Origin of the sequence: Streptomyces sp., assembly GCF_036524955.1 — a bacterium.
In the GTDB taxonomy this organism is placed as follows: domain Bacteria; phylum Actinomycetota; class Actinomycetes; order Streptomycetales; family Streptomycetaceae; genus Actinacidiphila.
In genome coordinates, this window is the sequence record NZ_DATDBG010000304.1 from 1 (window position 1) to 57671 (window position 57671).

48 protein-coding genes and 1 pseudogene (1 of these 49 running past the window's edge) are annotated in these 57671 nt (G+C 72.1%); 13 read left to right on the forward strand and 36 right to left on the reverse strand.

Annotation, left to right across the window (positions count from 1 at the left end; translation table 11 throughout):
- Positions 1-48 precede the first annotated feature (48 nt).
- Both VIW71_RS23930 and pyk read right to left on the reverse strand, forming a co-directional pair.
- Positions 49-1278, reverse strand: a complete 1230-nt coding sequence (locus tag VIW71_RS23930) for a branched-chain amino acid ABC transporter substrate-binding protein (RefSeq protein WP_331624698.1) — start codon at positions 1276-1278, stop codon at positions 49-51.
- Positions 1279-1830: 552 nt separating this feature from the next.
- Complete coding sequence (pyk, locus tag VIW71_RS23935) at positions 1831-3267, reverse strand: pyruvate kinase (RefSeq protein ID WP_331624640.1); 1437 nt, start codon at positions 3265-3267, stop codon at positions 1831-1833.
- Positions 3268-3608: 341 nt separating this feature from the next.
- Here pyk and VIW71_RS23940 point away from each other — a divergent pair, with 341 nt between their 5' ends.
- Positions 3609-5417 carry a 5'-nucleotidase C-terminal domain-containing protein gene (locus VIW71_RS23940; RefSeq protein ID WP_331624642.1) on the forward strand — a complete coding sequence of 603 codons (1809 nt, stop codon included), beginning with the start codon at positions 3609-3611 and terminating at the stop codon, positions 5415-5417.
- On the opposite strand, the gene VIW71_RS23945 is transcribed toward VIW71_RS23940, so the two are convergent.
- The 17 genes from VIW71_RS23945 to hisI all read right to left on the reverse strand — a co-directional run bounded on the left by VIW71_RS23945 (position 5386) and on the right by hisI (position 28363).
- Entirely contained in the window at positions 5386-6909 is a 1524-nt protein-coding gene (locus VIW71_RS23945; RefSeq protein WP_331624643.1) for a lysine N(6)-hydroxylase/L-ornithine N(5)-oxygenase family protein, read from the reverse strand. The genes VIW71_RS23940 and VIW71_RS23945 overlap by 32 nt on opposite strands.
- Positions 6906-8291: a pyridoxal phosphate-dependent decarboxylase family protein gene (locus VIW71_RS23950; protein WP_331624645.1), complete on the reverse strand. Its 1386-nt coding sequence runs from the start codon at positions 8289-8291 to the stop codon at positions 6906-6908. Before VIW71_RS23950 ends, VIW71_RS23945 begins: the two co-directional genes overlap by 4 nt.
- A 104-nt stretch (positions 8292-8395) precedes the next feature.
- A complete protein-coding gene (gene pepN / locus VIW71_RS23955) occupies positions 8396-10900 on the reverse strand; it encodes an aminopeptidase N (protein ID WP_331624646.1) in 2505 nt (834 codons plus the stop codon).
- Between the two features lie 339 nt (positions 10901-11239).
- Complete coding sequence (locus tag VIW71_RS23960) at positions 11240-12703, reverse strand: glutamate synthase subunit beta (RefSeq protein WP_331624648.1); 1464 nt, start codon at positions 12701-12703, stop codon at positions 11240-11242.
- Positions 12696-17264 (reverse strand): glutamate synthase large subunit, encoded by a 4569-nt coding sequence (gltB, locus tag VIW71_RS23965; protein ID WP_331624649.1) that lies wholly within the window; start codon positions 17262-17264, stop codon positions 12696-12698. Before gltB ends, VIW71_RS23960 begins: the two co-directional genes overlap by 8 nt.
- Before the next feature lie 356 nt (positions 17265-17620).
- Entirely contained in the window at positions 17621-18355 is a 735-nt protein-coding gene (locus VIW71_RS23970; protein ID WP_331624651.1) for a VIT1/CCC1 transporter family protein, read from the reverse strand.
- Between the two features lie 144 nt (positions 18356-18499).
- Entirely contained in the window at positions 18500-19597 is a 1098-nt protein-coding gene (gene lgt / locus VIW71_RS23975; RefSeq protein ID WP_331624652.1) for a prolipoprotein diacylglyceryl transferase, read from the reverse strand.
- Positions 19598-19703: 106 nt separating this feature from the next.
- Entirely contained in the window at positions 19704-20522 is an 819-nt protein-coding gene (locus VIW71_RS23980) for a DsbA family protein (RefSeq protein ID WP_331624654.1), read from the reverse strand.
- 134 nt (positions 20523-20656) lie between these two features.
- On the reverse strand, positions 20657-21475 hold the full coding sequence (gene trpA, locus VIW71_RS23985) for a tryptophan synthase subunit alpha (RefSeq protein WP_331624656.1): 819 nt from the start codon (positions 21473-21475) through the stop codon (positions 20657-20659).
- Between the two features lie 101 nt (positions 21476-21576).
- Complete coding sequence (gene trpB / locus VIW71_RS23990) at positions 21577-22821, reverse strand: tryptophan synthase subunit beta (protein ID WP_331624657.1); 1245 nt, start codon at positions 22819-22821, stop codon at positions 21577-21579.
- Between the two features lie 113 nt (positions 22822-22934).
- Entirely contained in the window at positions 22935-23078 is a 144-nt protein-coding gene (gene trpM / locus VIW71_RS26675) for a tryptophan biosynthesis modulator TrpM (protein WP_414720825.1), read from the reverse strand.
- Positions 23079-23387: 309 nt separating this feature from the next.
- Positions 23388-24197, reverse strand: coding sequence for an indole-3-glycerol phosphate synthase TrpC (gene trpC, locus VIW71_RS23995; protein WP_331624658.1), 810 nt, complete (start codon positions 24195-24197; stop codon positions 23388-23390).
- Positions 24198-24368: 171 nt separating this feature from the next.
- Complete coding sequence (locus VIW71_RS24000; RefSeq protein ID WP_331624659.1) at positions 24369-24800, reverse strand: DUF2752 domain-containing protein; 432 nt, start codon at positions 24798-24800, stop codon at positions 24369-24371.
- An 81-nt stretch (positions 24801-24881) separates the two neighbouring features.
- A complete protein-coding gene (locus VIW71_RS24005; RefSeq protein WP_331624660.1) occupies positions 24882-25142 on the reverse strand; it encodes an HGxxPAAW family protein in 261 nt (86 codons plus the stop codon).
- Positions 25143-25250: 108 nt separating this feature from the next.
- Positions 25251-25940, reverse strand: coding sequence for a TIGR02234 family membrane protein (locus VIW71_RS24010; RefSeq protein WP_414720827.1), 690 nt, complete (start codon positions 25938-25940; stop codon positions 25251-25253).
- Positions 25941-26361: 421 nt separating this feature from the next.
- On the reverse strand, positions 26362-27957 hold the full coding sequence (locus tag VIW71_RS24015; protein ID WP_331624661.1) for an anthranilate synthase component I: 1596 nt from the start codon (positions 27955-27957) through the stop codon (positions 26362-26364).
- Positions 27958-27991: 34 nt separating this feature from the next.
- Complete coding sequence (hisI, locus tag VIW71_RS24020) at positions 27992-28363, reverse strand: phosphoribosyl-AMP cyclohydrolase (RefSeq protein WP_414720826.1); 372 nt, start codon at positions 28361-28363, stop codon at positions 27992-27994.
- Between the two features lie 185 nt (positions 28364-28548).
- Between hisI and VIW71_RS24025 the strand changes: the two genes are divergently transcribed.
- Together VIW71_RS24025 and VIW71_RS24030 are read left to right on the forward strand one after the other, a co-directional pair.
- Positions 28549-29469 carry a hypothetical protein gene (locus VIW71_RS24025; RefSeq protein WP_331624663.1) on the forward strand — a complete coding sequence of 307 codons (921 nt, stop codon included), beginning with the start codon at positions 28549-28551 and terminating at the stop codon, positions 29467-29469.
- Positions 29470-29545: 76 nt separating this feature from the next.
- On the forward strand, positions 29546-30178 hold the full coding sequence (locus VIW71_RS24030; protein ID WP_331624664.1) for a TIGR03085 family metal-binding protein: 633 nt from the start codon (positions 29546-29548) through the stop codon (positions 30176-30178).
- A 302-nt stretch (positions 30179-30480) separates the two neighbouring features.
- Here VIW71_RS24030 and hisF read toward each other — a convergent pair whose 3' ends face one another.
- The 8 genes and pseudogenes from hisF to hisD all read right to left on the reverse strand — a co-directional run.
- Entirely contained in the window at positions 30481-31236 is a 756-nt protein-coding gene (gene hisF, locus VIW71_RS24035) for an imidazole glycerol phosphate synthase subunit HisF (protein WP_331624665.1), read from the reverse strand.
- Positions 31233-31679 carry a RidA family protein gene (locus VIW71_RS24040; protein WP_331624666.1) on the reverse strand — a complete coding sequence of 149 codons (447 nt, stop codon included), beginning with the start codon at positions 31677-31679 and terminating at the stop codon, positions 31233-31235. Before VIW71_RS24040 ends, hisF begins: the two co-directional genes overlap by 4 nt.
- Positions 31676-32401 carry a bifunctional 1-(5-phosphoribosyl)-5-((5-phosphoribosylamino)methylideneamino)imidazole-4-carboxamide isomerase/phosphoribosylanthranilate isomerase PriA gene (gene priA / locus VIW71_RS24045; protein ID WP_331624667.1) on the reverse strand — a complete coding sequence of 242 codons (726 nt, stop codon included), beginning with the start codon at positions 32399-32401 and terminating at the stop codon, positions 31676-31678. The genes VIW71_RS24040 and priA overlap by 4 nt, the downstream gene beginning before the upstream one ends.
- Before the next feature lie 125 nt (positions 32402-32526).
- A complete protein-coding gene (gene hisH / locus VIW71_RS24050; protein WP_331624669.1) occupies positions 32527-33162 on the reverse strand; it encodes an imidazole glycerol phosphate synthase subunit HisH in 636 nt (211 codons plus the stop codon).
- Between the two features lie 12 nt (positions 33163-33174).
- Entirely contained in the window at positions 33175-33327 is a 153-nt protein-coding gene (locus VIW71_RS24055) for a hypothetical protein (protein WP_331624670.1), read from the reverse strand.
- Between the two features lie 85 nt (positions 33328-33412).
- The gene (gene hisB, locus VIW71_RS24060) at positions 33413-34006 is read right to left on the reverse strand and encodes an imidazoleglycerol-phosphate dehydratase HisB (RefSeq protein WP_331624672.1); all 594 of its coding nucleotides are present in this window, start codon (positions 34004-34006) and stop codon (positions 33413-33415) included.
- Positions 34003-35139, reverse strand: coding sequence for a histidinol-phosphate transaminase (locus VIW71_RS24065; RefSeq protein WP_331624674.1), 1137 nt, complete (start codon positions 35137-35139; stop codon positions 34003-34005). The genes hisB and VIW71_RS24065 overlap by 4 nt, the downstream gene beginning before the upstream one ends.
- An 83-nt stretch (positions 35140-35222) precedes the next feature.
- Positions 35223-36533, reverse strand: a pseudogene (gene hisD / locus VIW71_RS24070) (histidinol dehydrogenase); the annotation flags it as partial.
- A 187-nt stretch (positions 36534-36720) separates the two neighbouring features.
- On the opposite strand from hisD, the gene VIW71_RS24075 reads away from it, so the two are divergent.
- The 3 genes from VIW71_RS24075 (at position 36721) to ybaK (ending at position 39633) form a co-directional block, all read left to right on the forward strand.
- A complete protein-coding gene (locus VIW71_RS24075; protein ID WP_331624700.1) occupies positions 36721-38241 on the forward strand; it encodes an oxidoreductase in 1521 nt (506 codons plus the stop codon).
- Positions 38242-38398: 157 nt separating this feature from the next.
- On the forward strand, positions 38399-39136 hold the full coding sequence (locus tag VIW71_RS24080) for an LON peptidase substrate-binding domain-containing protein (RefSeq protein ID WP_331624675.1): 738 nt from the start codon (positions 38399-38401) through the stop codon (positions 39134-39136).
- The gene (gene ybaK, locus VIW71_RS24085; RefSeq protein ID WP_331624676.1) at positions 39136-39633 is read left to right on the forward strand and encodes a Cys-tRNA(Pro) deacylase; all 498 of its coding nucleotides are present in this window, start codon (positions 39136-39138) and stop codon (positions 39631-39633) included. Before VIW71_RS24080 ends, ybaK begins: the two co-directional genes overlap by 1 nt.
- Positions 39634-39968: 335 nt before the next feature.
- On the opposite strand, the gene VIW71_RS24090 is transcribed toward ybaK, so the two are convergent.
- From VIW71_RS24090 to VIW71_RS24105, 4 genes are all read right to left on the reverse strand, one after another.
- A complete protein-coding gene (locus tag VIW71_RS24090; RefSeq protein WP_331624678.1) occupies positions 39969-40577 on the reverse strand; it encodes an ABC transporter permease in 609 nt (202 codons plus the stop codon).
- A 34-nt stretch (positions 40578-40611) separates the two neighbouring features.
- Positions 40612-41433, reverse strand: a complete 822-nt coding sequence (locus tag VIW71_RS24095; protein WP_414720828.1) for an ABC transporter permease — start codon at positions 41431-41433, stop codon at positions 40612-40614.
- Positions 41434-41456: 23 nt separating this feature from the next.
- Positions 41457-42485, reverse strand: coding sequence for an ABC transporter ATP-binding protein (locus VIW71_RS24100; RefSeq protein ID WP_331624680.1), 1029 nt, complete (start codon positions 42483-42485; stop codon positions 41457-41459).
- Positions 42486-42761: 276 nt separating this feature from the next.
- On the reverse strand, positions 42762-43967 hold the full coding sequence (locus tag VIW71_RS24105) for an NYN domain-containing protein (RefSeq protein ID WP_331624681.1): 1206 nt from the start codon (positions 43965-43967) through the stop codon (positions 42762-42764).
- Positions 43968-44191: 224 nt separating this feature from the next.
- Here VIW71_RS24105 and VIW71_RS24110 point away from each other — a divergent pair, with 224 nt between their 5' ends.
- On the forward strand, positions 44192-44359 hold the full coding sequence (locus VIW71_RS24110) for a hypothetical protein (protein ID WP_331624682.1): 168 nt from the start codon (positions 44192-44194) through the stop codon (positions 44357-44359).
- 146 nt (positions 44360-44505) lie between these two features.
- On the opposite strand, the gene dnaE is transcribed toward VIW71_RS24110, so the two are convergent.
- The gene (gene dnaE / locus VIW71_RS24115) at positions 44506-48066 is read right to left on the reverse strand and encodes a DNA polymerase III subunit alpha (protein WP_331624683.1); all 3561 of its coding nucleotides are present in this window, start codon (positions 48064-48066) and stop codon (positions 44506-44508) included.
- Between the two features lie 115 nt (positions 48067-48181).
- Between dnaE and VIW71_RS24120 the strand changes: the two genes are divergently transcribed.
- The 3 genes from VIW71_RS24120 (at position 48182) to VIW71_RS24130 (ending at position 51185) form a co-directional block, all read left to right on the forward strand.
- Positions 48182-49492 (forward strand): DUF2252 domain-containing protein, encoded by a 1311-nt coding sequence (locus tag VIW71_RS24120; protein WP_331624702.1) that lies wholly within the window; start codon positions 48182-48184, stop codon positions 49490-49492.
- A 124-nt stretch (positions 49493-49616) separates the two neighbouring features.
- A complete protein-coding gene (locus tag VIW71_RS24125) occupies positions 49617-50312 on the forward strand; it encodes a hypothetical protein (RefSeq protein WP_331624684.1) in 696 nt (231 codons plus the stop codon).
- A gap of 72 nt (positions 50313-50384) precedes the next feature.
- Entirely contained in the window at positions 50385-51185 is an 801-nt protein-coding gene (locus VIW71_RS24130; RefSeq protein WP_331624685.1) for a thioredoxin domain-containing protein, read from the forward strand.
- Between the two features lie 43 nt (positions 51186-51228).
- Here the strand turns inward: VIW71_RS24130 and VIW71_RS24135 are convergent, their stop codons facing one another.
- Complete coding sequence (locus VIW71_RS24135) at positions 51229-51915, reverse strand: dienelactone hydrolase family protein (protein WP_414720829.1); 687 nt, start codon at positions 51913-51915, stop codon at positions 51229-51231.
- 117 nt (positions 51916-52032) lie between these two features.
- Here VIW71_RS24135 and VIW71_RS24140 point away from each other — a divergent pair, with 117 nt between their 5' ends.
- Positions 52033-53142 carry a mechanosensitive ion channel family protein gene (locus VIW71_RS24140; RefSeq protein ID WP_331624704.1) on the forward strand — a complete coding sequence of 370 codons (1110 nt, stop codon included), beginning with the start codon at positions 52033-52035 and terminating at the stop codon, positions 53140-53142.
- 130 nt (positions 53143-53272) lie between these two features.
- On the opposite strand, the gene VIW71_RS24145 is transcribed toward VIW71_RS24140, so the two are convergent.
- The 3 genes from VIW71_RS24145 to VIW71_RS24155 form a co-directional block, all read right to left on the reverse strand.
- The gene (locus VIW71_RS24145; RefSeq protein WP_331624687.1) at positions 53273-54214 is read right to left on the reverse strand and encodes an RluA family pseudouridine synthase; all 942 of its coding nucleotides are present in this window, start codon (positions 54212-54214) and stop codon (positions 53273-53275) included.
- 115 nt (positions 54215-54329) lie between these two features.
- Positions 54330-54893, reverse strand: a complete 564-nt coding sequence (lspA, locus tag VIW71_RS24150) for a signal peptidase II (RefSeq protein ID WP_331624688.1) — start codon at positions 54891-54893, stop codon at positions 54330-54332.
- A 125-nt stretch (positions 54894-55018) separates the two neighbouring features.
- A complete protein-coding gene (locus VIW71_RS24155; RefSeq protein WP_331624689.1) occupies positions 55019-55783 on the reverse strand; it encodes a TraR/DksA family transcriptional regulator in 765 nt (254 codons plus the stop codon).
- Positions 55784-55805: 22 nt separating this feature from the next.
- Here VIW71_RS24155 and VIW71_RS24160 point away from each other — a divergent pair, with 22 nt between their 5' ends.
- The gene (locus VIW71_RS24160; RefSeq protein ID WP_331624690.1) at positions 55806-56432 is read left to right on the forward strand and encodes a hypothetical protein; all 627 of its coding nucleotides are present in this window, start codon (positions 55806-55808) and stop codon (positions 56430-56432) included.
- A 585-nt stretch (positions 56433-57017) separates the two neighbouring features.
- Positions 57018-57671 carry the start of an isoleucine--tRNA ligase gene (gene ileS, locus VIW71_RS24165; protein WP_331624691.1) on the forward strand. 2526 nt of this gene lie beyond the right edge of the window, so 654 of the gene's 3180 nt are visible here — the first part of the coding sequence; its start codon is at positions 57018-57020; its stop codon lies beyond the right edge, outside the window.

The following is a 57671-nucleotide window of genomic DNA, read 5'->3' on the forward strand; positions in this document are numbered from 1 at the left end:
GCGGTGGGGGTCCCCGGCCGCGCGGCCCTGGGTGGTGCGGGTCGGCGGTCAGCCGGTGTAGGTGCCGCTCTTCACCGGGGCCCACTTGTCGTTCTCGACCTTGTAGACGGTGAGCTGCTTGTTGGTGGTGTCACCGAACTCGTCGAAGGAGACGCGGCCGGCGATGCCGTCGAAGTCGCTCTTCTGGACGGCGTCGACGAGCTTGGCGCGGGCGTCGGTGATGGCGGGCAGCTTGCCGCCGTTGGCGTCCACGACGGCCTTGATGCCGGTGATGATGGCGGTGGCGGCGTCGTAGGAGTAACCGCCGTAGGTGCCGTAGTCGCCGGGGTAGCCCTTGGACTTGTAGGTCTCGATGAAGGCCTTGGCGGCGGGGAGGGTGGTGACGGGGACGCCGACGGAGGTGACGAAGTCACCGTCGGCGGCCTTGCCCGCGGTCTCGATGTAGGTGTCGGAGAACACGCCGTCGCCGCTCATCAGGGGGATGTTCACACCGGCTGCCTTGAGCTGCTTGGTGATGAGCTGGGCCTCGTCGTACTGGCCGCCGTAGTAGGCCATCTCGGCCTTGGAGGTCTTGATCTTGGTGACGAGGGTGGCGAAGTCGGTGTCGCCGGTGTTGATGTGGTCGGTGCCGGCGATCTTGCCGCCGAGGCCGGCGAACTTGTCCCTGAAGATGCCCGCGAGGCCAGCGCCGTAGGTCTGCTTGTCGTCGACGACGAAGGCGGTCTTCTTCTTGAGCGTGTTGTACGCGTAGTCGGCCGCGAAGCCGCCCTGGAGGGCGTCGGTGGTGGCGGTGCGGAAGTAGGTCTTGTAGGGCCGGACCTTCTTGCCGGTGGCCCACTCCTTGCCCTGGGTGAGGGTGGGGTTGGTGTTGGACGGCGAGATCTGAACCATCTTGGCGGTGTCGAAGACCTGCTGCATCGACAGGGCGACGCCGGAGTTCAGCGGGCCGACTGCGGCGATGACGGTGTTGTCCGCAACGAGCTTGGTGGCGTTCTGCTGGCCGGTGGCGGGGTCCGCCTTGTCGTCCAGCGCCTTGATCTTGAAGGTCACCCCCGGCACCAGGTTCTTCGCGTTGGCGTCGTCCACCGCGATCTTCACGCCGTACTGGATACCGAGACCAGTGGCCGAGTTCGGGCCGGTGAGCGGCGCGTCCACGCCGATGACGACCGTGGTCTTGGCGCTGCCACCGTCGTCGCCGCTCTTCTTGTCATCGTCTCGCGAGCCGCAAGCGGTGAGGGTGAGGGCTCCGGTGGTGAGCACGGACGTAAGAATCAGCAAAGAACGGTGTCGCACGATCAGTCCTTTCCCCTGGCGCGGCCGTCTCTGATGAGAGGCCGAGTCGCGCGCTGGAACCCGAACTGAACAAATCCGGTGGCGCGGTGACTGGCCGTGACTCTAGGCGGGTACAGGGGCATAAGGCAGAGGGGTCATGAAGAGTGTGACTGTCTTGTTATCCCGGGGGGTTTCTTTTGAGGTTCCGCTGAGGTTGGGTGTGGGTTTTGGGCGCTTTGCGCCACCGTCCGCATGATGAGAATCCGCACTTCCGGTGAGGCGCGACGGGCCTGCGGGCGGCTCGCGGGCGACCGGGCGGCAAGATCGCGGGCGCAGGGTTGACGCGGAGTCGCGGGGGTAGGATGCGGCTTCACCCGCAGGGGGCGAATCCGTATTGCGCGTGGGTTACGTAGCGTTAACCGCAGGGGTTTATCGCGGGTACGTGGAGGCCCCCGACCGGCAGTTGCCGGGCGGGGGCCGTGGTGTGGGCGGGCGTGAGCAGGATTCGAACATGGCGCGAGCGGACTTCGCGTCAGGAGTGAAAGACCGCCTGACGCATTACGCCTTCAGGGAGTCGCCCTCCCCGATGCGGTGCACCCGGACCAGGTTGGTGGTGCCGGGCATGCCGGGCGGCGAGCCGGCGGTGATGATCACGACGTCGCCCTTCTTGCAGCGGCCGATCCGCAGCAGTTCCTCGTCGACCTGCCGCACCATCTCGTCGGTCGTCTGCACCATCGGGCCGAGGAAGGTCTCCACACCCCAGGTCAGGTTGAGCTGGGAGCGGGTGGCCGGCTCGGGGGTGAAGGCGAGGACCGGGATGGGCGAGCGGTACCGGGAGAGCCTGCGGACCGTGTCACCGGACTGGGTGAAGGCCACCAGGAACGTGGCGTCGAGGAAGTCGCCCATCGCCGCAGCCGCGCGGGCGACGGCGCCGCCCTGGGTACGCGGCTTGTTCCGCTCGGTGAGGGGCGGCAGTCCGGAGCTGAGCAGTTCCTCCTCGGCCGCGGCGACGATCCGCGACATCACCTTGACGGTCTCGATGGGGTACTTGCCGACGCTGGTCTCGCCGGAGAGCATCACCGCGTCGGTGCCGTCCATCACGGCGTTGGCGACGTCGCTGGCCTCGGCCCGGGTGGGGCGGGAGTTGTCGATCATGGAGTCGAGCATCTGGGTGGCGACGATGACCGGTTTGGCGTTGCGTCGGGCGAGTGTGACGGCGCGTTTCTGGACCATCGGGACGGCTTCCAGCGGCATCTCGACGCCCAGGTCGCCGCGGGCGACCATGATGCCGTCGAAGGCGTCGACGATTCCGGCCAGGTTCTCGACCGCCTGGGGCTTCTCGATCTTGGCGATCACCGGGACCCGGTGACCCTCTTCGTCCATGATGCGGTGCACGTCGTCGACATCCCGTCCGGTGCGGACGAACGAGAGGGCGATGACGTCGGCTCCGATCCTCAGTGCCCAGCGCAGATCGCGGACGTCCTTGTCGGAAAGGGCGGGCACGGAGACCGCGACACCGGGGAGGTTGAGTCCCTTGTGGTCGGAGACCATGCCGCCTTCGATGACCATGGTGTGTACGCGCGGTCCCTCGACGTCGGTGACTTCGAGGGTGACGCGGCCGTCGTCCACCAGGATGCGTTCACCGCGGGCCACATCGGCCGCCAGGCCTTTGTACGTGGTCCCGCAGATCTGCTGGTCACCCTCGATGTCATCGACGGTGATGGTGAACTCGTCGCCGCGTTCAAGGAGTACGGGGCCTTCGGCGAAGCGACCGAGCCGGATCTTCGGGCCCTGAAGGTCGACCAGGATGCCCACACTGCGGCCGGTTTCGTCGGAGGCCTTGCGGACCCGTGCGTAGCGGTCCTCGTGCTCGGCGTACGTTCCATGGCTCAGGTTGAGGCGTGCCACGTCCATACCGGCCTCGACCAATGCCTTGATCTGGTCGTAAGAGTCGGTGGCGGGGCCCAGGGTGCAGACAATTTTGGCTCGGCGCATGTATCGAGCGTATGACTTACTCGTTGGTAGGGAGCCCGCTGACAGCAACTCCCCAACGACGTCTGGATTAATGCTTGTTGACAAGTATCGAAGTGTGCAGGGGTCCGCTCGAATGAGCGCGAATGTCACCCTCGGTTGCGGCGAGCGTGACTTACCCGTTTCCGACTGCGCCCATTCCGGGCCGCCGTCACCCCGGAGACATGTGTCGGTTACGCACGGGAGGTGTCGCCGGGGACTCCGTCCGGGCCAGAATCTACGCGCGTTGTCAGCTCGGCGCCGTCCGGCACAGCACCCGTTCGGCTGCGCGCCGTTCGGCTCAGCACTGCCACTCAGGAGACCAGATGCCGCTCGACCGCAGGGACTTCATCAATCGCTCGGCCGCCACCAGTGCCGGCCTGGCGCTGGCCGGAGCGGCGGCGGCGCCCGCCGAGGCGGCCGGCGAGCAGACCCACCGGCACCGGCCCACCACGTTCAGCCTGCGGGTGCTGGGCACCACCGACCTGCACGGACGTGTCCTGAACTGGGACTACTTCACCGACAAGGAGTACGACGACGCCGCCCACAACGACATCGGCCTGGCCAAGGTGGCGACCCTCGTCGCGCAGGCCCGCGCCGAGAAGGGGGCCGACCGCACCCTGCTGATCGACGCGGGTGACATCATCCAGGGCACCCAGTTGTCGTACTACTACGCTCGGGTGGAGCCGATCACCGGCGCGAAAAGGGGCCCCCGCCACCCGATGGCACTGGCCATGAACAAGATGGGATACGACGCCGCAGCGCTCGGCAACCACGAGTTCAACTACGGCATCCCGCTGCTGCGCGCCTTCCAGGACCAGTGCGACTTCCCGCTGCTCGCGGCGAACGCGGTGGACGCCACCACCCTCAAGCCCGCCTTCCCCCCATACCTGGTCAAGCGCATTCACGTCAAGCACGGCCCGGACGTCAAGGTGGGCATCCTCGGCCTGACCAACCCGGGCATCGCGGTGTGGGACAAGGCCAACGTCCAGGGCAGGATGGCCTTCCCCGGGCTGGTCGAGCAGGCCAGGGTCTACGTGCCCAAGCTGCGCGCGCTCGGCTGCGACGTGGTGATCTGCACCGACCACTCGGGCCTGGACGGCAACACCTCCTACGGCGACGCGGTCCCCTACCCCGAGAACGCCTCCTCGCTGGTGGCCGCCGAGGTGCCCGGCATCGACGCGATCCTGGTCGGCCACACCCACAAGGAGGTCGCCTCGCGGACCGTGATCAACACCGGGACCGGGAAGCCCGTGGTCCTCTCCGAGCCGCTGATGTGGGGCATGCGGCTGAGCGTGTTCGACATCGACCTGGAGTTCCGCGACGGGCGGTGGGCGGTCGCCTCCGTCACCGCGGAGGTCCGCAACGCCAACACCGCCGCCGAGGACCCGGAACTGGCCGCGCTCGTCAGGGAAGAGCACGACAAGGTCGTGGCGTACGTCAACCAGGTCGTCGGCACCTGCGCGCAGGCGATGTCGGCGCGGGAGGCGACGTACAAGGACACCCCGATCATCGACTTCATCAACCTGGTGCAGCGTGACACGGTCAAGGCCGCGCTCGCGGGTACCCCGTACGCGTCGCTGCCGGTGCTGTCCGAGGCGTCCTGCTTCTCGCGCAACGCGGCCATCCCGGCCGGGCAGGTGTCGCTGCGCGACGTGGCGGGTCTGTACATCTTCGAGAACACCCTCGACGCGAAGATCCTCACCGGGGCGCAGGTCAAGGACTACCTGGAGTGGTCAGCGCGCTACTTCGCACAGACCGCGCCGGACGCGCCGGTCGACCCGGCGAAGCTGACCAACGCCAACAACACGCCCGACTACAGCTACGACGTGCTCAGCGGGGTGTCGTACGACATCGACATCGCGCAGCCGGTCGGTTCGCGGATCGTGAACCTCACTGTCGGCGGGGCGCCGATCGACCCGGCCGCGCAGTTCGTGCTGGCGGTCAACAACTACCGCTCCAGCGGCGGCAGCAACTACCCGCACGTGCCGGCTGCGAAGTCGGTGTGGTCCAGCTCCGACGAGATCCGCAACACGATCATCGCGTGGGTGAAGACCAACGGGACGATCGACCCGGCGGCGTTCGGCGGCGACCGGTGGCGGCTCACCCGCGCCGGAGTGCCGCTGTTCTCCTAGGGACGTCGCTCGCGGCGGCGCCGTCGAGACCGAAGGTGGTGAACGCGGTCCTGGCCGGCAGGGGGTAGTGCTCCTCGCCGGTCAGGAACCCGGTGAGGTCGTTCAGGATGACCGCGGAGCGCCAGGCGGCCAGGCCCAGGTCGGGGGCGCCCACGCCGTGGCTGTGCCGTTCGGCGTTCTGTACGTAGACACGGCCGGTCACCGAGCGGTCCGTTTCGATTCGGTGCCGGGCGTCGATCTTCGGCCGGCCCGCCGCGTCCCGTCCGATGTGCGGCCGCAGCGAGCCGAGCAGCCGGTCCAGCGGGCGTTCGCGGTAGCCGGTGGCGAGCACCACGGCGCTGGTCACCAGGCGGGTACGGGTGTCCTGGTCGGCGTGTTCGAGGTGGAGTTCGACGCCGTGGGTGCCCAGGCGGCCCGCGGTGCGGACGGTGACGCCCGGGGTGAGGACCGCGTCCGGCCAGCCGCCGTCCAGGGTGCGGCGGTACAGCTCGTCGTGGATCGCGGTGATCGTCCCGGTGTCGATGCCCTTGTGCAACTGCCACTGCCGCGGCACCAGCCGGTCCCGTACCGGCTCGGTCAGGCCGTGGAAGTAGCGGGTGTAGTCCGGGGTGAAGTGCTCGAGCCCGAGTCTGCTGTACTCCATGGGCGCGAAGGCGGGTGTGCGGGCCAGCCAGGTCAGCCGCTCGCGCCCGGCGGGGCGGGCCCGCAGCAGGTCGAGGAAGACCTCCGCGCCGGACTGGCCCGAGCCGATCACGGTGATGTGGTCGGCACCGAGGAGCCGTTCGCGGTGGTCGAGGTAGTGGGCGGAGTGCACGACGGGCACGGTGGGCGTCTCCGCCAGCGGGCGCAGCGGCTCCGGTACGTGGGGTGCGGTGCCGATGCCGACCACCACGTTCCTCGCGTACGTACGGCCCAGCGCCTCGGCCTCGCCGTGGGCGTCGAGGTGCGTGTGGTCGACCTCGAAGAGTTCGCGGGCCGGGTTCCAGCGCACGGCGTCGACCTGCTGGCCGAAGTGCGTGGACGGCAGGGCGTCGGCCACCCAGCGGCAGTACGCGTCGTACTCGGCGCGGTCCACGTGGAAGCGCTCGGCGAAGTAGAACGGGAACAGTCGCTCCCGGGTTTTCAGGAAGTTCAGGAACGACCAGCGGCTCGCCGGGTCGGCGAGGGTCACCAGGTCGGCCAGGAACGGCACTTGGAGGGTGGCGCCGTCGATCAGCAGCCCGGGGTGCCAGCGGAACTCCGGCCGCTGCTCGTAGAAGGCCGCGGTCAGGCCCGGGACGCTGTCGGCGAGCGCGGCGAGGGAGAGGTTGAACGGCCCGATGCCGATGCCGAGCAGGTCGAGGGGTTCGTCGGGGGCCGCCGGGGCAGGGAAGGCCGGGGCGGGCGCGGGGGCCACCACGGCGGGGGCGGTCCCGGTGGGCGCGATCGCGGTGGGGCGGGGGTCCGACGGTGTGCCGGCGGGGCTCGGGACGGGGGGCGTCGGGGTGTTCATCGGGCGGCGGTGCCTTCCGTCGTGAGCTGCAGGAGCGCGTCGAGGTCTTCCGGGCGGGTGTGCGGGTTGAGCAGGGTGGCCTTGAGCCACAGCCGGCCGCCGGCCCGGGCCCGGCCGAGGACGGCGCGGCCCTCGTACAGCAGGCGGCGGCGCAGTTCGGCGACGTGCTCGTCGCTCGCGTCCGCCGGGCGGAACAGGACCGTGCTGATGGTGGGGGGCGCGTGGAGGTGGAGGCCGGGGTGGCGGTCGATCCGCGCGGCGAGGTCGTGCGCGCGGTCGCAGACCGCCTCGACGAGGGCGCCGACGCCGTCGCGGCCGAGCGCACGCAGGGTGACGGCGATCTTGAGGACATCGGGGCGGCGGGTCGTGCGCAGGGAGCGGCCGAGCAGGTCGGGCAGGCCCGCTTCGGTGTCGTCGATGGCGTTCAGGTAGTCGGCCTGGTGGCCGAGCGGGCGCAGGGCGGCTCCGTCGGGGACCGCGAGCAGACCGGCCGCGGCCGGCTGCCAACCGAGTTTGTGCAGGTCCAGGGTGACGGAGACGGCGGACTGCAAGCCGTCGAGCTTGACGGCCTCGCGCGGGCTGAACAGCAGTGGGCCGCCGTAGGCCGCGTCCACATGGAGTTCGGCGCGGTGGCGGGCGGCGGTCGTGCCGATCTCGGGCAGCGGGTCGATCGAACCGGTCTCGGTGGTGCCGGCGGTGGCGACCACCAGGGTGCGGGCCGGCAGCCCGTGGAGCGCGGTGTCCAGGACGGCTGGATCCAGCACTCCGGCGGGGGTGTCCAGCACGACCGGGCGTGGCATGCCGAGCAGCCACGCGGCCCGCTCCACGCTGTGGTGCGCGTTGGCCCCGCACACCACCTGTACGCGGGGCCCGCCGGCCGCGCGCTCGCGGGCCAGCAGCAGCGCGAGCTGGTTGGACTCGGTACCGCCGGTGGTCACCAGCGCGTCGGGCATCGGCAGGTCGGGGAAGACGAGCGCCGCCAGCGCGGCGGTCACCCGGGCCTCCAGCTCGCTTGCCGCGGGGGCCTGGTCCCAGGAGTCCAGCGACGGGTTGAGCACGGAGGCGGCCAGGTCGGCCGCCGCGGCCAGGGCGAGCGGCGGGGCGTGCAGGTGCGCCACGCAGTATGGTTCCGCGGGGTCGGCCGCGCCCTCCGCGAGCGCGCGCACCACCGTGAACAGCGCCTCGTGGTCGCCTGTCCCGCCCCTGGGCAGCGCCTCCCGTACGGCCTCCCCCACCCGCCCCGCGACGGCTTCCGGCCCGCCGACGGGCACCGCCCCGCCCCGCGCCCGCGCGCCCTCCCCGAGCGCGGCGAACACCGTCTCCACCAGCGGCCGCATCTCCTGCGGCCCTTCGTGTCCGCCCGCAAGCCCCGGCCCCGACATCCCCGCTCCTCCCGACCGACTCGCCCTTTACAACGACGCCTGCCGCGAATGGCTACGCGGGGGCGTCGGGCCCGGGGCCGGGAGGCGCGCGGACCGACGGCGGCTCAGCTCCCGTACACCCCGCGGACGCGGATCGCGCGGGCGAGGTCGTCGAGGCGGTCGGTGAGGACGCGGTGGAGGGCCGGGATGGGGTCGGAGGTGGCGAGGGTGGAGCGGCCCAGGGCGAGCGTGTCGGCGTCGGCGAACGTCGCGGGGAAGGCGTAGCGGCCGGCGGCCTCGGAGATGGCGGGTCCGCGCCGGGCGGCGAGCGCGACGGCGTCGGGGAAGAACCGGGGGACGTAGTCCCGCAGGAGGTCGTGCTGTTCGGGGTGCCAGAAGCCCTGGGCGGTCGCGGTGAAGAGGTAGTTGGACAGGGAGTCGTCGTGGAAGAGGGACGCCCAGGCGGCGGCCTTGGCGGCCGGGTCGGGGAGGGCCGCGCGGCAGCGGGCCGCACCCTCGCGGCCCTTGGCGCTGGGGTCGCGGGCGAGTTCCGCGTCGATGTCGGCGGCGGTGACCGCGCCGAGTACGGCCAGGCGCAGCAGGATCCGCCAGCGCAGTTCGGGGTCCAGGTCGGGGGCGCCGGGGATCGCGCCCTCGGTGTACCACTGACGCAGCACGGCCGCGTCGCCCGCGCTGATCGCCGAGTCGATGAGGGTACGGGTGGCGGTGAGCCGGGTCTCCTCGTTGCCTTCGGCCAGCACCGCCCGGCTCACGGCGGCCAGTGCGCCGAGCGCGTCGGCGCGCAGCGCGGGGGCGAGGAAGCAGTCGGCGACCAGGGTGCGGGAGAAGGTGAGGACGGCCTGGAGGATCGCCGGGTCGGTCTCGCCGGGCAGGTGTTGCCGTACCAGCGCCAGGTGGTCGCGGGGCGCGATCTTCCCGTCCCGTACCAGGTCGCGGGCGGCGTTCCAGGCGACCGCGCGGCTGAGCGGGTCGGGCAGGCTGCCCAGGGTCTCGGTCAGCATCTCCCAGGACAGCTCGTCGAAGCGGATCTTGGTGAAGGTCTGGTCACCGTCGTTGAGCAGGATGACGTCGGGCCGCGGGCCGGGCAGTTCGCGTTTCTCGACCGCCGCCGTCGCCGGGATGTCGAGGCTGATCCGGTCGCGCAGCACGAGCCGGTCGGGTTCGGCGACCGCGCGGTCGTACAGTCCGACGGCGATCCGGTGCGGGCGGCTGCCGCTGTGGCTGACCTCGAGGCGCCAGCCGCCGGGCGCGGGGGCGGCGGCCGGGGTGAGGGTGTCGGGGCCGCTGGTGCGCAGCCACGCCTCGGCCCAGCCCGGCACGTCGCGGTCGGTGGCGCCGGCCAGCGAGTCGATGAAGTCGGCGAGGGTGGCGTTGCCGAACCGGTGCCGGGCGAAGTGCTCGTTGATGCCGGCCAGGAAGTCCTTCTGGCCGAGCCAGACGACCAGTTGGCGCAGTGCGGAGGCGTCCTTGGCGTAGGAGATGCCGTCGAAGTTGTTGAGGGCGGAGGCGGTGTCGGGCACCGAGTCGGGGTCGGGCGCGACCGGGTGGGTGGAGGGGCGCTGGTCGGCGTCGGTGCCCCACGCCTTGCGGGCGACCGCGAAGTCGGTCCAGGTGCCGGTGAACTCGGTCGCCTCGGCGAGCACCTGGAAGCCCATGTACTCCGCGAACGACTCGTTCAGCCAGATGTCGTCCCACCAGCGCAGCGTGACCAGGTCGCCGAACCACATGTGCGCCATCTCGTGCGCGATGACCATCGCGCGGAACTGCGTCTCGGTGGGGGTGACCGCCGACCGGTAGACGTACTCGTCGCGGAAGGTGACCAGGCCCGGGTTCTCCATCGCCCCGCTGTTGAACTCGGGCACGAACGCCTGGTCGTAGGAGTCGAAGGGGTACGGCTCCTCGAACAGCTCGTGGTAGCGGTCGAAGCAGCGCCGGGTGATGTCGAACAGCTCGGCGGCGTCCCGGTCCAGGTACGGCCCCAGCGAGCGGCGTACGTGCAGGCCGAACGGAAGCCCGGCGTGCTCGGTGCGCACCGAGTGGTACGGCCCGCCGGCCACGGCCAGCAGATACGTGGAGATCGGCGGGGTCGCGGCGGTCCGCCAGCGGCCCGGCGCGGTACGGGTGGCCACCGCGTTGCCGAGCACCGTCCACTCCTCGGGCGCGGTCACCGTCAGCTCGAAGACGGCCTTCAGGTCGGGCTGGTCGAAGGCTGCGGTGACGCGCTGCACGTCTTCCATGAAGAGCTGCGTGTAGACGTAGCTCTCGCCGTCGGCCGGGTCGGTGAAGCGGTGCATGCCCTCCCCGGTGCGCGAGTACCGCATGTCGGCCTCGACCCGCAGCTCGTGCTCGCCGGCGGCGAGGCCGGTCAGCGGCAGCCGGTTGTCGTCGAGCAGGGCGGGGTCCACCTCCGTGCCGTCGAGCAGGACGCGGTGCAGGGCGGCGGGCTTGATCTCGGCGAAGGTGTCGCAGTCGCGCAGCGCGGAGAACCGGATCACCGCTGACGAACCGAAGATCTCCTCGCCCCGGGTGAAGTCGAGGGCGATCGCGTAGGTCTGGACGGTCAGGTCGCGGGCGCGGGTCTCGGCCTCGGCGCGGGTGAGAGCGGGCATGCGCCTCATGCTGCCGCATACCCGGTCCCTGCGGTATGTGATCTGCCGCTCACGGTGCGGTGCCGGGCGGCGGGGCAGGGGGCCGCGGTGCGGGGCGGCGGGGCAGGGGGCCGCGTGCTCGGCCCGCACCGGCCCGGGGCCGGCCAACCGCCGTTGCCGCACGCCGTGTCTCCGCCCGGGGGCGCCGTCGTGGCTGGTCGCGCGGTGCCCCGCGCCCCTGCGGGGACGCGCCCTGACGGAGTGCTCCGAGTACGCCGCGGCGCCCGCCTCTTCATGGTCGGGGAGAGGCGGGCGCAGCGCTCGTACCGCACGCCGTTGTGCGGGGCAGGTGGGCCCGGGTCAGACCGCCAGGGGGCGGTCGGTCGGGCGGATCGGGGCGTGCAGGGCGGAGGGCAGGCCGGTGAGGTAGGAGTCGACCGCCTTCGCCGCCGAGCGGCCCTCGGCGATGGCCCAGACGATGAGCGACTGGCCGCGGCCTGCGTCGCCGGCCACGAAGACGCCGTCGACGTTGGTCGCGTAGGAGCCGTCCCGCGCGATGTTGCCGCGCGCGTCGAGTTCCAGGCCGAGCTGCTCGATCATGCCGTTGGACTGGTCGGTGCCGGTGAAGCCCATCGCCAGGGTGACCAGGTCGGCCGGGATGACCCGCTCGGTGCCCTCCTGGGGGACGAACCTCCCGTTCTCGAAGACCACCTCGACCAGGTGAAGTTCGCGGACGTTGCCGTTCTCGTCGCCGGTGAACCTCACCGTGTTGACGGCGTAGACCCGCTCGCCGCCCTCCTCGTGCGCGGAGGTCACCTTGTAGAGGGCCGGCATGGTCGGCCAGGGCTGGCCGGCCGGGCGGTCGTCGGACGGCCGCGGCATGATCTCCAGCTGGGTGACGGACAGCGCGCCCTGCCGGTGCGCGGTGCCGACGCAGTCCGCGCCGGTGTCGCCGCCGCCGATGACCACGACGTGCTTGCCCTCGGCGGTGATCGGCGGCGCCACGAAGTCGCCCTCCTGCACCTTGTTGGCGAGCGGCAGGTACTCCATGGCCTGGTAGACCCCGGTGAGCTCGCGGCCCTCGACCGGCAGGTCCCGCCACTGGGTGGCGCCGGCCGCGATGACCACCGCGTCGTACCGCCGGGCGAGCTTGGCGGCGTCGATGTCGGAGCCGATCTGCACGCCGGTACGGAACTTGGTGCCCTCCGCGCGCATCTGCTCGATGCGGCGGTTGATGTGCCGCTTCTCCATCTTGAACTCGGGGATGCCGTACCGCAGCAGTCCGCCGATCCGGTCGGCGCGCTCGTAGACCGCGACGGTGTGGCCGGCCCGGGTGAGCTGCTGGGCGGCGGCCAGGCCCGCCGGGCCGGAGCCGATCACGGCGACGGTCTTGCCGGACAGCCGCTCCGGGGGCTGCGGGGTGACGTCGCCCGCGTCCCAGGCCTTGTCGATGATGGTGACTTCGACGTTCTTGATGGTGACGGCCGGCTGGTTGATGCCCAGCACGCACGCGGACTCGCACGGCGCCGGGCACAGCCGCCCGGTGAACTCCGGGAAGTTGTTGGTGGCGTGCAGCCGCTCGCTGGCGGCCTTCCAGTCCTCGCGGTAGGCGTAGTCGTTCCACTCGGGGATCAGGTTCCCCAGCGGACAGCCGTTGTGGCAGAACGGGATGCCGCAGTCCATACAGCGGCCGGCCTGCTTGGTGATGACCGGGAGCAGGCCGCCGGGGACGTAGACCTCGTTCCAGTCCTGCTTGCGCTCCTCGACCGGGCGGGACGGCGCCGCGACCCGCGGGGTGGTGAGGAAGCCCTTGGGGTCAGCCATTTGCCGCCTCCATCATCTTCGCGGTGGTCTCGGACTCGGAGAGTCCGGCCTGCTCGGCGGCGTTCTTGGCGGCGAGCACTGCCTTGTAGTCCCTCGGCATGACCTTGCCGAAGCGGGTGAGGGCGTTGCCCCAGTCGCCGAGCAGCCGCTCGGCGACGGTGGAGCCGGTCTCCTCGAAGTGGCGGCGCACCACGTCGTGCAGCCACGTGATGTCGTCCGCGTTCAGCGGCTCGACCTCGACCATGCCGGTGTTCACGTGGGCCGGGACGAGGTCCAGCACGTACGCGATGCCGCCGGACATGCCGGCCGCGAAGTTCCGGCCGGTGGCGCCGAGCACGACGGCCCGGCCCCCGGTCATGTACTCGCAGCCGTGGTCGCCGACGCCCTCGGAGACCACGGTGGCACCGGAGTTGCGGACGCAGAACCGCTCGCCGCTGCGCCCGCGCAGGAACAGCTCGCCGCCGGTGGCGCCGTAGGCGATGGTGTTGCCCGCGATGGTGGAGAACTCGGCGAGGTGGTCGGCGGCGCGGTCGGGCCGGACGATGACCCGGCCGCCGGACAGACCCTTGCCGACGTAGTCGTTGGCGTCGCCCTCCAGCCGCAGGGTGACGCCCTTGGGCAGGAACGCGCCGAAGGACTGGCCCGCGGAGCCGGTGAGGGTGATGTCGATGGTGTCGTCGGGCAGGCCTGCGCCGCCGTACTTCTTGGTCACCTCGTGGCCGAGCATGGTGCCGACGGTGCGGTTGACGTTGCGGATCGGCACCTGGGCGCGGACCGGGGCGCCGGATTCCAGGGCTTCGGCGGCGAGCCGGATCAGCTCGTTGTCGAGGGCCTTGTCCAGGCCGTGGTCCTGCCCGGTGGTGCGGTGCAGCGCCGCGCCCTCGGGCAGCTCGGGCACGTACAGCAGCGGGGCCAGGTCCAGGCCCTGCGCCTTCCAGTGGTCCACCGCGCGGCCGGCGTCGATCAGCTCGGCGTGGCCGACGGCCTCCTCGACGGAACGGAAGCCCAGCTCGGCCAGGATCTCCCGGACCTCCTCCGCGATGAACTCGAAGAAGTTCACCACGAACTCGGGCTTGCCGGTGAAGCGGTCGCGCAGCACCGGGTTCTGGGTGGCGACGCCCACCGGGCAGGTGTCCAGGTGGCAGACGCGCATCATGACGCAGCCGGAGACCACCAGCGGCGCGGTCGCGAAGCCGAACTCCTCGGCGCCGAGCAGCGCGGCGATCACCACGTCACGGCCGGTCTTGAGCTGGCCGTCGGTCTGCACGACGATCCGGTCCCGCAACCCGTTGAGCAGCAGCGTCTGCTGGGTCTCGGCGAGGCCGAGCTCCCAGGGGCCGCCCGCGTGCTTCAGCGAGGTCAGCGGCGAGGCACCCGTACCGCCGTCGTGTCCGGAGATCAGCACGACGTCCGCGTGTGCCTTGGACACACCGGCGGCGACCGTGCCGACGCCGACCTCGGAGACCAGCTTGACGTGGACGCGCGCCCGGGGGTTGGCGTTCTTCAGGTCGTGGATGAGCTGGGCGAGGTCCTCGATGGAGTAGATGTCGTGGTGCGGCGGAGGGGAGATCAGGCCGACGCCGGGCGTGGAGTGCCGGGTGCCGGCGACCCACGGGTAGACCTTGTGGCCGGGGAGCTGGCCGCCCTCGCCGGGCTTGGCGCCCTGGGCCATCTTGATCTGGATGTCGTCGGCGTTGACCAGGTACTCCGAGGTGACGCCGAACCGGCCGGAGGCGACCTGCTTGATCGCGCTGCGCCGCGCCGGGTCGTACAGCCGCTCGGTGTCCTCGCCGCCCTCGCCGGTGTTGGACTTGGCGCCGAGCTGGTTCATGGCGATGGCCAGCGTCTCGTGCGCCTCGCGGGAGATCGAGCCGTACGACATGGCGCCGGTGGAGAACCGCTTGACGATCTCGCTGACCGGCTCGACCTCCTCGACCGGCACCGAGGGGCGGTCGTTCTTCAGCCCGAACAGGCCACGGAGCGTCATCAGCCGCTCGGACTGCTCGTTCACCCGCTGGGTGTACTGCTTGAAGATGTCGTAGCGCCGGGTGCGGGTGGCGTGCTGGAGGCGGAAGACCGTGTCCGGGTCGAACAGGTGCGGTTCGCCCTCGCGGCGCCACTGGTACTCGCCGCCGATCTCCAGGCGGCGGTGCGCGGCGGCGATGCCGGAGGCCGGGTAGGCCTTGGCGTGCCGCTGGGCGACCTCCTGGGCGATGACGTCGAGGCCGACGCCGCCGATCTTGGTGTCGGTGCCGTGGAAGTAGGTGTCCACGAATTCGGTGTCCAGGCCGATGGCCTCGAAGACCTGCGCGCCGCGGTAGGAGGCCACGGTGGAGATGCCCATCTTGGACATCACCTTGAGCACGCCCTTGCCGAGCGCCTTGATCAGGTTGCGCATCGCGGTCTCGGGCGCCACGCCCTCCAGGAAGGTGCCCGCGCGGACCAGGTCCTCCACCGACTCCATGGCCAGGTACGGGTTGACGGCCGCGGCCCCGTACCCGATGAGCAGCGCCACGTGGTGCACCTCGCGGACGTCGCCGGCCTCGACGAGCAGGCCGACCTGGGTGCGCTGCTTGGTGCGGATCAGGTGGTGGTGCACGGCGGAGGTGAGCAGCAGCGACGGGATCGGCGCGTGCTCGGCGTCGGAGTGCCGGTCGGACAGGACGATGATCCGGGCGCCGTCGGCTATCGCGGCGTCGGCCTCGGAACAGATCTCGGCGAGCCGGGCGGCGAGCGCGGTGCCGCCGCCGGTGACCCGGTACAGGCCGGACAGGGTGGCGGACTTCAGGCCGGGCAGGTCGCCGTCGGCGTTGACGTGGATGAGCTTGGCCAGCTCGTCGTTGTCGATCACCGGGAACGGCAGGGTGATGCTGCGGCAGGACGCGGGGCTGGGTTCCAGCAGGTTGCCGGACGGGCCGATGGTGGAGATCAGCGAGGTGATCAGTTCCTCGCGGATGGCGTCCAGCGGCGGGTTGGTGACCTGCGCGAAGAGCTGGGTGAAGTAGTCGAAGAGCAGCCGGGGCCGCTCGGACAGCGCGGCGATCGGCGCGTCGGTGCCCATCGAGCCGATCGGCTCGGCGCCGGCCCTGGCCATCGGGGCGAGCAGGACCCGCAGCTCCTCCTCGGTGTACCCGAAGGTCTGCTGGCGGCGGGTGACCGAGGCGTGGGTGTGCACGATGTGCTCGCGCTCGGGCAGGTCGGCGAGGTTGATCAGGCCGGCGTCCAGCCAGTCCGCGTACGGGTTCTCGGCCGCGATCTCGCTCTTGATCTCGTCGTCCTCGACGATGCGGTGCGAGACGGTGTCGACCAGGAACATCCGGCCGGGCTGGAGGCGGCCCTTGCGGACCACCCGCTCCGGGGCGATGTCCAGGACACCGGACTCCGACGCGAGGACGACCAGGCCGTCGTCGGTGACCCAGTAGCGGCCGGGGCGCAGGCCGTTGCGGTCCAGCACCGCGCCGACCACGGAACCGTCGGTGAAGGTGACGCAGGCCGGGCCGTCCCAGGGCTCCATCAGCGTGGAGTGGTACCGGTAGAAGGCACGGCGGGCCGGGTCCATCGACTCGTGGTTCTCCCACGCCTCGGGGATCATCATCAGCACGCTGTGCGGCAGCGACCGGCCGCCGAGGTGCAGCAGCTCCAGCACCTCGTCGAAGGAGGCGGTGTCGGACGCGTCGGGCGTACAGATGGGGAAGATCCGCTCGAGATCCCCGCTGCCGTGTTCGCTGCCGGCGGAGCCGAACAGGTCGCTGGCGAGCTGCGACTCGCGGGCCCGCATCCAGTTGCGGTTGCCCTTGACGGTGTTGATCTCGCCGTTGTGCGCGACGAACCGGTACGGGTGGGCGAGCGGCCAGCTCGGGAAGGTGTTGGTGGAGAAGCGGGAGTGGATCAGTGCGATGGCGGTGGCGAACCGCTCGTCGGACAGGTCCGGGAAGAACGGCTCCAACTGGCCGGTGGTCAGCATGCCCTTGTAGACGATCGTCCGCGCGGACAGCGACGGGAAGTAGACGTCGGCCTCGCGCTCGGCGCGCTTGCGCAGCACGAAGGCGGGCCGGTCCAGGCCGATGCCGGAGCGCTGCCCGGTGGCGTCCGCCACGAAGAGCTGCGAGAAGTACGGCATGGTGGACCGCGAGGTGGCGCCCAGCAGGTCCGGGGCGACCGGGACCTCGCGCCAGCCGAGGACGGTCAGGCCCTCCTCGCCGGCGATCCGCTCGATGGCGTCGACGGCCTTGGCGCGGTCCTCGTGCTCGACGGGCAGGAAGGCCAGGCCGGCCGCGTACCGCCCGGCGGCGGGCAGCTCGAAGCCGGCGGTCTCGCGCAGGAAGGCGTCCGGGATCTGGAGCAGGATGCCCGCGCCGTCACCCGAGTCGGGCTCGGCGCCCGTGGCACCGCGGTGCTCCAGATTGCGCAGGACGGTCAGCGCCTGCTCCACGAGAGCATGGCTCGCCTCGCCGGTGAGGGTGGCCACGAAGCCGACGCCGCACGCGTCGTGCTCGTTGCGGGGGTCGTACATCCCCTGCGGGGCGGGGCGCCCGTCCATGAACGCGGAACGCGAACGCATGGCTCTCCCGTCGTCGTCATTGGCTTGTAATGCATGGCCTGTCATAGGCATGCGCAACAGGGACGACGCTGGCCCTCTGCGGTTTCGTGCAGGTTACATGATGGCTGGGTGTTCGAGAAGTGGATATTCGCTTCCATCATGTGGACGTTTTGGGGTGTGGAGCGAACAGTTCAGGCCAGCATCGATCCACTGGGGTGCGGATGACTTCGGCGAACTGTCGGTGCGCAAACAGGCGGCTCTGCCGGTGCGCCCACGTGTGATGCCCCGATTGACGGGTGCTGAAACGAGAAGGAAATACGGGGCTTCGGGCTGTGCCCGGCCCACTGAGGCCGGGGTCGGCGGCCGGGGTCTCCGGCTCAGGCGACGGCGGTACCGATGAGCGCGCCCAGTACGAAGGTAACCCCACCGGCCGCCGCGCCCAGGATGAGCTGCCGCAGCCCGCTGTACCACCAGGAGCGCGCTGTGACCCTTGCCACAGCCGCGCCGCAGCCGAACAGGCCGAGCAGCGCGCAGAGCACCGCGGGCCACAACACCGTGGCGCCCAGCAGACAGGGCAGTACGGGCAGCAGCGCGCCCAGCGCGAAGGAGACGAACGAGGAGGCCGCGGCCACCGCCGGCGACGGCAGGTCGGACGGGTCCACACCCAGTTCCTCGCGGGCGTGTATCTCCAGCGCCTGCTCGGGATCGGCGGACAGTTGCCTGGCCACCTCGTGGGCGAGCTCGGGCTCCACACCGCGCGCCACGTACAGCTCGGCCAGTTCGCGCAGCTCGCCCTCGGGATTGCGGACCAGCTCGATCCGCTCGACGGCCAGCTCGGCCTCGACCAGCTCACGCTGGGAGGCGACCGAGGTGTACTCGCCGGCCGCCATCGAGAAGGCACCCGCCGCGAGGCCGGCCAGCCCCGTCACCACGAGGGTGTGGGACGTCACATCGCTGCCGGCCACACCGGTCATCAGGGCGAGGTTGGACACGAGGCCGTCCATGGCCCCGAACACGGCCGGCCGCAGCCAGCCGCCGCTGACGTCGCGGTGCGAGTGGTGGGGGACGTGGTACGGCGACGGTGCCGCCTGCTCCTCGACAGCCGCAGTCATAGCCCTCACCCCTCCCCCGGGCGGCCGGTGCCACCCGCTCCACAGCGCGTTCGCCATGACGGTACGGGGGAAAACGCCCGGCCGCCAGCAAGGAAAGGCTGCCCTGACCTGGGAGAACGCGGATGACGGGGGCTTCCTGCGGGGTCAGGCGCGGGAGTTGCGGGCCTTCGCGCCGGGCGGGGCGTCGGCCGCCTCGTCGGCGGAATCCTCCGAGGCGGAGACCGTGACCGCGTGCGTGTCCTCGGCGGTGGCCGCGTGCGTGTCCTCGGCGGTGGCCGCGTCGGTGTCCTCGGCGGTGGCCGTGTCGGTGTCCTCGGCGGTGGTGCCCGCGTCGGTGGCTCTGGCGGTGACCTCGTCGACGGGGTCCGCGTCCTCGGGCTCCACCTCCTCGGACTCCGCCGCGTCCTCGGACCGCGACGAGCCGGCCGCGAGGGCCGGTTCCACGGTCTCCTCGCGGCCCGGGCGGAGCCGGGCGGACAGGACGAAGTAGAGGGCCGCCGCCGCGAAGACGATGGCCGCCGTCCAGTCGTTGAGACGCAGGCCCAGGATGTGGTGTGCGTCGTCCACCCGCAGGTACTCGATCCACGCGCGGCCGACGCAGTACGCGGCGACGTACAGCGCGAACGCCCGCCCGTGGCCGAGCCTGAAGCGGCGGTCCGCCCAGATGACCAGCAGGGCGACACCGACGCACCACAGGGACTCGTACAGGAAGGTCGGGTGGTACGTGCCCGCGACCCGGTCGCCGCCCTCGCTGATCTTCAGCGCCCACGGCAGATCCGTCGGCTTGCCGTACAGCTCCTGGTTGAACCAGTTGCCCCAGCGGCCGATCGCCTGCGCGAGGGCGATTCCGGGCGCGATGGCGTCCGCGTATGCCGGGAGCGCGATGCCGCGGCGGCGGCAGCCGATCCACGCGCCGAGCGCGCCGAAGGCGATCGCACCCCAGATCCCGAGCCCGCCCTGCCAGATCTTGAGGGCGTCGACCCAGTCCTTGCCGTCGGTGAAGTACAGCTGGTAATCGGTGATCACGTGGTAGAGGCGGCCACCGATCAGGCCGAACGGCACCGCCCACACGGCGATGTCCGCGACCGTGCCCGCCGAGCCGCCGCGGGCGATCCACCGCTTGTTGCCGAGCCAGACGGCCACGAAGACACCGACGATGATGCAGAACGCGTAGCCGCGCAGGGGGATCGGTCCGAGGTGGACCACCCCGTGCGACGGGCTGGGAATGAATGCGAGGTCCATGGCAATGACCGACGCTACCGTGCCGGGCGGGTGGTGGGGCAACCCGCCCGGCTACGTATGGATAACGTGCGCGTCCCGCGAGGGGCCCGCCGGGCTGGAGTGCGGCTCAGGAGGGCGGTGCGGGGGTGACCTTTCCGGCCGGCTTTCCCTTGTTCGCCTCGGCGACCATCCGCTTGAACGCGTCCGGGGTGAGCGGGGCGGTGGCGCTGCCGTAGACCGCCTTGCCGTTCAGCAGGACGGTCGGCGTGGAGTTGTACCCGGACGCGCCGAAGGCGTCGTTGGACTTGGCGACCCAGCCGTTGTGGGTGCCGTCCGTCACGCACGCGGTGAACGCGGGTGTCCTGAGACCGCTGACCTTGTCGGCCAGCCGCAGCAGGGTGTTCTTGTCGCCGAACGCGTCGTCCCGCTCGTCGGGCTGGTTGGCATAGAGGACGTCGTGGTAGGCGCGGTACTTGCCCTGGTCCTGTGCGCACGCGGCGGCGTTGGCGGCGTTCAGCGAGCCGGAGCCGCCGAGGTTGCCGTCGATGAGCGTCACCAGGTGGTACTCGGTGCGGAGCTGCCCGGTTCCCTCCAGGCTCTGGATGGCCGGCGTGAACGCCTTCTCGAAGGCCTCGCAGGCCGGGCAGCGGAAGTCCTCGTAGATCGTCAGGGTGGAGGGCGCGCCGGCGGCGCCGACCGGGATCACGAGGTTGTCCTTGCCGGTCGCCCCCTTGGGCGCGACCGTCGATCCGGACGACGAGTCGCTGCCGCCGCTGTCGCGGTCGGCGACGGCCACCCCGATGCCGGCGGCGGCCGCCAGCACGGCGACCACCCCGGCGGCCACCACGAGGGCCCGCTTCCGTTTGGCCCGGGCCTGGTCCTTGGCGCGCTGTTCCCGCAGCGCCTCGCGGGCGCTGCGCTTTCCTTCACGGTTCTTCTGGCTCACGCCCGTGCACAACGGTGTGGGAAGGCGCGTCGCGCCTCCCCACACCGTTTTTCGCCCTCCGGGGTGACCAGAATCCACCCTGGGAGTGAACCGGCGGCGTGTCGGGCGGCCGGTGCGGTCGCCCCGCGGCGCGGTCAGCGGCGGGTACGCACGCCTTCCGCCAGTTCGGCGGCCAGCTCCCGTACGGCGGCCAGGCCCGCGGACAGGTCGTCGGCGTGGTCGAGCAGCCGCTTGACAAAGGCCGAGCCGACGATCACACCGTCGGCGAAGGCGGCCACCTCCGCGGCCTGGGCGGCGTCGGAGACGCCCAGGCCCACGCAGACCGGCAGGTCGGTGGTGGCGCGGGTACGGCGGACCAGGTCGGCCGCCTGCGCGCCGACACTGGCGCGGGTGCCGGTGACGCCCATCAGCGAGGCCGCGTAGACGAAGCCGGAACCGGCCGCGGTGATCTTGGCGAGCCGTTCGTCCCGGCTGGACGGCGCGACCACGAACACGGTGGCCAGCCCGTGCTGCTCGGCCGCCTTCCGCCACTTCTCGGACTCCTCGACCGGCAGGTCGGGCAGGATGCAGCCCGCGCCGCCCGCCTCGGCCAGCTCGGCGGCGAACCGCTCGGTGCCGTACCGGTCGACCGGGTTCCAGTACGTCATCACCAGTACCGGCTTCCCGGTGGCGTCGTGCGCCTCGCGGACCGTACGCAGCACGTCGGCGATCCGTACACCGCCGCGCAGCGCGATGTCGTCGGCGGTCTGGATGACCGGGCCGTCCAGAACCGGGTCGCTGTGCGGCAGCCCGACCTCGACGATGTCCGCGCCGCCCTCGAAGACGGCCTTCACAGCCTCGATCCCGGCCTCCACGGTCGGGAACCCGGCCGGGAGGTAGGCGACGAGCGCCGCGCGGTTCTCCGCCTTGGCGCCCGCGATGGCCTGTTCCAGCAACGCTGTGTTTCCGGTCACGCTCCGCCTCGACTCCACTACGGCCGGGCGCACCCCACTCGTCCCTCGCCCCGCACCCCCGACCTCCGCTGCATCCCGGCTGCGCTGCTCCATCGCCCCGGTCACTTCGCCGCCCCCTCGTCGTACAGCCCGAAGTAGCGGGCCGCGGTGTCCATGTCCTTGTCGCCACGGCCGGAGAGGTTGACCAGCAGCACGGCGTCGGGGCCCAGTTCGCGGCCGAGCTCCAGCGCCCCGGCCAGGGCGTGGGCGCTCTCGATGGCGGGGATGATGCCCTCGGTACGGGAGAGCAGCCGCAGGGCCTGCATCGCCGCGTCGTCGGTGACGGCCCGGTACTCGGCGCGCCCGCTGTCCTTCAGGTAGGCGTGCTCGGGGCCGACGCCCGGGTAGTCGAGACCGGCGGAGATGGAGTACGGCTCGGTGATCTGGCCCTCGTCGTCCTGGAGGACGTAGGAGCGGGAGCCGTGCAGGATGCCGGGCTCCCCCGCGGTCAGGGTCGCGGCGTGCTCGCCGGTCTCCACGCCGTGCCCGGCGGGTTCGCAGCCGACCAGCCGGACGCCGGTGTCGGGCAGGAACGCGTGGAACAGACCCATCGCGTTGGAGCCGCCGCCGACGCAGGCCACTGCGGCGTCGGGCAGCCGCCCGGTGCGCTCCAGGAGCTGCCGGCGGGCCTCGACGCCGATCACCCGGTGGAAGTCGCGGACGAGCGCGGGGAAGGGGTGCGGGCCGGCCACCGTACCGAAGAGGTAGTGCGTACGGTCCACGTTGGCGACCCAGTCGCGGAACGCCTCGTTGATGGCGTCCTTCAGGGTGCGGCTGCCGGACCTCACGGCGACGACCTCGGCGCCGAGCATGCGCATCCGGGCCACGTTCAGGGCCTGCCGCCGGGTGTCGACCTCACCCATGTAAATGGTGCAGTCGAGGCCGAAGAGCGCGCACGCGGTGGCGGTGGCGACGCCGTGCTGGCCGGCCCCGGTCTCGGCGATGACCCGGGTCTTGCCCATCCGCCTGGTCAGCAGGGCCTGCCCCAGCACGTTGTTGATCTTGTGTGAGCCGGTGTGGTTGAGGTCTTCCCGCTTGAGGAAGACCCGCGCGCCGCCCGCCTCCGCGGCGAACCGCGACACCTCGGTCAGGGCGCTGGGCCGGCCCGTGTAGTTGGCCATGAGCTCGTTCAGCTCGGCGGCGAAGGCGGGGTCCGCCTTGGCCTTCTCGTACTCGGCGGCGACCTCGTCCACGGCGGCGACCAGCGCCTCCGGGATGAACTTGCCGCCGAAGGCCCCGAAGTAGCCTTCGGGGCTGGGGGTGATGCCTTCCGGGTCCGGGAGAAAGAAGTCGGGTTTTTCTGACATGGGGTTCCCTGGCAGGTGTGGGACGCGGCCGGACGTGACGTGGCGCGCGGGCAGGAGCCCTGCGGCGCGTGACGTCGACGGCTGGGCGTCGGGGTGAGGTGGTCGGTCGCGGGTCAGCCGCGACGCCATCGCCTTCCGTTCACCTGGCCCGGCTCGCACCCGATGACGTACCGCACTCGCCTGCCCAGCACCCGGCGGGCGGGTGCGCGGCAACCGCGCGGGCGGCAACCGGGAGCGAGGCGCGTCGTCAGGGGCACGCCTGGCAGTCTACCGGCCGCCCGTGTCCCGCCTGTGGGGGTGCCCGAGCCTGCGGCGCGGGGGTTGCGCGGGGGATTCTCCCACCCGCACCAGCCGTGCGGACGCGATGTCGTCCGCGGGCCGCCTCGTGACCGGTCGCCGCCGTCGGCGGCGGGAAGCCCGCATCGGGGACCGCCGGGGTCCGGAAGCCCGCCGGGGTCCGGAAGCCGTGGAAGTGTTCTACGGGCGGGCGGGCTGTACCCCGCGGCCGCCAGGCGAGGGGTTCCGCCCGGACGGGCAGCCGCACACCGCCCCGTACAGTGACGCAGTCAGTCGCGGCCGAAGCGCAGTGCGGGGTGCGCCCCCGCGGCCACCAGATCGGCGACCGCGGCGCGCGGGTCGCGACCCGTGACCAGCGACTCGCCGACGAGTACGGCGTCCGCACCGTCGTTCGCATAGGCGATCAGATCGTGCGGCCCCCGGACCCCGGACTCCGCGATCTTGACTATGTGATCGGGGATCTCCGGGGCGACGCGGGTGAACGTCGAGCGGTCCACCTCGAGCGTCTTGAGGTTCCGCGCGTTCACACCGATGACGCGGGCCCCCGCGTCGACCGCCCGCGCGACCTCTTCCTCGTCGTGCACCTCGACCAGCGCGGTGAGCCCGATGGACTCGGCCCGCTCGATCAGGGAGACCAGTGCGCCCTGGTCGAGGGCGGCCACGATCAGCAGCGCGATGTCGGCGCCGTACGCACGCGCCTCCCACAACTGGTAGGAGGTGACGATGAAGTCCTTGCGGAGCACCGGGATGTCGACCTTGGCGCGGACCGCTTCGAGGTCGGCCAGCGAACCGCCGAACCTGCGCTGCTCGGTGAGGACGCTGATCGCCGCCGCGCCGCCCGCCTCGTAGTCGGCGGCGAGCCCCGCCGGGTCGGCGATCGCGGCGAGCGCGCCCTTGGACGGGCTGGACCGCTTGACCTCGCAGATGACCTTGACGCTGTCGCCGCGCAGGGCCGCGACGCCGTCCGTCGCGTCCCGCGCCCGGGTGGCCCGTTCCTTGAGGTCGTCCAGGGAAACACGGGCCTGCCGCTCGGCGAGGTCAGCCCGGACTCCGTCGATGATCTCGTCGAGCACACTCACGCGAGAACTTCCCTTCCGGCCGACCCCAGTATCGAAATGATCAAGCCAGCGATGAGGATCACCGGCACTGTCGATGGTATCCGGCGCCGGGCGGACTCCCCGCATCCGGTGAGCCACACCCTCACCACCTGGACAAACGTCCGCCGAAGGCCCTTCGGCCGCCCGCCGGGCTCACGGCGCCAGGGCCGCGCCGAAGGGCAGGTTCCGGACAACGGTGAAGGCGACCAGCAGGGCGCCGAGCGCCCACGCCTGCCAGGGCCGCAGCGTCGGCGCGAACGCCCGCCCGCGCACCGCCCGGCCGAACCACACCGCCCACAGGACCGCGAAGAGCCCGTACCCGGCGACGGCCACCGCGTTGCACCCGACCGCCGTCCCGAAATGCCCGTGCGCCACCGCGTACGCGCTGCGCAGCCCCCCGCACCCGGGGCAGTACACCCCGGTGTAGTGCAGCAACGGGCAGACGGGATAGTGCCCGGGGGCGTTGGGGTCGACGTCGGCCACGTAGGCGAAGGCCGCGGCGGCCGCGCCGAGTACGGCGAGCGGTACGGCGCCACGGCGCAGGCCCGCGGCTCGTACGGTCGCCGGCTCGCGGGAGAGGGTCACGCCGTCGATTGTGCCCCGGGACGTACAAAGGCGCAGCGGGCCGGGGCCGGCCGCTGCGCCTCGCTGGGGGGCGAAAAGCAGTCAGGCGTTGACGCGGACCGGGGACTGCTCCAGTTCGGCCCGCTCCGCCGCCTCGAGCACGGGCGGCTCCTCCTTCCGGCCCAGGCCCATCATCTTCATCCCGCCGCCGACGACGGCGCCGAGAAGGGTCAGGGCGATGCCCGCCCAGAAACCGACCGGCTGCGCGGCGATGATGAAAGCACCGGAGACGCAGAAGCCGATGAAGGAGATGGTCACGCCGGTCCAGGCGGCAAGGGTGTGTCCGTGGTCATGGCCCGCCATGAAAGCTCCCTGTGAGTCTCGGTCGGGGACGTGTCTCGTCGCCCACTTCGTCCTCCCCATTGTTGCGCGTCCGTGCGGCGGGCCGTGCGCCGGGGCGCGCCCGCGAGGTCAGCGCGGGGTGCGGGTCGGGTCCTCGCCGCGGTCGAGCGCCTTCCACAGGTCCTCGGCCCGGTCCGGATCGACCGGCGCGGGGGCGGCGGCGCGGCCGCGTACGGAGGTACGGGCGCCGGGCCGGTCGTACCGGCCGGACATGGCCGGCCACCCGGGTCCGTAGCGCAGCGCGAGCAGGCCCGCGATCAGCAGCAGCAGCCCCCCGGCCACGGCGACCAGCGGCCAGGAGGTGGTGCCGAAGCGCGCGGCGGTGGCGTGGCTGAGCCCGGTGGCGCGCGCGGCGGCGGAGTCGAGGGCGGCGTGGTCGCCGTGGCGGGCCAGCGCGGTGATCACCACGCCGAGCCCGCTGAGGGTGAGCAGCGTCGAGACGGCGTACCGCCCGGCCCGCCGTACCGCGAAGACGGCGACGAGTGCGGCCAGCCCGACCAGGGCGAGCGCGCCGGGCAGCGCGGTGGTGTCGGTCCCGGTCGCGTGCACCGGCAGCCGGCCCGCCCCGACGGCCGCGGTCCCCCGCGTCCACGTCTTGCCCGCGGCCACCAGGACGAGCGCCGCACCGAGCGCCCCGGCCGGCAGCGCGGCGGCCAGCGCGCGACGGGCACTCTGCCAGGTGCCGGCGGCGGGGTCGGGCACGGCGTCCGGAGCGTCCGCGGGCGCGGTGTCCCGAGTGTCCGCGGGCACGGCGTCCACGTCGTCCGCGGGCACGACAGGAACGGGCACACCAGCCACGTCATCCGCGGGCACGACAGAAGCGGGCACGGCGTCCACCTCGCCCGTTTTGGGCACGACAGCAATGGGCGCCCCGGCCACGCCATCCGCGGGCACCGCGGAAACGGGCACGCCAACCACCCCACCCGCGGGCACGGCGGAGTCGGGCGCCACATCCGGAGCGTCCGCAGGCACCGCGGAAGCGGGCGCGGCAGAAGCGGGCGCGGCAGAAGCGGGCGCGGAGATCCCGACCGCGGAAGCGCCGGCGCCGGGCGAGGAGTGGCCCGGCGCGGTCACTTCACCCGACGCCGTGGCGGCGCCGGTCACGGTCGCAGCCCCGGACGCCGTCCGGCCTCGGTGTCCCTGGGGCTCGGGCGCAGCCGATGTCGCGTTCACCCCTCCACTATCCCCGGTCCGCTTCGAGCCGACCGCGGCGGGGTCCCGCGAGGCCCGGCTGCCCCGCGGCCGTGATCCGGTTCGCAGTCGCCACCGCGCGCAGCACCGCGGCCGCCTTGTTGCGGCACTCCATGTCCTCCGCGACCGGGTCGGAGTCGGCGACGACACCCGCGCCCGCCTGGACGTACGCGGTGCCGTCGCGCAGCAGCGCGGTGCGGATCGCGATCGCGGTGTCGGAGTCCCCGGCGAAGTCCAGATAGCCGACGCAGCCGCCGTACAGGCCGCGCCGGAAGGGCTCCAGCTCCTCGATGATCTGCATGGCGCGCGGCTTGGGCGCGCCGGACAGCGTGCCCGCCGGGAAGCAGGCGGTCAGTACGTCGAAGGCGGTACGGCCCTCGGCGACCCGGCCGGTGACGGTCGAGACGATGTGCATCACGTGCGAGTACCGCTCGACGGACATGAAGTCGACCACTTCCACACTGCCGGGCAGGCAGACCCGGCCCAGGTCGTTGCGGCCGAGGTCGACCAGCATCAGGTGCTCGGCGCGCTCCTTGGGGTCGGCGAGGAGTTCCTCGGCGAGCGCCATGTCGGCCTGCGGGGTGGCGCCGCGCGGCCGGGTGCCCGCGATCGGGTGCACCATGGCGTGGCCGTCCTCGACCTTGACCAGTGCCTCGGGGCTGGAGCCGACCACGTCGAAGCCCGATCCGCCGCCGTCGCCGTCGCCGGGGAAGCGCAGCAGATACATGTACGGGCTCGGGTTCGTGGCCCGCAGCACGCGGTAGACGTCCAGCGCGCTCGCCTCGCACGGCGTCTCGAACCGCTGTGACGGCACGACTTGGAAGGCCTCGCCCGCGCGGATGCGCTCCTTGATGTCCTCCACCGCCGTCATGAACTCCTCGCCGCCCCAGCGCGCGGTGTAGGCGGGCAGCTCGGACGGCGGCAGCGCGACCGGCGCGGTGGGCACGGGCTTGGCGAGGTCGGCCTCCATCGTGTCGAGCCGGGCGATCGCGTCGGCGTACGCCTCGTCGATGCCGGTGTCCCGGTCGTTGTGGTTGATCGCGTTGGCGATCAGCAGCACGGTGCCGTCCCAGTGGTCGAGGACGGCGAGGTCCGAGCTGAGCAGCATGGTCAGTTCGGGCAGCCGCAGGGTGTCCTCGCCGTGCTCGCCGATCCGCTCCAGCCGGCGTACGACGTCGTAGCCGAGGTAGCCGATCATGCCGCCGGTGAACGGCGGCATCCCGGATGCCAGGTCGCGCGGGGTGTGCAGCGCCGTCAGCGTGGCCCGCAGCGCCTCCAGCGGGTCGCCGTCCACCGGGACACCGACCGGCGGTGTTCCCAGCCAGTGCGCCTGCCCGTCGCGTACGGTCAGCGTGGCGGCGGACCGCACCCCGACGAAGGAGTAGCGGGACCATGACCTCCCTCCACCACCGCCTACGGTGTGGGAGGTGCCCCCGTCCGCCGACTCCAGCAGGAACGTCCCGACCCGCTCGCCCGCGAGTTTGCGGTAGAGGCCGACGGGCGTGTCGCCGTCCGCGAGGAAGCGGCGGCTGACCGGGATGACTCGGCGGTCGACCGCGAGTTTGCGGAAGGTTTCGAGGTCCATGGGCGCGACCCTACTGGCCTGCGGACGTGCCGGACTACTGGCCCGGTGCGGTCAGCAGGACGTCGGCATCGAAGCAGGTCCGGTCCCCGGTGTGGCAGGCGGCGCCCACCTGGTCCACCCGGACCAGTACGGTGTCGCCGTCGCAGTCCAGCGCGACCGACTTGACGTGCTGGACGTGGCCCGACGTGTCGCCCTTGACCCAGTACTCGCGGCGGCTGCGGCTCCAGTACGTGCAGCGGCCGGTGGTGAGGGTGCGGTGCAGGGCCTCGGCGTCCATCCAGCCGAGCATCAGCACCTCACCGGTGTCGTACTGCTGGGCGATGGCGGGCACCAGGCCGTCCGGGTTGCGTTTGAGCCGGGCGGCGACGGCGGGGTCGAGCGAGGTGGTGGCGGGCATGGCTCCCATTGTGCCGCCGGTCCTCCCGGGTCGTGCGCCCGGTGTCCCCGCAGCGTGCGCCCCGTCTTCCCGCAGCGTGCGCCCACGGTCCTCCCCCGCCAGAAAAGCCTCATGAACCGGCAAAAAGGGCATGCGGGTTGTCTGTCATCCGGTAGTGGGTCGCTGATGTCACCCGTATGGGGCATCCTGCCTGCATGGGTTTTCCACCACCGCCGCCAAACGGTCCACCGCCGCCCCCTGACCAGGGCGGCGGTTTCGGTCCGCCCCAGGGCTTCGGCCCTCCGCCGCCCCCGCCGCCGAGCGGCGGCGTTCCCGGCTACGGGTATCCGCAGCAGGGCGGCGAGCCGTACGGCTACCCGCAGCAGGGCGGCAACGACCCGTACGGGTACCCGCAAGGCGGCGGTTACGGCCCGCCCGGCCAGCCCGGGCCGCCGCTCCCGCCCGGCTACGGCTACCCGCAGCAGGGCGGCGCCTACCCGCCGCCCCCGCCGCCCCCGAACAACGGCAAGCGCAACGCCTGGATAGCGATCGGCGCGGTCGTGGTGATCGGCGCGATCATCGGCGGCGTGGCGCTGGCGGTCGGCAGCGACAGCAAGAAGGACGACACGGCCAAGCCCACCGGCAACCCGTCGATCACCCTGCCGAGCGACCTGCCCAGTAGTCTCCCGACGCCCACCTTCACGCTGCCGACCGAGACTCCGAGCCTGGACCTGCCGACGGACCTGCCCAGCTACACCCCGAGCGCCACACCGACCGAGAAGGTCGTGCCGTACGTGGTGCTGGCCCCGGGCAAGTGCTTCGACGCGCCGACCCTGTCGCCCACCGTGGACGAGGTGACGACCCGCTCGTGCAGCTCCGCGCACGACGCGCAGGTGGTCGCCAACGAGACGCTGTCCGGCAGCTTCTCCAGCGACACCGAGATCCAGAACAAGGCGCTGGAGCTGTGCACGGCGGACGCCCGGAAGCACCTGCCGGCCGACGGCCGTACGTACTACCCGTACGCGCTCTTCCCCAAGCTCGTCACGTACCAGCTCCAGAGCCGCAAGACGGTCACCTGCTCGCTGACCCGTAACAACGGCACCAACGGCAAGAAGCTCTACAGCCCGCTCGGCTGAGCCGGTCGGCTGAGCCGCTGTTCCTGCCGCGCGGCGAGGAGCGGACGTACACCCGCCGGAGGACTAATCTGGCGTCATGTCGACACATGCACAGCGTGAACGTCTGCTCCTCGCCGACCTCCTGGAGCGGTCGGGGCCCGACGCCCCGACGCTGTGCGCCGGCTGGACCACCCGTGACCTCGCCGCCCATGTGGTGGTACGCGAACGCCGTGGGGACGCCGCCGCCGGAGCCTTCATCCCGCTGCTCGCGGACCGCCTCGACCGGGTCCGCCGGGAGTACGCGGGCAAGCCGTACGAGGAGCTGGTGCAGCTCATCAGGACCGGGCCGCCGCGGCTGTCCCCGTTCGGCGTCAAACAGTTGGACGAGGCGGCCAACACCGTCGAGTTCTTCGTCCACGCCGAGGACGTCCGCCGCGCCGCCCCCGACTGGACGCCGCGGCCGATCGACCCGGTCTTCGCCGACGCGCTGTGGACCCGCCTGGAACGCATCGCCCGCGCCCTGGGCCGCCGCTCCCCGGTCGGCCTGGTCCTGCGCCGCCCAGACGGCCAGACCGTGGTGGCCCACAAGGGCTCCCCGGTCGTGACGGTGACCGGAGAACCCTCCGAGCTGACCCTCTTCGCCTTCGGCCGCCAGGCCGCGGCGAAGGTGACGACCGAGGGTGACGCGGACGCGGTGGCGAAGGCGTACGCGGCGAAGCTCGGCGTCTGACCCGTCACCCACCGCCGATCACCGGGCTCGACGGCTCCGGGAGTTCACCGCTCCGGGAGTTCGGCGGCTCGGGGAGTTCGGCGGCAGGCACCGCCGGGGCGAGCACGCCGGCCACACCGCCGGCCGTTGCCCAGCACCCCGCTGACCCCCAGGTCCGCGTCGCGCCCGGGGCGGCGACAGCCGCACCGAACAGCGGGCGTGGGCCCCGCCACCTCGGCGGCGAGACCTCTTTCCTGTACGGGCGCGGTGGGCGTGCCCCCGAGCCGGCGGGATCTCGGTCGGGGAGGAACGGCCGTGCGGGGTCAGCGGACGGTGTGGCCGGCTGCGCGGAGGGCCGACTTGACCTCACCTATGCGGAGGTCACCGAAGTGGAAAACGGATGCCGCCAGGACCGCGTCGGCGCCGGCCGCCACCGCCGGCGGGAAGTCGTCCAGCCTGCCCGCGCCGCCGGAGGCGATCACCGGGACCGCGACGTGCTTGCGGACGGCGGCGATCATCTCGGTGTCGTAGCCGTCCTTCGTACCGTCCGCGTCCATCGAGTTCAGCAGGATCTCGCCGGCGCCCAGCTCCGCGGCGCGGTGCGCCCATTCGACCGCGTCGATGCCGGTGCCGCGCCGGCCGCCGTGCGTGGTGACCTCGAACGACCCCGTGGGAGTGCGGCGCGCGTCCACCGACAGCACCAGCACCTGCCGCCCGAAGCGCTCGGCGATCTCCTGGATCAGCTCGGGCCGGGCGATGGCCGCGGTGTTGACACCCACCTTGTCGGCGCCGGCCCGCAGCAGCCGGTCCACGTCGTCCGCGCTGCGCACCCCGCCGCCCACGGTGAGCGGGATGAAGACCTGCTCGGCGGTGCGGCGCACCACGTCGTAGGTGGTCGCGCGGTCGCCGGAGGAGGCGGTGATGTCCAGGAAGGTCAGCTCGTCGGCGCCCTCCGCGTCGTACAGCTTGGCCATCTCCACCGGGTCGCCCGCGTCCCGCAGGTTCTGGAAGTTGACTCCCTTGACGACGCGGCCGGCGTCCACGTCGAGACAGGGGATGACTCGGACCGCGAGGCTCATGCGGACTCTCCTTGCAACGGCAACGGCTCTTGGGAGGCTTCTCGGGAAGCGTCCCGGTACGCTTCCAGCTCCACCTCGACCAGTACCCGGGAGTCGGTGAAGCCGGCCACCACGACCATGGTGGCAGCGGGCCGCACCGCCCCGAACAGCTCCCGGTGGGCGCGGCCGACGTCGTCCACGTCCCGTACGTGGCTGAGGTACATCCGGGTCCTGATGACACTCTCCACGCCGAGTCCGAAAGGCTCCAGCGCGGCGAGCGCGTTACGGAAGGCGAGCAGCGTCTGGTCGTACGGACTGCCCTCGCCGCGCACCAGGCCGCCGATCAGCGGCATCGTGCCGGAGACCAGGACCCGGTCCCCCGCGGCGACGGCACGCGCGAAGCCGATCGTCTCCTCCCAGGGACTTTCGGACTGCGTACGCCGCACAGCGGGGGTCTCGGTCATCGTGACACTGCCTCCAGGGCCTCTTGAAGCGTGAACGCCTTCGCGTAGAGCGCCTTTCCGACGATCGCGCCTTCCACACCCCGTGGCACGAGGCCGGCGACGGCCCGCAGGTCGTCCAGGCTGGACACGCCGCCCGAGGCGACGACCGGCTTGTCGGTGGCCGCGCACACGTTGGCCAGCAGTTCCAGGTTGGGCCCCTGGAGAGTGCCGTCCTTGGCGATGTCGGTGACGACGTACCGCGCGCAGCCCTCGGAGTCCAGCCGGGCCAGCGTCTCGTACAGGTCGCCGCCGTCCCGGGTCCAGCCGCGCCCGCGCAGCGTGGTGCCGCGGACGTCCAGGCCGACCGCGATCCTGTCGCCGTACTCGGCGATCACCTTGGCGACCCACTCCGGGGACTCCAGCGCGGCGGTGCCCAGGTTGACCCGGGTGCAGCCGGTGGCGAGCGCCGCGGCGAGCGTGTCGTCGTCGCGGATGCCGCCGGACAGCTCGACCTTGATCTCCATGGTGCGGGCCACCTCGGCGATGAGCTCGCGGTTGTCGCCGGTGCCGAAGGCCGCGTCGAGGTCCACCAGGTGCAGCCACTCCGCACCGGCCTGCTGCCAGGCCAGCGCGGCGGCGAGCGGTTCGCCGTACGACGTCTCGGAGCCGGACTCGCCGTGGACGAGGCGTACGGCCTGGCCGTCCCGGACATCGACGGCGGGGAGGAGTTCGAGCTTGGTCATCGGGTCGCGGTCCTAGGGGAGTCGGTCGGCGGGATCTGAGTGAGGCGGGGCCGCCTGAGTGAGGCGGGGTCTGAATGCTGCGGAGTCCGGGTGAGCGGAACCGTACGGGACGGGCGGTGGAAGGGCTACAGCGTGTCCAGCCAGTTGGCCAGCAGCCGCGCCCCGGCGTCACCGGACTTCTCGGGATGGAACTGCGTGGCCCACAGCGCGCCGTTCTCCACCGCGGCGACGAACGGCTCGCCGTGCGTGGTCCAGGCGACCTTGGGCGCACGGATACGGTCGTTGTGCGCCTGAAGGTCCCAGGCGCGGACGGCGTAGGAGTGCACGAAGTAGAAGCGGGCGTCGTCGTCCAGGCCGGCGAACTGCCGCGAGTCCTGGGGCGCGTCGACGGTGTTCCAGCCCATGTGCGGGACGACCGGGGCGTTCAGCGGCTCGACCACGCCGGGCCACTCGTCCAGGCCCTCGGTCTCCACACCGTGCTCGATGCCCCGGGCGAAGAGGATCTGCATGCCGACGCAGATCCCCAGCACCGGCCGCCCGCCGGCCAGCCGCCGGCCGACGATCCAGTCGCCGCGGACGTCCTTCAACCCGGTCATGCAGGCGGCGAACGCGCCGACGCCGGGAACGAGCAGCCCGTCGGCGTTCATCGCCTTTTCGTAGTCGGCGGTGATCTCGACCTCGGCGCCGGCCCGGGCGAGCGCGCGCTCCGCGGACCGCACGTTGCCGAACCCGTAGTCCAGCACCACCACGCTCTTCGTCATGCCCACCACCCCCTAGAGCCGGAGCAGTCCGGCCGCGAGCGACATCACGGAGCCGATCGCCATCACCGCGATGACGCTCTTGGACTGCTTCTGCTTCCAGAAGGAGTAGACCCCGCCGGCCAGGAACAGGCCGATCAGGATGAAGAGGCTCGCGTACGTGTTCACAGCACCTTCCGGTTCACTTCTCCGCCCACGCGGCAAAACCCCGCGCCGAACTGCCTGTGCGGGCCGCCGGCCACGCGTGCGTCGCTCACAGTGCGCCCTTCGTCGACGGCAGGATGCCGGCGGCCCGCGGATCGCGCTCGCTGGCGTAGCGCAGAGCGCGGGCCAGCGCCTTGAACTGGCACTCCACGATGTGGTGGGCGTTACGCCCGTACGGGACGTGGACATGGAGGGCGATCTGCGCCTGCGCGACGAAGGACTCCAGGATGTGCCGGGTCATCGTCGTGTCGTAGCTGCCGATCATCGGCGCCATGTTCTCCGGCTCGGTGTGCACCAGGTAGGGGCGGCCGGACAGGTCGACGGTCACCTGGGCGAGGGATTCGTCCAGCGGGACCGTGCAGTTGCCGAAGCGGTAGATGCCGACCTTGTCGCCGAGCGCCTGCCGGAAGGCGGCGCCGAGCGCGAGCGCGGTGTCCTCGATCGTGTGGTGCGAGTCGATGTGCAGATCGCCCTCGGTCTTCACGCTGAGGTCGAACAGGCCGTGCCGGCCGAGCTGGTCGAGCATGTGGTCGTAGAAGCCGACACCGGTACCGACGGACACCTGCCCGGTACCGTCGAGGTCGATCTCCACGACGACGGACGTCTCCTTGGTGGTGCGCTCCACGCGGCCCACGCGGGTCATGCGGACTCCTCCGTACGGTGTTCCTTGAAAACTGTGCGGGCCGCGTCCAGGAACGCGTCGTTCTCCGCCGGGGTGCCGGCCGTGACCCGGAGCCAGCCGGGGACGCCGTTGTCCCGTACCAGAACGCCGTGGTCGAGGATGGCCTGCCAGGCCGCGTGGCTGTCGGCGAACCGCCCGAACTGCACGAAGTTGGCGTCGGACGCGGTGACCTGGAAGCCGATCGCCAGCAGTTCGGCGACCAGCCGGTCCCGTTCCCGCTTGAGCTGCTCGACATAGCCGAGCAGCGTGTCGGTGTGCTCCAGCGCGGCCAGCGCGGTCGCCTGGGTGATCGACGAGAGGTGGTAGGGCAGTCGGACGAGCTGTACGGCGTCCACGACCGCCGGGTCGGCGGCCAGGTAGCCGAGCCTGAGCCCGGCCGCGCCGAACGCCTTGGACATGGTACGGGTCACCACGAGGTGCGGGCGGCCCTCGATCAGCGGCAGCAGCGACGGGCGGTGCGAGAACTCGCCGTACGCCTCGTCCACCACCACCAGGGACGGCTTCGCGGCCTGCGCGGCGTCGTACAGCGCGCGTACGGTCTCGGCGGCGACGGCCGTGCCGGTCGGATTGTTGGGCGAGCAGATGAACACCACCTCGGGCCGGCGACGTGCGATCTCGCGGGTCGCCGCGGCCATGTCGATGGTGAAGTCCTCGCTGCGCGGCCCGGAGATCCAGCCGGTGCCGGTACCGCGGGAGATCAGCGCGTGCATCGAGTACGAGGGCTCGAATCCGAGCGCGCTGCGGCCGGGGCCGCCGAAGGTCTGGAGCAACTGCTGGATGACCTCGTTGGAGCCGTTGGCGGCCCACACCTGGTCCAGGCCCACCCGGTGGCCGGCGGTCCGGGTCAGGTACGCGGCCAGGCCGGTGCGCAGCTCCACCGCGTCCCGGTCGGGGTAGCGGTTGAGCCCGCGGGCGGCCTCGGCGACGCGCTCGGCGATCCGGGCGACCAGCGGCTCGGGCAGCGGGTACGGGTTCTCGTTGGTGTTCAGGCGCACCGGGACGTCGAGCTGCGGGGCACCGTAGGGGGACTGGCCGCGCAGTTCGTCGCGAATGGGGAGTTCACCCCATTCGGGAACAGAGGGGTTACGGGTCACCGGGGCCGCCCTTCAGCGTTGTGCTTGAGCGGTTCGGCTCCGCCACTGTCCTTGACCGGTTCGGCTCCGCCACTGTCCTTGACCGGTTCGGCTCCGCCGAAACGAACAGTGACCGCCGCCCCGTGAGCCGGCAGGTCCTCCGCTTCGGCCAGCGCCACCACGTGGTGGGCGACCTCGGCGAGGGCGTCGCGCGTGTAGTCCACCACGTGGATGCCGCGCAGGAAGGACTGGACGGACAGGCCCGAGGAGTGGCAGGCGCAGCCGCCGGTGGGCAGCACGTGGTTGGAACCCGCGCAGTAGTCGCCGAGGGAGACCGGGGCGTGCGGGCCGACGAAAACGGCGCCCGCGTTCCGTACCCGGGCGGCGACGGCGGCGGCGTCCTCGGTCTGGATCTCCAGGTGCTCGGCGGCGTACGCGTCCACCACCGCGAGGGCCTGGTCGAGGGTGTCGACCAGCACGGTCGCGGACTGGCGGCCGGACAGCGCGGTGGCGATCCGGTCGCGGTGCCTGGTCGCGGCGACCTGGACGTCCAGTTCCTTGTCCACCGCGTCGGCCAGCCCGGGCGAGGTGGTGACCAGCACCGCGGCGGCCAGCGGGTCGTGCTCGGCCTGGCTGATCAGGTCGGCGGCGACGTGCGCGGGCTCGGCGGAAGCGTCGGCGAGGACGGCGATCTCGGTGGGCCCGGCCTCGGCGTCGATGCCGATCCGGCCCTTGAGCAGGCGCTTGGCGGCGGCCACGTAGATGTTGCCGGGGCCGGTGACCAGGTTCACCGGGCGGCACTCGTCGGTGCCGTAGGCGAACATGGCGATCGCCTGGGCGCCGCCGGCCGCGTACACCTCGTCCACGCCGAGCAGCGCGCAGGCCGCGAGGATGGTCGGGTGCGGGAGGCCGCCGAACGCGCGCTGCGGCGGCGAGGCGACCGCGACGGCGTCCACCCCGGCCTCCTGCGCGGGCACCACGTTCATCACCACGGACGACGGATAGACGGCGAGGCCGCCGGGCACGTACAGCCCGACCCGCTGGACCGGCACCCACCGCTCGGTGACGGTGCCGCCGGGCACGACCTGGGTGGTGACATCGGTACGCCGCTGCTCGCGGTGCACGATCCTGGCCCGGCGGACGGACTCCTCCAGGGCCGCCCGCACACCCGCGTCGAGGCCGGCCAGGGCCTGCTCCAGGGCCTCGGCCGAGACCCGCAGCCGCTCCGGACGCACCCCGTCGAACCGCTCCCCGTACTCGATGACCGCCGCCGTGCCGCGATGGCGTACGTCCTCGCAGATCGGCCGCACTGTGTCCAGCGCCGCCTCCACGTCGAACTCGGCTCGGGGCAGCAGGTCGCGGTCGATCCCGCCCTCCGGGAAGGCGGGGCCGCGCAGGTCGATTCGGGAGATCACGGTGCCAAGTGTAGAGACCCGGGTATGCGGGGCGTTCCGCAGTTCCACTCCGTGATACGGGGTGGCGGCCGATCGGCCGGGATGACGCGCTAGCGTGTGGCCGCGCTACCACGGGGAGGGCGAGACGATCGTGGCCGAGGAGCAGGGCGGGACGCCGCCGCAGGACTGGACGCCGACCGAGCAGCGGATGTGGCGGGCCTTCCGGTCCGGCCGTACCTGCGATCTGCGCACCGGGCGGGCCGAGGAGGACGATCCCCTGGGCGGGGCCGAGTGGGGCGCGGAGCGCACGGTACGCGCCCAGGCCGTCGCCGAACTGCTGCTGGACGGTCCGCCGGCCGCGCCCGGCCGGGTGGCGGCGCTGAAACTGACGGGGGTACGGATCAGCGGCCGGCTGACGCTGGCGGGCGGCACCGTCACCCCGTACCTCCAACTGGACGGCTGCCGCTTCGACGAGCAGGTCCTGCTCCAGGAGTGCCAGGCGGGCAGCATGCGGCTGGTCCGCTGCCTGATACCCCGGCTGGAGGCGGCCCGGCTCCAGGTCACCGGCGATCTGCATCTGCCGCAGTGCGTGGTCGGCGCGGGTATCCGGCTCACCGACGCGCAGATCGGCACCGACCTGCTGCTCAACCAGCTCACCGTACGGCGGGACCGGCACAGCCGGGCGATCACCGCCGACGGGCTGACCGTGGGCCAGGACGTGGACGCCGAACTGATGCGGGTCACCGGCGAGTTCAGCCTGCGCAGCGCCCGGATCGGCGGCCGGCTCAGCCTGCGCGGCAGCACCCTGCGCAACCCGTACGGGCGCTATGCGCTGAACGCCGCCCGGGTCACCGTGGAGCACACCCTCTACCTGAGCGCGGGGTGGAACGCGATGGAGGGCTCCCCCGGCGACACCCGGCCGCCGGCCGGCGTGGAGACCCGGGACTTCGTCTGCGAGGGCGGGCTGCGACTGGACGACGGGCGGTTCGGCAACGCGGTGATCATCAGCCGGGCGCGGTTCCGGCTCGGCGAGGACCAGCAGGTGTCGCTGCGGCGCGTCCAGACCCCGGAACTGCGGTTCGCCCCGGGCGCGCCGCCCACCGGGGTCGTCTCGCTGGCCGGCGCCCGGGTCGGCAAGCTCACCGACTCCCCCGTCAGCTGGCCCGCCCCCGGCCGGCTCTCGCTGCGCGGTTTCTCCTACGAGGGCCTGACCCCGCTGGCGGACTTCCCGCTGCGGTCCCGGATCGCCTGGCTGCACGCGGCCACCCCGGAGTACAGCCCGGAACCGTACGAACGGCTGGCCACCGCACTGCGCGAGGCGGGCGAGGACGCCGAGGCCCGCGAAGTGCTGCTCGCCAAGCAGCGCCGCCGCCGCGAGACGCTGCCGGTCGCGGGCCGCGTCTGGGGCTGGCTCCAGGACGTCACCGTCGGGTACGGCTACCGTCCCGGCCGGGCGGCGGTCTGGATGGCGTTCCTGTGGGCTCTCGGCGCGCTGTGGTTCGCGGTCCACCCGGCCCCGCCCCCGGCCGGCAGCGACTACCTCCCGCACTGGAGCCCCGCGCTCTACGCCCTGGACCTGCTGCTGCCCGTGATCAACCTCGGCCAGGACAACGCGTGGCGGGAGACCGGGCTCTCGCAGTGGGTGGCGTCCACGCTGACCCTGGTGGGGTGGATGCTCGCGACGACGGCCGCGGCGGGGGCGTCGCGGTTACTGAGGCGGGGGTCGTAGCGGGCGGGGGTCACAGCGGACGGGGGCCACGGCGGACAGGGCCCGCGGGCGCGGGGTCGCAGGAGGCGGGGTGTCACGGAAGCGGGGGCCGTCGCGGGCGGCGGGGTCGTACCAGGCCGGGAGCCGCGGCGGACAGCGGGTGCCGAAGGGGGCTGTCATGCCCGTACCCTGGCTCACTGTGACCGATCGCCTTCCGCTCTTCCCGCTCAGCTCGGCGCTCTTCCCCGGCCTGGTACTGCCGCTGAACGTGTTCGAGGAGCGGTACCGCGCCCTCGTCCGTGATCTGCTCGCGCTGCCCGAGGCCGCACCCCGCCGGTTCGGGGTGGTCGCCATAAAGAACGGCCGGGAGATCTCGCCCACCGGGCAGGAGGGCCGCGCCACCGGGCCCGCCGCGGGGCTGGGCGACGACCCGCTGGCCGCGCTCCACGGTTTCGGGTGCGTCGCGGACGCGGCGGGCATCGCCGAACGGGCCGCGGGCGGCTACGAACTGGTCGCCACCGGCATCACCCGCTTCAAACTGATCACCGTGGACGCCACCGGCGACTACCTGACCGCTGAGGTGGAGGAGATCCCGGACGCCACGGGCCAGGGAGCGGAGCCGCTGGCCGCCGAGGTGAAGCGGGTCTTCGGCAGGTACCAGAAGCGGCTGGCCGGCACCCGCGAGCGCAGCCTGTCGGTCCAGGAGTTGCCGGACGACCCCACCGTCCTGTCCTACCTGGTCGCGGCGGCGATGGTCGCCGAGACCTCCGCGAAGCAGCGACTGCTGGAAGCCCCGGACTCCGCGGCGCGCCTCGCCGCGGAGCTCCGCCTGCTGCGGCGCGAGACCGCGGTCATCGAGAAGCTGCCGTCCCTCCCGGCGGTGGACCTCACCCAGCAGCCGATCAGCGCGAACTGATGGCGAAGAGGTCCCGCACGAGCGGGGGTACGCCTGCCACCGTCGCCCTGGAGAAGGCCGGCGTGCCCTTCACGGTCCACGCATACGCGCACGACCCGTCCTCCGGGCTGTCCTACGGCCAGGAGGCCGCGTCCGCGCTGGGCGTGGCGCCCGACCGCGTCTTCAAGACCCTCGTCGCCGAGGTGGACGGCTCCCTGACGGTGGCCGTCGTCCCCGTCTCGGCGACCCTCGACCTCAAGTCACTGGCCGTCGCGGCCGGCGGCAAACGCGCGGCCATGGCCGACCCCGCCGCGGCCGAACGCACAACCGGCTACGTCCGCGGCGGCATCTCCCCCCTCGGCCAGCGCAAACTCCTCCCCACCGTCATCGACGCCTCCGCCCTCACCCACGAAACGGTCTTCGTCTCCGCCGGCAAACGCGGTCTGGAGGTCGAACTCACCCCCGGCGCCCTGACCCACCTCACCTCGGCGACAGCCGCACCGAACGCACGCGCCTAGACCGCCGTCCGCCCGCAGAACGGGGCTCGCGGTGTCCGGTGCGTGCGATCGGTGCGGCTGAGGGCCGTCCTCGTAGTGGGCGTAGTGGGCGTAGTGGGCCTGCACCCGCGGCCCGCGGACACTGCGACCGACCGACCGCCGCACAACGGCGGACCCGACCGCACGGGCGCCCGCGACGGCTGTCAGCCGCACCGTTCCCAGCCGCCGCAGGCGGGCCCGCACCGCCGTACGGTCCGCGGACGCCCGACGGCGCCGCACCCGTACCGGAGGACCCGCCCGACGAGCAGCAAGGGCTGGGGTCCCCACCGAAAGCAGGGGGGGCGGGGGGAAACCCCCTACCAGCGCGGAACCGCGGGCTCACTGTCACGAGGCCCGAACGCGGACGTCAGAACGAGATGCGTCACCGTCGCCGCCGCCGGCCACGCCACCAGCGCACTCATCGCCCGCAGCTTCAGCGGCCCGTCGAACACCACCCCCGGCCCCACCGCCTTCGCGTGCGCCGCGATGTCCGTGGAGGGCCCGAGCCAGACGCCGATCCGCCAGCCGATCAGGGCGGCCAGCGCACCGCCGGCCGCGAGGCCGAGCACGACGCCCACGCCGCCGTGGCGGTACCGCCAGAAGACGACGGCCGCGCTCACCGCGCCCAGCACCACCGAGATGAGGACGAACGTGCCGTCGCTGCCGATCGCCTGCTCCCCCTCGGTGTCCTTGAGGTAGACGTTCTTGCCGTCCGACACCATGGGGATGCGCGGTGAGAGCCACAGCCAGACCAGCCCGAGCACGACGCCGCCCACCCCGACGAGCAGGGCGATCAGCAGCCCGCGGAGCGCTTCCGCGCCGAGGGACATGTGTTCACCGCCGGGCTCGGTGGGGCCGTTCTCCCCCGCGCCGGGATACGACGGAAAGTGCGGCGGCTGCCCGTGGGGCGTCGAAGGCGCGGTCACCCGTCCATCGTGCCAGGTCGAGCGGGCCACCGCCTCACCGGCAGGCAGCCCTGCGGTAGGCCCGGGTCGCGACGGCCAGCGAGACCACACCGACGGCCGCGCAAACCGACAGGTCAGCGCCGACGGCCGCCCAGTCCGTGGCGCCGGAACCGCCGAACGTACGGGCGAAAGCCTCCACGCCGTAGGTCGACGGCAGCGCGTCCCTCGCCCACGCGATCGGCGCGGGCATGTGCGAGGCCGGCAGCACGCCGAGCAGCAGCGCCGCGGACATCCCCAACTGCCCGAAGAGCGTGGCGATCTCCGGGCGGGGCGCGAGCAGCCCGAGCGCCGCGCCGAGCCCGGACAGGGCCGCACCGGCCAGCGGGATCACCACGGCCAGCACCCACAGGTTGGTCAGGGTGAGATGGAACAGCACACACCCGGTGATCGCGGTGACCAGCGTGCCGGGCACGGTGAAGGAGGCGTACGCGCCGGCCGCGCCGAGGACGACCGCCGCGGGCGGCACCGGCAGCGTGGCGTAGTGGTCGAGCCCGCCGGAGGCCCGTAGCTGGCCGAAATACTGGGCGAGCAGGTTGAGCGCGACGAACGCCACGACGAGCACGCTGGACCCGGCGACCACGGCCCGCGCCGCCTCGCCGTCCCCGGCGTGGACGACGCCGCGCATCATCACCATGATCCCGATGGACTGGAACGTCGCGACGAACAGCAGCGGAATCCGGGCCACCCTGGCCCGCGACAACTGCGCCCGGTACACCGCTCCGAACGCCGGCCACAGCCTCGCCCGGGGCGCGAGGGCGTGCGGCGCCCCGGACAGCGCGGCGGGCTCGACGGCGAGCCGCCCGGACCGCCCGGGCACCGCGCCGACCTGGGTGACTACGGTCACGACTTCACCAGCCCCTTCCCCCGTCCCCCGAGTGCCAGGTAGACATCTTCCAGGCTGGGCATCGCGAGTGTGAAATCGTCCAGGGCGGCGAAGGCGGCGCCGCCGGTGACCTCGGCGACGGCGGCGCGGGCCCGGTCCTGCGGCAGGCGCAGCGTCCAGCGGCGGCCGGAGATCTCGGCGAACGGGCGCAGCGCGCTGACGCCGGGCAGGCCGAGCGGCGCCTCGTCGCGCCAGACGAGGTCCAGCCGTACCTCGCCGGCGACCAGCGCACGCAGCCCGGCGGGGGTGTCGCAGGCGATGACCCGCCCTCGGTCGAGGACCGCGACGCGGTCGAGCACGGTCTCGGCCTCGATGACGTTGTGCGTGACCAGCAGCACGGTGGTGCCGTGCTCGGTCCGGCGCCGGTCGACGGCGGACCACACGGCGCGCCGGGCGACGGGGTCCATGCCGGTGGTGGGTTCGTCCAGGACGAGTACGGGGCGCTCGCCGACCAGTGCGGCGGCCAGGCACGCCAGGCGCCGCTGGCCGCCGGAGAGACGTTTGAGGGGGCGGCCCGCCAGGGGGCCGAGTTCGAGTTCGGCGAGTACCGCGTCGCCGGCGGCCCGCGCGGCGCGCGCGTCCAGGCCGCGCAGCCGGCCGGTGGTCTCGGCGGCGAGCGCGACGGTCAGTTCGTCCAGCGCGGTGGACTCCTGCCCGAGGTAGCCGATCAGCCGCGCGGCGCGGTCGGGGTGCCGTACGAGGTCGTGGCCGAGCAGGTCGATGGTGCCCGCGTCAGGCCGCAGCAGGCCGGTGAGCTGCCGTACGAGGGTGGTCTTGCCGGCGCCGTTGGGCCCGAGGATGCCGAAGAGCTCGCCGTGGCGCACGTCGAGGTCGATCCCGTCGTTGGCGCGTACGACGGCCGCCGCCGCGCCCGCGGGACGGCGCCGCCACCCCCCGGATCCGCCGCTGTACGTCCGCACCAGGCCGCGCACGGTGCACACCGCACCGGGCCTTGGCGGCGCCGTCTCCTCCGTGCCCGTGGTCACGAACACCGAGAGTACGCGAACCCGGAGTACCCGAACCCCCGGGGTGCGCTGCGCCCCGTGGGGGGCGCGGGGAACCGCGCGCTCGGCCACGACATGTCCGCACCCGGCAGCGGGCCGGGACCCGCCGAGCTGGATTCCGTATCACGCCGGGCCGCGGCCCGGTGGAGGTTGGTCGCGCGGTTCCCCGCACCCCGGCGGGGCCGCAGCGCACCCCGAGGGTTCGCCGGGTCCACCCCCGGCAGCTCCCCCGCGCCCCGGCCGTGGCGCCCCAGCCCGCTAATCGCCGTCCGCGGAGGACTCGGTGCGGCCGTCGACCTCGCGCCAGAAGCCGGCGCGGATCGCGTAGCGGTCCTGCTCGTCGATCTGGTCGTCCTTGTGGGCGAGGAGGCCGAAGCGGGCGGCGTAGCGGAGGAGTTCGCCGTCGATACGGTGCGGGACGCGGGGGTAGTGGGTGGAGAGCTGCTGGAGGTGGGCGGGGTCGGCGAGGCGGGCGATCCAGCGGCGGGCGAAGACCTGGCCGACCTCGTAGGGGTCGCCGCTGACCGCGGTGATGTCGGCCTCGCGGTCGGCCCAGCGCTGTTCGGCGGTGGTGAGCTGGGCGAGAGTGGGCAGGCCGCTGGTGTCGGGGACGTCGGCGCCGCGGTCGGTCCAGCTCCGGTCGGAGGACCAGCGCAGGGTGGCGCTGGGGGCGGGGTGCGGGGGCGGCGGGGCGGCATGGGCACGGCCGAGACCGGCGAGGTCCTTGGGGGTGGGCACACCCCTGGGCGCGCTGGCCGGGGTCGGTTCCGGCGCGGGCGCCGTGCCGTTCTTCGCGGGATGCGGGGCCTGCGGGGGCGCCGCGGCAGCGGACTCCGGCAGCGGGGCGGAGAGAATCGCGGCGATCTCGGGGCGGATCTCGGGCCGCGGTCCGGGCGGCGGGCAGACCCCCGCGATGTCGCGGGCCCGGATCGCCGCGGTGATCCACTCCCGGTCCAGTACCCGCCGCTCGTCCGCCTCGGCGACCAGGTCCTCCGACTGGTTGTAGTCGCCGTCGGCGGCCTGCACTGCCCACAGGTGGACGGCGACGCCGTGTTCCTTGGCGGACATCATGCCGGGCAGCAGGTCCCCGTCGCCGGTGACCAGCACCACGTCCGAGCAGGCCCGGTTGCGGGCCAGCTCGGAGAGCTCGGCGTGCATCGCCGCGTCCACGCCCTTCTGCGCCCACCTGCCGTCCGTCCGGGTGAGCGCGCCGAGCCGTACGGTCACCCGCGGCATCACCCGCAGCCGGCGGTGTTCCGGTTGCGGAACCCGGTCGGGCGCTCCGTCGAACCAGTAGATTCTCAGCAGCGGCTGCCCGGTCTCCAGCTCGGCGCGTCGGCGCAGGCCGGCGACGACCGCGGCATGATCCACGACGATCCGGGAACGCGAAGGTTCACCGGCCAGAAGGCTCGCCGCTGCGCCCAGCAGGTATCCGGCGTCCACCAGGACGACGCAGCGGTCCACGTTGCACCTCTTCCGGTCGCCCCCCGGCACGGACTTCCCCCAGGTTTCCCCCGAGTCTGCCCGAATGCTCGGGGGTTATGACCCCGAACGCGATCTTCGGCGTGGCGGGGTCGCTTTTTCCTGTCGCCCCTCGTTCTCACTGCCCGAAATGCGACCTTCGCACTCCCATGCAAATCTGAGTTCGGCCGATCGGCCCCCATCTCCCCCGACAGGAAGGCACGATCATGGCTAAGAACAAGAACCAGAACCGTCAGCGTGAGCAGCACGGCGAGCGGCGCGGCTCCGCCACGGAGGCCCAGGAGCACGCCAAGAACGCCATGGCGGAGGATCCTGTGATACCCGCCGCCCCGCAGGCCGGGCGCCGCCAGCAGAAGCGGTTCGGCCACAACTGACCGCGCTGTACCCGCACTTCACGCCGACGCGGGGGTGCCCCTTCGGGGGCGCCCCCGCGCTCGTGCGACCGGTGCGGTGGTCGCCGCGCTCCATGGGCGGCGCGGTCGTTCCCGCGCTCGTGCGGTCAACGCCCGCGTGGCCGGACTCAGCCCGCCTGCTGCCCCGCCCCCGCTCCCAGGCACGCGGGCCCCAGCAGCGCCTTGAGGTCACCGAACAGCGAGGGGTCGGCGGTCACCCGGTGCCGGTCGAGCCGGAGCACGGTGGTGGTGCGCGCCCCCTGGAGCCTGACCCGTACCTCCGTGTTGCCCTTGTGGCTGTCGAGCACTTCGCCGAGCCGGGCCACCAGCGGCGGGGTGACCTTGACCGTCGGGATGGAGATCATCACGGGCGCGTTGGCGCCCACGTCCGACAGGTCGGGGACCTGGAGTTCCATCGCGACCAGCCGCGGGACGTCCTCGCGCTTGTCCAGCCGTCCCTTGACGAAGACGACCGCGTCCTCGACGAGTTGGGTGGAGACCAACTGGTAGGTGGCGGGGAAGAACATGCAGTCCACCGAGCCCGCCAGATCCTCCACGGTGGCGATCGCCCACGCGTTGCCCTGCTTGGTCATCTTGCGCTGGAGGCCGGAGATGATGCCGCCGATGGTGACGATCGCGCCGTCCGCGTAGTCACCGGCGAGCGCGGCGATGGCGGCGTCGGTCTTGTCGCCCAGGACGTGCTCGATGCCGAACAGCGGGTGGTCGGAGACGTAGAGACCGAGCATCTCCCGCTCCTGCGCGAGCAGATAGGTCTTGTCCCACTCGATGTCGGAGAACACCACGTCCATGCCGAAGGCGGGGCTGTCGTCGCCCTCGTCCGCGCCCAGGCCACCGAACAGGTCGAACTGTCCCTCGGCCTCCTTGCGCTTGACCTGCACCACGTTGTCGATCATCGACTCGAAGTGCTCGGTCAGGCCGCGCCTGGTGTGCTTCAGCGCGTCGAAGGCACCGGCCTTGATCAGTGACTCCACGGTCCGCTTGTTGCAGACCACCACCTCGACCTTGTCGAGGAAGTCAGGGAAGGAGGCGTACCTCCCCTTGGACTTGCGGCTCCGGACGATCGACTCCACCACGTTCGCTCCGACGTTGCGCACCGCGGTGAGGCCGAAGACGATCGTGTCGTCACCGCGCGGGGTGAAGTTGGCGTTGGACTCGTTGACGTCCGGGGGCAGCACCTTGATGCCCATCCGGCGGCACTCGTTGAGGTAGAGCGCCATCTTGTCCTTGTCGTCCTTCACCGAGGTGAGCAGGCCCGCCATGTACTCGGCCGGGTAGTTCGCCTTGAGGTAGGCGGTCCAGTACGACACCAGGCCGTACGCCGCGGAGTGCGCCTTGTTGAAGGCGTAGCCGGCGAACGGGACCAGGACGTCCCACACCGCCTGGATGGCCTCGTCGGAGTAGTTCCGCTCCCGCATGCCGGCCTGGAAGGGGATGAACTCCTTGTCGAGGACCTCCTTCTTCTTCTTGCCCATCGCGCGACGCAGCAGGTCGGCCTGCCCGAGCGAGTAGCCGGCCAGCACCTGGGCGGCCTTCTGCACCTGCTCCTGGTAGACGATGAGGCCGTAGGTGATGTCCAGGACCTCGCGCAGGGGCTCTTCGAGCTCCTTGTGGATCGGGCTGATCTCCTGCTGCTTGTTCTTGCGCAGCGCGTAGTTGATGTGCGAGTTCATGCCCATCGGGCCGGGCCGGTACAGGGCCGAGACGGCGGAGATGTCCTCGAAGTTGTCGGGTTTCATCATGCGCAGCAGGGCGCGCATGGGGCCGCCGTCGAACTGGAAGACGCCGAGGGTGTCGCCGCGGCCGAGCAGGGCGTACGTGTTGGGGTCGTCCAGCGGCAGGGCGAGCAGGTCGATGTCGATGCCCTTGTTGGCCTTGATGGACTTGACCGCGTCGTCCATGATCGTCAGGTTGCGCAGGCCGAGGAAGTCCATCTTGAGCAGGCCGAGCGATTCGCAGCTCGGGTAGTCCCACTGCGTGACGACCGCGCCGTCGTTCTTCGGGGAGAAGATCGGCACGTGGTCGATGAGCGGTTCGGCGGACATGATCACGCCGGCCGCGTGCACGCCCATCTGCCGGACCAGGCCCTCGATGCCGCGGGCGGCGTCGATGACCTTGGTGACGTCCGCCTCGTTCTCGTACATGCCGCGGACCTCGGCGGCCTCGCTGTAGCGCGGGTGGTCCTTGTCGGTGATGCCGGACAGCGGGATGCCCTTGCCGAGCACGTCGGCGGGCATCGCCTTGGTGATCCGGTCTCCCATGGAGAACGGGTACCCCAGCACGCGGGCCGAGTCCTTGATCGCGGCCTTGGCCTTGATGGTGCCGTAGGTGGCGATCTGGGCCACCTTGTCGGAGCCGTACTTCTCGGTCACGTAGCGGATGACCTCACCGCGCCGACGCTCGTCGAAGTCGATGTCGACATCGGGCATGGAGATGCGCTCGGGGTTGAGGAACCGCTCGAAGATCAGCCCGTGCGGTACGGGATCGAGGTCGGTGATGCCCATCGCGTAGGCGACGATCGAGCCGGCCGCGGAGCCGCGCCCCGGGCCCACCGCGATGCCGTTGTTCTTGGCCCACATGATGAAGTCGGCGACGACCAGGAAGTAGCCGGGGAACCCCATCTGGATGATGGTGTCCATCTCGTACTCGGCGAGCTTCTGGCGGTCCTCGGGGACACCGCCGGGGAAGCGCCGGACCATGCCGCGGGCGACCTCCTCACGGAACCAGGTGACCTCGGTGTACCCCTCGGGCACGTCGAACCTGGGCATCAGGTTCCTGGTCTCGAACATGCCGTCGGTATCGACCCGCTCCGCGATCAGCAACTGGCTGTTGCGGCAGCCCTGCTGCCAGGCGTCGGAGGAGTCGATGGCGTACATCTCGGCGGCCGACTTCAGGTAGTAGCCCGAGCCGTCGAACTTGAACCGGTCCGGGTCGGACAGGTTGGAGCCGGTCTGGATGCACAGCAGGGTGTCGTGGGCGGAGGACTCGCTGGCGTAGGTGTAGTGCGAGTCGTTGGTGACCACGAACGGCGCGCCCAGCTTCCTGGAGATCTCCATCAGACCGTCACGGGCCCGGCGGTCGATGTCGATGCCGTGGTCCATGATCTCGACGAAGAAGTTCTCCTTGCCGAAGATGTCCTGGTACTCCGAGGCGGCCTTGAGCGCCTCGTCCATCTGCCCGAGCCGGATCCGGGTGGAGACCTCGCCGGACGGGCATCCGGTGGTGCCCATCAGCCCTTCCGCGTACTCGCTGAGCAGTTCGCGGTCCATCCGGGGCTTGCGGAAGTAGCCCTCGAAGGAGGCCCGGGACTGGGCCCGGAAGAGGTTGTGCAGGCCGGTCCTGTTGCGGGCCCAGATCGTCATGTGGGTGTACGCGCCGGCGCCCGACACGTCGTCGCCCTTCTGGTGCGGGGCGCCCCACTTGACGGGCTTGGCGTACCGCCGGGACTCGGGCGCGAGGTACGCCTCGATGCCCATCACCGGGGTGACGCCGGCCGCCTTGGCCTGGTGGAAGAAGTCGTACGCCCCGTGCAGGTTGCCGTGGTCGGTGATGGCCACATGGGACATGCCCATCTCGTTGCACGCCTTGAACATGTCCTTCAATCTCGCCGCTCCGTCCAGCAGCGAGTACTGGGTGTGGACGTGCAGATGAGTGAAGGGCTGGTCGGTCACGGGCGGCGACACCTCCGGCGAGTACGGTCTTCCTGCGGCGCTGGTGAGTCTACGACCCGGGTCCGACACCGGCGTGCGGCTCCCCGTAGTCTCCCTACCCGTGGCAGATTCCCGTATGAGCGACCCCGGCGACGCGCCCCGGGGGCAGCAGATCCTCTCCGTCTTCGACACGGCCTTCGGCGAGCTGCTGGCCGCCGATCCGGCCGCTTTCCGGGTGAAGTTCCGGAAGATGGCGGCGTCCGCGTTCGCCTTCTACCGGGGCACGGCGAGCCTGTTCTACGCCGACCTGGACGACGAGAAGGACGCGGTCCCGTATCTGACCGCGACGACCGCGCGGGTGTGGATCCACGGCGACCTGCACGCCGAGAACTTCGGTACGTACCTGGACGCGAACGGGCGGCTGATCTTCAACGTCAACGACTTCGACGAGGCGTTCGTCGGCCCGTTCACCTGGGACCTCAAGCGGTTCGCCGCCTCGGTCGCGCTGATCGGGTACAGCAAGGCGCTCGCGGACGAGGTGATCACCCGTCTGGTGACGGCGTACGCGGGCGCGTACCGGGAGCGTATCCGGCTGCTCGCCAAGGGTGAGCAGGTGCCGCCGCTCACCCTGGACAGCGCGGCCGGGCCGCTGCTGGACGCCCTGCGCAGCGCGCGGACCAGGACCCGGGTGGGGCTGCTGGACTCGATGACCGAGGTGGTGTCGTACGACCGGCGGTTCTCGTCCGGCGGCGGCGCCGTCGCACTGGACGAGGGGACCAGGGCGCAGGTGCTGGCGGCCTTCGGGTCGTACCTGGAGACGCTGCCCGAGGCGACCCGGGTCCGGCGCGAGAGCCAGCGGGTGAAGGACGTGGTGGGGCGGCGCGGGATCGGTATCGGCAGCGCGGGCCTGCCGTCGTACAACCTGCTGCTGGAGGGCAACACCGACGCGCTGGAGAACGACGTCGTCATCTACATGAAGCAGGGGCAGACCCCCGCGGTGTCCCGGCACATCACCGATCCCGCGATCGCCGGCTACTTCCGGCACGAGGGCCACCGCACGGTGATCTCGCAGCGCGCCCTTCAGGCGCACGCCGACCCCTGGCTGGGCTGGACCGAGCTGGACGGCACCGGCCAGCTCGTCGCCGAGGTCTCGCCGTACGCGGTGGACCTGGACTGGTCGGACCTGGACGACCCGGCGCAGATCGAGGCCGTCGTCGCCGATCTGGGCCGGGCGACCGCCACGATGCACGCCGCCGCGGACGACGAGAGCGGGCACTCGCTGGTCCCGTTCTCCACCGAGGAGGCGATCGACGAGGCCATCGGCGGCGACGAGGCCGGATTCACCGCGATGCTGGTGGACTTCGCCCACGGCTACGGTGCCCGGGCCCGCGCCGATCACCAGATCTTCGTGGACCTCTTCCGCAACGGCCGCATCCCGGGGCTGTGAGCCCGGCCGGTCGCTGCCGGCCGGTGATCCCGGGCCGGTGACCCCCCGGCCGGTGACCGTCGCGGCCCGGTGAACCCTCGCGTCCCCCTGTTACCGCCCCTTTAGGTCACGCATACCCGCCTCCATGGCACACTCTGTGGCCATGGAGGCGATACGACCGCGGCTGAGGGCACTGCGTGCTGCCCTCTTCGCCGCGATGTGTGTCACGCTCTCCTCCGCCTCCCATGTGCTGATGGCGCACGAGCCGCTGCCGCTGACCGCGGTCGCCGGGGCGTACGCCGCGGTCTTCGCGGTCGCCTACCTGCTGGCCGGCGGCCGGGAGCGCGGCTTCTGGGCGATCGCCGGGCTGATGGTCCCGCTGGAACTCGCCGTCGACACCGTCTTCACCTCCGGGCAGCGAGCCTGTTACGGGCCCTCCGGCGGCCCGGTGACCGGCTCGTGGCGGACGCTGCACCAGGCGGTGGTCTGCGGCGGCGACCCGGTCGGCGGGCGGCTGTCGGCCCTTTCCGGCGGGACGGACGCGCCGCAGGTGCCGTCCAACGTGCTGCCGTGGGTGCTGCTCGCCGTGCACGTCACGGTCGCCCTGTGTGCCTCCTGGTGGCTGCGGCGCGGTGAGGCGGCGCTCCAGCGGGTGCTGCGCGCGGTGGGCGCCGCCGCGTTCCGCCCGCTGCTGTTCGCGGTGGCCGCCGCCCGTACCGCGGCCGGACTCCCGCCGCACCGGGCCCGCCGTGCCCCTCGTACCACCGCCGGAGCGCTCGCCGCCCGGCCGCTGCTGCACTCCGTCGTACGCCGGGGCCCGCCCGTGCCGGTCGCGCTCTGACCCGCGCCACACCGGACCGTCCCCTTTCCTCACGCGTGCCCCCACGCACGCGTCCGTACCACGGAGACCCCCATGAGCAGCAGGAACAGCAAGGCCAACAAGGCCGCCGCCCGCGAGCGGCTGCGCGCGCAGCGCGAGAAGGAGGCGAAGCGGGCGAAGACCCGCCGCCAGTTGCTGGTCGGCGGCGGCGTCGTGGCGCTGCTGGCGGTGGCCGCCGGCGTCGCGGTGGCCGTCAACGAGATGAACAAGGACGGCTACTGGGAGGCCGCGGCGAAGAAGCCGCTGGTCAAGCCGGCCAACGCCGAGGGCACCGACGGCACCACGGTGATCATCGGCGACAAGAGCAACAAGAACACGGTCAGCGAGTACGAGGACATGCGCTGCCCGGTCTGCGCCGGGTACGAGCAGACGTCCGGCGCCGCGGTGCTGGCGGGCGCCAAGGCGGGCAAGTACAACATCTCGTTCACCTTCGGCACCTTCCTGGACGACGTCAACGGCGGCGCGGGCTCGAAGAAGGCGCTGAGCGCGCTGGCGGCGGCGCTGAACGTGTCCACCGACGCGTTCGAGCAGTACCACACGCTGCTCTACTCCAAGGACGTGCACCCCGATGAGCGCAAGGACGAGTTCAACAGCGCCGACCGCCTGATCGAGCTGGCGCAGAAGGTCCCCGCGCTCAAGGGCAACGCGAAGTTCTCCGACGCGGTGACCAAGGGCACCTTCGACAAGTGGGCGCTGGTGATGACCTCGAAGTTCAACAACGCCAAGGGCGTCGAGGGCACCCCGACGGTCTTCGTCAACGACAAGAAGATCACGGTCAACGGCGTCGACTCGGCGACCGTGATGGCCGCGATCGAGGCGAACCTGAAGAAGTAGTCCCGCCGGGAACTCCTCCGGGGCCCCGCCCCTCACCCGGACCTCACAGGTCCCGGAGGAAGTCCAGCGCCACCGCCCAGGTCCGCGTGGCGGCCTCCGCGTCGGGGTCGGGGAGATCGTGGTCGGGGAGATCGTGGTCGGGGAGATCGTGGTCGGGGAGATCGTGGTCGGTGCAGAGGCGGCCGGCGCCGCGGTAGCGGTGGATCTCCACGTCCGCGCCGGCCTTGCGCTTCCGCAGGTACCAGGCGTTCAGCCAGTCGTCGGGCTCTGGGGGTACCTCCCGGGCCGAAGGCGCCGGGGGAGGGTCCGGCTCGGCGACGTGGAGCCGCACCGGGATGTCGGTGGCCACGTCGTCCGCGATGTCCGACGTGCCGTGCAGGAGCAGCAGCCCGCGGGCCCGGTCGTCGCCGAGCGCGGCGTTCTGCGCGAGCGAACCGCCGAGCGAGAAGCCGGCGTAGACCAGGCCCTGTTCGGAGTACGGCGCGGCGGCGGTGATCGCCCGGCGCAGCAGTTCGTCCCGGCCGATCCCGTCGGCGACCGCCATGCCCTCCTCGACGGTCAGCGCGGTACGGCCGTCGAACAGGTCGGGCACGTGCACCTCGTGGCCCGCGGCGCGCAGGCGGTCCGCGGCGGCGTGCACGGCGGGCCGCAGCCCGCAGGCGGAATGGAACAGGACGATCGTCACAGGGCTGGCCTGGCTCCGTACCGGGTACGCGGTCCATCGTGCCAGTTACCGTCGAGGCGCGAAGCACACGCAACACGCGGAGACCACTCGGCGGGCACAGAACGCGTAGAACCCTTGGAACACGCGTAGTCGAGAAGCCGAGGACGAGGAGTCGAGGTGACGATGGAGAGCGCGCTACGGCCGGTTCTGTTGGTCGGGGCAGCCGCCCTGCTGACCCTGATCGTCGGATGGGCCGTCGACAGATCCCTGCGTACGGTGGACGCCCGGCACCCCGAGACGCCCCTGTGGGACCTGCTGCGCCGTTGCCGGCTGCCCCTCCAAGTGGTGCTGTGCACCGCGATGTTGCGCGGCGGCTACCGCACCACACACCTCGCGGACGCGCACACCGCGGCCATCGGCCAGGCCCTCACCCTGGTACTCATCGGCGCGTCGGCGTGGCTGGTCGTCCGGGTCGCCGCCGCGATCCTCGACGCGTCGTACGCCCGTTACGCCGCGGTCTCGCAGAACATCCCGAAGATACGCCGGCTGCGTACCCAGTCGACCCTGATCCAGCGGGTGTTCACCGCGATCGTCGGGGTGATCGCGGTCGCCTCGATGCTTTTCACCTTCCCCGGGATGCGGACCGTCGGGGCGTCGATGCTGGCCTCGGCCGGCATCATCGGCATCGTCGCGGGTGTGGCCGCCCAGTCCACGCTGGGCAATCTCTTCGCCGGGCTGCAGATCGCCTTCGGCGACATGGTACGGATCGGCGACACCGTGGTGGTGGACGGCGAGTGGGGCGTGGTCGAGGAGATCACCCTGACCTTCCTGAGCGTCCGCACCTGGGACGAGCGGCGGATCACCATGCCGGTGTCGTACTTCACCAGCAAGCCGTTCGAGAACTGGTCCCGCGGCGACGCGAGGATGACCGGCTCGGTCTTCCTCCACGTCGACCACGCCGCCCCGGTCGACCTGATGCGCAAGCGGCTGCTGGAGATCCTGGAGCATGCCGCCGAGTGGGACCGCAGGGCGTGGGGCCTGGTGGTCACCGACACCACTCCGACCACCATCGAGGTACGGGCGCTGGTCACCGCCAAGGACGCCGAAGACGCATTCAACCTGCGCTGCATCGTGCGTGAGCATCTGATCGACTGGCTGCGCGTCGAGCACCCGTACGCGCTGCCCCGGGTCAACACCGCGCCCGCGCCCGGCCGTCCGCACCAGGGCGAGGCCCGCGAGGCGGCGCCGATACCGGACGCCGAGGAGCTCGGGCCGGGGCCGGGGACGCACTGAGCGGTTACCGGGCCGGGGCCGCGCTTGCGGGGGCCCGGCCGGCTCAGCCTCGCATCGAGCGCAGGTCGAAAGAAGAGGAGGGCCAGCCGGTCCCCGGCTTCAGCGTGTCACCGCGCGGGATCCGCCCGGCCTACCGGCTGTCGCCGCGAACTGTGTCCAGGGCGTGCTGGAGGTCGGCCGGATAGGTGCTCTCGAACTCCACCCACTCCCCCGTGGCCGGGTGCTCGAAGCCCAGCCGCATCGCGTGCAGCCACTGGCGGGTCAGGCCGAGGCGGGCCGACATGGTGGGGTCGGCGCCGTAGGTGAGGTCGCCGACACACGGGTGGCGGTGCGCGGCCATGTGCACGCGGATCTGGTGGGTGCGGCCGGTCTCCAGCTTGATGTCGAGCAGGCTCGCGGAGCGGAACGCCTCGATGAGGTCGTAGTGCGTGACGGAGGGCTTGCCGTCCGCGGTGACGGCCCACTTGTAGTCGTGGGTGGGGTGCCGTCCGATCGGCGCGTCGATGGTGCCGCTGAGCGGATCGGGGTGGCCCTGGACGAGGGCGTGGTAGCGCTTGTCCACCACGCGGTCCCTGAACTGCTGCTTGAGCACGCTGTACGCCCGCTCGGACTTGGCGACCACCATCAGGCCGGAGGTGCCGACGTCCAGCCGGTGCACGATGCCCTGGCGTTCGGCGGCGCCCGAGGTGGAGATGCGGTACCCGGCGGCGGCCAGTCCGCCGATCACAGTGGTGCCGGTCCAGCCGGGGCTGGGGTGGGCCGCGACGCCGACCGGCTTGGCGATCACCACCACGTCGTCGTCGTCGTGGACGATCTCCATGCCCTCGACCGGCTCCGCCACGATCCGTACCGGCGCGGGCGGCGCGGGCATCTCGACCTCCAGCCAGGCCCCGCCGTGCACCCGCTCCGACTTCCCCGCGGCCGCGCCGTCGATCGACACCTTGCCGGACGCGGCCAGCTCGGCGGCCTTGGTCCGCGAGAAACCAAACATACGGGCGATGGCGGCGTCGACGCGCTCGCCTTCCAGGCCGTCGGGCACGGGCAGGGAACGGACTTCGGGAAGGGTACTCACCTGATCGAGTATGCCGGACGGGGAGAGCCCCGCCGTCCGGTACGAGTCCGCACGCGGACGAGCGCGGCCGTCCGTGCACGGGGCCGTGCGCGGACGGGCCGCGCTCGCGGGCGGCTCAGTCGCGGTGCTGCGTGCCGTCCGGGTCGATGCCGCGGAAGGAGAGCAGCACGATCAGGACGCCGCCGCAGCAGATCGCCGAGTCGGCGAGGTTGAAGACGGCGAAGTGCGCGGGGGCGATGAAGTCCACCACCCGGCCCTGGAAACCGCCGGGGGCGCGGAAGACGCGGTCGGTGAGGTTGCCGAAGGCGCCGCCGAGGAGCAGGCCGAGCGCGATCGCCCACGGCAGGCTGTACAGGCGGCGGGCGAGACGGGCGATCACCACGATGACGCCGACCGCGATCACCGTGAAGACGACGGTCATGCCCTGGCCCAGACCGAACGCGGCGCCCGCGTTCCTGATCGCGTCCAGCCGCAGGTAGTGGCCGAAGACGTCGATCGGGTCGCGGTGCTCCAGGCTGTGCACGACCCAGATCTTGGAGAGCAGGTCGAGGAGGTACGCGAGCGCCGCGACGCCTATCAGTACGGGGATCCGCCGTTTGCGGGATGCCGACGACTCGACCGCGGCCGGCGCCTCCTCCGGCGTCTCCGGTGTGGTGATGGTGCGCTCCGCTTCCGTCACGTGAGTCCCTCAGCCCTTGTGCAGCCGTGTGCCCGATGCCCGCCAGGCCGAAATCCTGACTGATGACGAGAGTACGGCACACCCGTACCGGGGGTCCCCCCGCCGACGGCAGGGGGAGTATCAGGTCAGCGCCGCTCCTGCCGCTGCTTGTCGTCGAGGCAGAGGGTGGCCCGCGGAAAGGCCTGCATCCTGGCCTTCCCGATGGTTTTGCCGCAGACCTCGCAGAGGCCGTACGTGCCCTCGTCCAGCCGTTGCAGCGCGTGGGTGGCCTGGGTGAGCGTCTCCCGGGCGTTCGCGGCGAGCGCCATCTCGTACTCGCGCGTGATGTTCTTCGTACCCGTGTCGGCCTCGTCGCCCGCGCCGTCCCCGGAGTCGCGCATCAGGCCCGCGACGGCGGCCTCGGACGAGGCGATCTCCGCCTTCAGCCGCTCCACCTCGGCCAGCAGTTCCGCCCGCGCCTCCGCGACCTCCTCGTCCGTCCACGGCTCCTCCCCCGGCAGCACCGCCAACTCCCCCGGCTCCGTGGCGGTCCGCGCCGCCGGAACGGCCACGTCCGTCTTCTCAGCTTCCACTTCGCCCACTCCCGTCTCGTCCGCCCCGACAGCCCGCCCGGCCCCGACTTGTTCCGCCGTGCCGGCTGCCGCCGCCTTCCCGGGCGAGGTCTTCCGGGCCGGAGCCTTCTTGGCCGCGGCCTCCCTCACCGGTGCTTTCCCGGCCGCGGTCTTCTTGGTCGCGGCCTTCTTGACCGGGGCCTTCCTCGCCGCGCTCTTCTTGACCGGGGCCTTCTTGGCCGCGCTCTTCTTGGCCGCGGCCTTCTTCGCCGCGGCCTTCCTCCCTGCTGCCTCACCAGAGGCTTCCGGGACCGTCATTGCCTGCTCGGCGGTGCTCAAGGGGGCCGCCTTCCGTGTCGTCGTGCTCTTGCCGGCCGCCACCCGTCCGACCGCGCCCTTTCTCGTCGGCGCCGTCCTGTCCGCCGCCTTCCCGGGCGGCGCCTCGGTGGCCGCCGCCTTTTTCGCCGCCGCAGTATGGGGCGCGGCCTCCTCGACCGCCGCCTCCTTCGCTGCCGCCCTCTCGCCGACCGTCCTTGCGACCGCCGCCTTCCTGCCCTTCGCAGGCACCGGCGAGGCAGCGTCCGAGGAAGCCGCCGCCTCGCCGGGCGCGGGCCGCTTCGCCACGGCCCTGCGAGCCGTTGCCTTCCGCACCCCGGCCTTCCCGCCGGCCCCCGTTCCCGTTCCCGGCGCCGCCTTCTCGGGCGCGGCCTCCTCGGCCGCCGGCCTCCTGCTCGCAGCCCTTCCGGAGGCAGCTTCCGTTCTTGTTCCCGGCGCCGCCTTCTTCCTCTCGTTCTTCCTGCCGCCCGCCCCTCCTCGCGCAGGCCGCCGACCCGGTGCCGGCGGCGGGTCCGGGGGCCCGGCGGCCGGTGCGGCCGCTTTGCGGGGCGCCAGGGACCCACGGGCCGCCGCAGCGCCGGCCGCAGGCCGTTCACCCGGTGCCACTGCCCGCTTCTTCACGATCATGGCCGCGACCCCTTCACATGTGTGATGTCGTTCGCGAATCCTGCCGAAACGCTAATTCCGCTCCGGACCCGCGGCAACGGGGGTGCGCTGCCTGACGGACCCGTCCGCCTGGGGCAGACAGGTCTTCATCCGTTGTGCCCAGCTCTCCGCCAGGTATTCCCGCAGGTGACCGCGTCCATGCGGGAAGGCGGCCATTCGGGTCGCCGCGAGGTCCGGCGGCCGTGGCCCGGCGGTCCGCGCACCGGGCCCGGGCGGCCGTAAAGCGTTCGGCCGCCGCCCGCGCGGCCCCGTACACTGGGCGAAGCGAAAGGCGTGGATGGGACGAGTAGCGCCGCACGCAGCCATGAGCGACCCGGGGACGGTGGAAGCCCGGGGGCGTGCGCGGTGTGAAGATCACCCCGGAGCCGCCGGAAGAAGCCCGCAGCCGGGTCGTACGCCCGGCGGGCCGTAGAACCGGCTTCGCGACCCCAATGAGGGGGCGGTCGGGCCCGGGAGGGCGCTGCCGCCAAGGAGGGTGGTACCGCGGGAGCGCACGGCAGGAATCGCTCTCGTCCCTCCGACGGAAGTCCGCGACAAGCGAGAAGCGTCCGCCGGAGGAAGAGAAACCCCGATGAGCCAGCCGCGTCAGCCGCAGTACCGCCAGGTGCCCGCGCAGGTCGATCTGCCCGCCCTCGAACACGAGGTGCTGGCCCTGTGGAGCGAGCGCAAGACCTTCGCCCGCTCCGTGGAGCAGTCCGTGGGCCGGCCCGAGTGGGTCTTCTACGAGGGCCCGCCCACCGCCAACGGCATGCCCGGCGCCCACCACATCGAGGCCCGCGTCTTCAAGGACGTCTTCCCCCGGTTCAAGACCATGCGGGGCCACCACGTGACCCGCAAGGCCGGCTGGGACTGCCACGGCCTGCCGGTCGAACTGGCGGTGGAGAAGGAGCTCGGCTTCACCGGCAAGCAGGACATCGAGGCGTACGGGATCGCGGAGTTCAACGCGAGGTGCCGCGAGTCGGTGACCCGGCACACCGACGCGTTCGCCGAGCTGACGACACGCATGGGCTACTGGGTGGACCTGGACGACGCCTACCGCACGATGGACCCGGAGTACGTGGAGTCCGTGTGGTGGTCGCTCAAGCAGATCTTCGCCAAGGACCTGCTGGTCCAGGACTACCGGGTGGCCCCCTGGTGCCCGCGCGACCAGACCGGCCTGTCCGACCACGAGCTGGCACAGGGATACGAGACGGTGATCGACCCGTCCGTCTACGTCCGCTTCCCG

Bases quoted from the DNA above. Each gene is read 5' to 3' on its own strand.
- VIW71_RS23945 (WP_331624643.1), bottom strand. From the start codon at position 6,909: ATGAACACCCCGACGCCCCCCGTCCCGAGCCCCGCCGGCACACCGTCG.
- hisH (WP_331624669.1), bottom strand. From the start codon at position 33,162: ATGACGAAGAGCGTGGTGGTGCTGGACTACGGGTTCGGCAACGTGCGG.
- VIW71_RS24030 (WP_331624664.1), top strand. From the start codon at position 29,546: ATGTCGACACATGCACAGCGTGAACGTCTGCTCCTCGCCGACCTCCTG.
- VIW71_RS24075 (WP_331624700.1), top strand. From the start codon at position 36,721: ATGTGGCGGGCCTTCCGGTCCGGCCGTACCTGCGATCTGCGCACCGGG.
- hisI (WP_414720826.1), bottom strand. From the start codon at position 28,363: ATGGGAGCCATGCCCGCCACCACCTCGCTCGACCCCGCCGTCGCCGCC.
- ybaK (WP_331624676.1), top strand. From the start codon at position 39,136: ATGGCGAAGAGGTCCCGCACGAGCGGGGGTACGCCTGCCACCGTCGCC.
- hisB (WP_331624672.1), bottom strand. From the start codon at position 34,006: ATGACCCGCGTGGGCCGCGTGGAGCGCACCACCAAGGAGACGTCCGTC.
- lgt (WP_331624652.1), bottom strand. From the start codon at position 19,597: ATGGACCTCGCATTCATTCCCAGCCCGTCGCACGGGGTGGTCCACCTC.
- VIW71_RS24015 (WP_331624661.1), bottom strand. From the start codon at position 27,957: ATGGACCTCGAAACCTTCCGCAAACTCGCGGTCGACCGCCGAGTCATC.
- pepN (WP_331624646.1), bottom strand. From the start codon at position 10,900: ATGCCCGCTCTCACCCGCGCCGAGGCCGAGACCCGCGCCCGCGACCTG.
- pyk (WP_331624640.1), bottom strand. From the start codon at position 3,267: ATGCGCCGAGCCAAAATTGTCTGCACCCTGGGCCCCGCCACCGACTCT.
- VIW71_RS23940 (WP_331624642.1), top strand. From the start codon at position 3,609: ATGCCGCTCGACCGCAGGGACTTCATCAATCGCTCGGCCGCCACCAGT.
- VIW71_RS24005 (WP_331624660.1), bottom strand. From the start codon at position 25,142: ATGGCGGGCCATGACCACGGACACACCCTTGCCGCCTGGACCGGCGTG.
- VIW71_RS24040 (WP_331624666.1), bottom strand. From the start codon at position 31,679: ATGACCGAGACCCCCGCTGTGCGGCGTACGCAGTCCGAAAGTCCCTGG.
- VIW71_RS24110 (WP_331624682.1), top strand. From the start codon at position 44,192: ATGGCTAAGAACAAGAACCAGAACCGTCAGCGTGAGCAGCACGGCGAG.
- VIW71_RS23960 (WP_331624648.1), bottom strand. From the start codon at position 12,703: ATGGCTGACCCCAAGGGCTTCCTCACCACCCCGCGGGTCGCGGCGCCG.
- trpB (WP_331624657.1), bottom strand. From the start codon at position 22,821: ATGTCAGAAAAACCCGACTTCTTTCTCCCGGACCCGGAAGGCATCACC.
- VIW71_RS24120 (WP_331624702.1), top strand. From the start codon at position 48,182: ATGAGCGACCCCGGCGACGCGCCCCGGGGGCAGCAGATCCTCTCCGTC.
- VIW71_RS24130 (WP_331624685.1), top strand. From the start codon at position 50,385: ATGAGCAGCAGGAACAGCAAGGCCAACAAGGCCGCCGCCCGCGAGCGG.
- gltB (WP_331624649.1), bottom strand. From the start codon at position 17,264: ATGCGTTCGCGTTCCGCGTTCATGGACGGGCGCCCCGCCCCGCAGGGG.
- VIW71_RS24140 (WP_331624704.1), top strand. From the start codon at position 52,033: ATGGAGAGCGCGCTACGGCCGGTTCTGTTGGTCGGGGCAGCCGCCCTG.
- VIW71_RS23970 (WP_331624651.1), bottom strand. From the start codon at position 18,355: ATGACTGCGGCTGTCGAGGAGCAGGCGGCACCGTCGCCGTACCACGTC.
- VIW71_RS24025 (WP_331624663.1), top strand. From the start codon at position 28,549: ATGGGTTTTCCACCACCGCCGCCAAACGGTCCACCGCCGCCCCCTGAC.
- VIW71_RS23950 (WP_331624645.1), bottom strand. From the start codon at position 8,291: ATGTCGGGGCCGGGGCTTGCGGGCGGACACGAAGGGCCGCAGGAGATG.
- VIW71_RS24125 (WP_331624684.1), top strand. From the start codon at position 49,617: ATGGCACACTCTGTGGCCATGGAGGCGATACGACCGCGGCTGAGGGCA.
- hisF (WP_331624665.1), bottom strand. From the start codon at position 31,236: ATGAGCCTCGCGGTCCGAGTCATCCCCTGTCTCGACGTGGACGCCGGC.
- VIW71_RS24080 (WP_331624675.1), top strand. From the start codon at position 38,399: ATGCCCGTACCCTGGCTCACTGTGACCGATCGCCTTCCGCTCTTCCCG.
- priA (WP_331624667.1), bottom strand. From the start codon at position 32,401: ATGACCAAGCTCGAACTCCTCCCCGCCGTCGATGTCCGGGACGGCCAG.